Origin of the sequence: Streptococcus sp. HF-100, from assembly GCF_015594635.1 — a bacterium.
Taxonomy (GTDB): Bacteria; Bacillota; Bacilli; order Lactobacillales; family Streptococcaceae; genus Streptococcus; species Streptococcus vaginalis.
The window spans coordinates 57,672-115,342 of the sequence record NZ_JADNQV010000001.1 but is presented as its reverse complement, the minus strand read 5'-3'; the positions used below and the strand labels follow the sequence as shown (position 1 = coordinate 115,342).

49 protein-coding genes, 1 tRNA gene and 1 pseudogene (2 of these 51 cut by a window edge) are annotated in these 57,671 nt (G+C 36.3%); 32 read left to right on the top strand and 19 right to left on the bottom strand.

The window, feature by feature from the left end:
* The 3 genes from rpsA to IYQ23_RS00530 all read left to right on the top strand — a co-directional run.
* On the top strand, positions 1-650 hold the 3' portion of the coding sequence (gene rpsA / locus IYQ23_RS00540) for a 30S ribosomal protein S1 (protein WP_003024424.1). 550 nt of this gene lie to the left of the window's left edge; the window shows 650 of its 1,200 coding nt (coding positions 551-1,200); its start codon lies off the left edge, out of view; the stop codon is at positions 648-650.
* Between the two features lie 82 nt (positions 651-732).
* Positions 733-804, top strand: a tRNA-Arg gene (locus tag IYQ23_RS00535).
* Between the two features lie 67 nt (positions 805-871).
* A complete protein-coding gene (locus tag IYQ23_RS00530; protein ID WP_003024427.1) occupies positions 872-1,276 on the top strand; it encodes an NUDIX hydrolase in 405 nt (134 codons plus the stop codon).
* 142 nt (positions 1,277-1,418) lie between these two features.
* Here the strand turns inward: IYQ23_RS00530 and IYQ23_RS00525 are convergent, their stop codons facing one another.
* The gene (locus tag IYQ23_RS00525; RefSeq protein WP_003024429.1) at positions 1,419-2,402 is read right to left on the bottom strand and encodes an L-lactate dehydrogenase; all 984 of its coding nucleotides are present in this window, start codon (positions 2,400-2,402) and stop codon (positions 1,419-1,421) included.
* 199 nt (positions 2,403-2,601) lie between these two features.
* Between IYQ23_RS00525 and gyrA the strand changes: the two genes are divergently transcribed.
* Both gyrA and IYQ23_RS00515 read left to right on the top strand, forming a co-directional pair.
* Positions 2,602-5,049, top strand: coding sequence for a DNA gyrase subunit A (gyrA, locus tag IYQ23_RS00520; RefSeq protein ID WP_229311883.1), 2,448 nt, complete (start codon positions 2,602-2,604; stop codon positions 5,047-5,049).
* Positions 5,050-5,069: 20 nt separating this feature from the next.
* A complete protein-coding gene (locus tag IYQ23_RS00515) occupies positions 5,070-5,813 on the top strand; it encodes a class A sortase (protein ID WP_049508490.1) in 744 nt (247 codons plus the stop codon).
* A gap of 202 nt (positions 5,814-6,015) precedes the next feature.
* Here the strand turns inward: IYQ23_RS00515 and IYQ23_RS00510 are convergent, their stop codons facing one another.
* A complete protein-coding gene (locus IYQ23_RS00510) occupies positions 6,016-7,332 on the bottom strand; it encodes an FAD-containing oxidoreductase (RefSeq protein ID WP_195673775.1) in 1,317 nt (438 codons plus the stop codon).
* 360 nt (positions 7,333-7,692) lie between these two features.
* Here IYQ23_RS00510 and IYQ23_RS00505 point away from each other — a divergent pair, with 360 nt between their 5' ends.
* The 26 genes from IYQ23_RS00505 to ucpA all read left to right on the top strand — a co-directional run bounded on the left by IYQ23_RS00505 (position 7,693) and on the right by ucpA (position 35,044).
* The gene (locus IYQ23_RS00505; protein ID WP_003024436.1) at positions 7,693-8,901 is read left to right on the top strand and encodes an acyl-CoA dehydrogenase family protein; all 1,209 of its coding nucleotides are present in this window, start codon (positions 7,693-7,695) and stop codon (positions 8,899-8,901) included.
* Positions 8,902-8,997: 96 nt separating this feature from the next.
* Positions 8,998-9,846, top strand: a complete 849-nt coding sequence (locus IYQ23_RS00500) for a 3-hydroxybutyryl-CoA dehydrogenase (protein ID WP_195673774.1) — start codon at positions 8,998-9,000, stop codon at positions 9,844-9,846.
* A gap of 15 nt (positions 9,847-9,861) precedes the next feature.
* Positions 9,862-11,040, top strand: coding sequence for an acetyl-CoA C-acetyltransferase (locus tag IYQ23_RS00495; protein ID WP_003030254.1), 1,179 nt, complete (start codon positions 9,862-9,864; stop codon positions 11,038-11,040).
* Between the two features lie 299 nt (positions 11,041-11,339).
* Positions 11,340-12,119 (top strand): enoyl-CoA hydratase/isomerase family protein, encoded by a 780-nt coding sequence (locus IYQ23_RS00490; protein ID WP_003029670.1) that lies wholly within the window; start codon positions 11,340-11,342, stop codon positions 12,117-12,119.
* Between the two features lie 18 nt (positions 12,120-12,137).
* Positions 12,138-12,860, top strand: coding sequence for a CoA transferase subunit A (locus IYQ23_RS00485; RefSeq protein ID WP_003024444.1), 723 nt, complete (start codon positions 12,138-12,140; stop codon positions 12,858-12,860).
* Between the two features lies 1 nt (position 12,861).
* Positions 12,862-13,515: a 3-oxoacid CoA-transferase subunit B gene (locus IYQ23_RS00480; protein ID WP_021001701.1), complete on the top strand. Its 654-nt coding sequence runs from the start codon at positions 12,862-12,864 to the stop codon at positions 13,513-13,515.
* Between the two features lie 188 nt (positions 13,516-13,703).
* Positions 13,704-14,618 carry a LysR family transcriptional regulator gene (locus IYQ23_RS00475; RefSeq protein ID WP_195673773.1) on the top strand — a complete coding sequence of 305 codons (915 nt, stop codon included), beginning with the start codon at positions 13,704-13,706 and terminating at the stop codon, positions 14,616-14,618.
* A gap of 15 nt (positions 14,619-14,633) precedes the next feature.
* Positions 14,634-15,746: an acyl-CoA dehydrogenase family protein gene (locus IYQ23_RS00470; RefSeq protein WP_195673772.1), complete on the top strand. Its 1,113-nt coding sequence runs from the start codon at positions 14,634-14,636 to the stop codon at positions 15,744-15,746.
* Positions 15,747-15,749: 3 nt separating this feature from the next.
* The gene (locus IYQ23_RS00465) at positions 15,750-16,667 is read left to right on the top strand and encodes an MBL fold metallo-hydrolase (RefSeq protein ID WP_195673771.1); all 918 of its coding nucleotides are present in this window, start codon (positions 15,750-15,752) and stop codon (positions 16,665-16,667) included.
* A gap of 127 nt (positions 16,668-16,794) precedes the next feature.
* Positions 16,795-17,646 (top strand): ribosome biogenesis GTPase YlqF, encoded by an 852-nt coding sequence (ylqF, locus tag IYQ23_RS00460; RefSeq protein WP_195673770.1) that lies wholly within the window; start codon positions 16,795-16,797, stop codon positions 17,644-17,646.
* Positions 17,633-18,415 (top strand): ribonuclease HII, encoded by a 783-nt coding sequence (locus tag IYQ23_RS00455; protein ID WP_195673769.1) that lies wholly within the window; start codon positions 17,633-17,635, stop codon positions 18,413-18,415. Before ylqF ends, IYQ23_RS00455 begins: the two co-directional genes overlap by 14 nt.
* Complete coding sequence (locus tag IYQ23_RS00450) at positions 18,412-19,239, top strand: PRD domain-containing protein (RefSeq protein WP_195673768.1); 828 nt, start codon at positions 18,412-18,414, stop codon at positions 19,237-19,239. The genes IYQ23_RS00455 and IYQ23_RS00450 overlap by 4 nt, the downstream gene beginning before the upstream one ends.
* Complete coding sequence (locus tag IYQ23_RS00445; protein ID WP_195673767.1) at positions 19,229-19,786, top strand: sugar O-acetyltransferase; 558 nt, start codon at positions 19,229-19,231, stop codon at positions 19,784-19,786. Before IYQ23_RS00450 ends, IYQ23_RS00445 begins: the two co-directional genes overlap by 11 nt.
* Positions 19,787-19,869: 83 nt before the next feature.
* A complete protein-coding gene (gene dprA / locus IYQ23_RS00440; RefSeq protein WP_195673766.1) occupies positions 19,870-20,712 on the top strand; it encodes a DNA-processing protein DprA in 843 nt (280 codons plus the stop codon).
* An 85-nt stretch (positions 20,713-20,797) separates the two neighbouring features.
* Entirely contained in the window at positions 20,798-22,891 is a 2,094-nt protein-coding gene (topA, locus tag IYQ23_RS00435) for a type I DNA topoisomerase (RefSeq protein ID WP_195673765.1), read from the top strand.
* 63 nt (positions 22,892-22,954) lie between these two features.
* Entirely contained in the window at positions 22,955-23,452 is a 498-nt protein-coding gene (locus IYQ23_RS00430; protein ID WP_195673764.1) for a phosphoribosylanthranilate isomerase, read from the top strand.
* Positions 23,453-23,625: 173 nt separating this feature from the next.
* Positions 23,626-24,960 carry a methylenetetrahydrofolate--tRNA-(uracil(54)-C(5))-methyltransferase (FADH(2)-oxidizing) TrmFO gene (trmFO, locus tag IYQ23_RS00425; RefSeq protein ID WP_003024478.1) on the top strand — a complete coding sequence of 445 codons (1,335 nt, stop codon included), beginning with the start codon at positions 23,626-23,628 and terminating at the stop codon, positions 24,958-24,960.
* 132 nt (positions 24,961-25,092) lie between these two features.
* Positions 25,093-25,917, top strand: a complete 825-nt coding sequence (locus tag IYQ23_RS00420) for an alpha/beta hydrolase (protein ID WP_195673763.1) — start codon at positions 25,093-25,095, stop codon at positions 25,915-25,917.
* A 34-nt stretch (positions 25,918-25,951) separates the two neighbouring features.
* Positions 25,952-26,692 carry an esterase family protein gene (locus tag IYQ23_RS00415; protein WP_195673762.1) on the top strand — a complete coding sequence of 247 codons (741 nt, stop codon included), beginning with the start codon at positions 25,952-25,954 and terminating at the stop codon, positions 26,690-26,692.
* A 19-nt stretch (positions 26,693-26,711) separates the two neighbouring features.
* Positions 26,712-27,872, top strand: coding sequence for an ATP-grasp domain-containing protein (locus IYQ23_RS00410; protein ID WP_195673761.1), 1,161 nt, complete (start codon positions 26,712-26,714; stop codon positions 27,870-27,872).
* A gap of 161 nt (positions 27,873-28,033) precedes the next feature.
* The gene (locus IYQ23_RS00405; protein ID WP_003034425.1) at positions 28,034-29,002 is read left to right on the top strand and encodes a thiamine pyrophosphate-dependent dehydrogenase E1 component subunit alpha; all 969 of its coding nucleotides are present in this window, start codon (positions 28,034-28,036) and stop codon (positions 29,000-29,002) included.
* A 13-nt stretch (positions 29,003-29,015) separates the two neighbouring features.
* A complete protein-coding gene (locus tag IYQ23_RS00400) occupies positions 29,016-30,008 on the top strand; it encodes an alpha-ketoacid dehydrogenase subunit beta (protein WP_195673760.1) in 993 nt (330 codons plus the stop codon).
* Positions 30,009-30,116: 108 nt separating this feature from the next.
* Entirely contained in the window at positions 30,117-31,160 is a 1,044-nt protein-coding gene (locus tag IYQ23_RS00395; protein WP_195673759.1) for a dihydrolipoamide acetyltransferase, read from the top strand.
* 30 nt (positions 31,161-31,190) lie between these two features.
* Positions 31,191-32,897, top strand: coding sequence for a dihydrolipoyl dehydrogenase (lpdA, locus tag IYQ23_RS00390; protein ID WP_195673758.1), 1,707 nt, complete (start codon positions 31,191-31,193; stop codon positions 32,895-32,897).
* Between the two features lie 8 nt (positions 32,898-32,905).
* Entirely contained in the window at positions 32,906-33,895 is a 990-nt protein-coding gene (locus IYQ23_RS00385) for a lipoate--protein ligase (RefSeq protein ID WP_022525847.1), read from the top strand.
* A 351-nt stretch (positions 33,896-34,246) separates the two neighbouring features.
* A complete protein-coding gene (ucpA, locus tag IYQ23_RS00380; RefSeq protein WP_022525846.1) occupies positions 34,247-35,044 on the top strand; it encodes an SDR family oxidoreductase UcpA in 798 nt (265 codons plus the stop codon).
* A gap of 61 nt (positions 35,045-35,105) precedes the next feature.
* Here ucpA and xerS read toward each other — a convergent pair whose 3' ends face one another.
* From xerS to IYQ23_RS00350, 6 genes are all read right to left on the bottom strand, one after another.
* Positions 35,106-36,176: a tyrosine recombinase XerS gene (gene xerS / locus IYQ23_RS00375; RefSeq protein WP_022525845.1), complete on the bottom strand. Its 1,071-nt coding sequence runs from the start codon at positions 36,174-36,176 to the stop codon at positions 35,106-35,108.
* A gap of 313 nt (positions 36,177-36,489) precedes the next feature.
* Positions 36,490-38,766, bottom strand: coding sequence for a zinc-ribbon domain-containing protein (locus tag IYQ23_RS00370; RefSeq protein WP_195673757.1), 2,277 nt, complete (start codon positions 38,764-38,766; stop codon positions 36,490-36,492).
* Between the two features lie 9 nt (positions 38,767-38,775).
* Entirely contained in the window at positions 38,776-39,501 is a 726-nt protein-coding gene (locus IYQ23_RS00365; RefSeq protein WP_195673756.1) for a hypothetical protein, read from the bottom strand.
* Positions 39,494-41,155, bottom strand: a complete 1,662-nt coding sequence (locus IYQ23_RS00360) for a hypothetical protein (protein ID WP_195673755.1) — start codon at positions 41,153-41,155, stop codon at positions 39,494-39,496. The genes IYQ23_RS00365 and IYQ23_RS00360 overlap by 8 nt, the downstream gene beginning before the upstream one ends.
* On the bottom strand, positions 41,152-43,005 hold the full coding sequence (locus IYQ23_RS00355; protein WP_195673754.1) for a hypothetical protein: 1,854 nt from the start codon (positions 43,003-43,005) through the stop codon (positions 41,152-41,154). The genes IYQ23_RS00360 and IYQ23_RS00355 overlap by 4 nt, the downstream gene beginning before the upstream one ends.
* A gap of 15 nt (positions 43,006-43,020) precedes the next feature.
* The gene (locus tag IYQ23_RS00350; RefSeq protein WP_195673753.1) at positions 43,021-44,280 is read right to left on the bottom strand and encodes a site-specific integrase; all 1,260 of its coding nucleotides are present in this window, start codon (positions 44,278-44,280) and stop codon (positions 43,021-43,023) included.
* A gap of 673 nt (positions 44,281-44,953) precedes the next feature.
* On the opposite strand from IYQ23_RS00350, the pseudogene IYQ23_RS09705 reads away from it, so the two are divergent.
* A pseudogene (locus tag IYQ23_RS09705) lies at positions 44,954-45,195 on the top strand (S24 family peptidase).
* 289 nt (positions 45,196-45,484) lie between these two features.
* On the opposite strand, the gene IYQ23_RS00340 reads toward IYQ23_RS09705, so the two are convergent.
* The 11 genes from IYQ23_RS00340 to IYQ23_RS00290 form a co-directional block, all read right to left on the bottom strand.
* The gene (locus tag IYQ23_RS00340; protein WP_195673752.1) at positions 45,485-47,032 is read right to left on the bottom strand and encodes an LlaJI family restriction endonuclease; all 1,548 of its coding nucleotides are present in this window, start codon (positions 47,030-47,032) and stop codon (positions 45,485-45,487) included.
* A gap of 17 nt (positions 47,033-47,049) precedes the next feature.
* Entirely contained in the window at positions 47,050-48,765 is a 1,716-nt protein-coding gene (locus IYQ23_RS00335; protein WP_195673751.1) for an AAA family ATPase, read from the bottom strand.
* 7 nt (positions 48,766-48,772) lie between these two features.
* A complete protein-coding gene (locus IYQ23_RS00330) occupies positions 48,773-49,825 on the bottom strand; it encodes a DNA adenine methylase (protein WP_195673750.1) in 1,053 nt (350 codons plus the stop codon).
* The gene (locus IYQ23_RS00325) at positions 49,818-51,464 is read right to left on the bottom strand and encodes an N-6 DNA methylase (RefSeq protein ID WP_195673749.1); all 1,647 of its coding nucleotides are present in this window, start codon (positions 51,462-51,464) and stop codon (positions 49,818-49,820) included. The genes IYQ23_RS00330 and IYQ23_RS00325 overlap by 8 nt, the downstream gene beginning before the upstream one ends.
* Positions 51,461-51,889, bottom strand: a complete 429-nt coding sequence (locus tag IYQ23_RS00320; protein ID WP_125341513.1) for a helix-turn-helix domain-containing protein — start codon at positions 51,887-51,889, stop codon at positions 51,461-51,463. Before IYQ23_RS00320 ends, IYQ23_RS00325 begins: the two co-directional genes overlap by 4 nt.
* 272 nt (positions 51,890-52,161) lie before the next feature.
* On the bottom strand, positions 52,162-52,599 hold the full coding sequence (locus tag IYQ23_RS00315) for a hypothetical protein (RefSeq protein WP_195673748.1): 438 nt from the start codon (positions 52,597-52,599) through the stop codon (positions 52,162-52,164).
* A 243-nt stretch (positions 52,600-52,842) separates the two neighbouring features.
* The gene (locus tag IYQ23_RS00310) at positions 52,843-53,355 is read right to left on the bottom strand and encodes a Panacea domain-containing protein (RefSeq protein WP_195673747.1); all 513 of its coding nucleotides are present in this window, start codon (positions 53,353-53,355) and stop codon (positions 52,843-52,845) included.
* Between the two features lie 421 nt (positions 53,356-53,776).
* A complete protein-coding gene (locus tag IYQ23_RS00305; RefSeq protein ID WP_195673746.1) occupies positions 53,777-54,688 on the bottom strand; it encodes a hypothetical protein in 912 nt (303 codons plus the stop codon).
* Between the two features lie 790 nt (positions 54,689-55,478).
* Positions 55,479-55,802: a hypothetical protein gene (locus IYQ23_RS00300; RefSeq protein WP_106384770.1), complete on the bottom strand. Its 324-nt coding sequence runs from the start codon at positions 55,800-55,802 to the stop codon at positions 55,479-55,481.
* 16 nt (positions 55,803-55,818) lie between these two features.
* Positions 55,819-57,369, bottom strand: a complete 1,551-nt coding sequence (ffh, locus tag IYQ23_RS00295) for a signal recognition particle protein (RefSeq protein ID WP_195673745.1) — start codon at positions 57,367-57,369, stop codon at positions 55,819-55,821.
* 63 nt (positions 57,370-57,432) lie between these two features.
* On the bottom strand, positions 57,433-57,671 hold the 3' portion of the coding sequence (locus IYQ23_RS00290) for a putative DNA-binding protein (RefSeq protein ID WP_195672756.1). It continues 94 nt past the right edge of the window; only the last 239 of its 333 coding nucleotides appear in the window; its start codon lies off the right edge, out of view; its stop codon occupies positions 57,433-57,435.

The following is a 57,671-nucleotide window of genomic DNA, read 5'->3' as shown; positions in this document are numbered from 1 at the left end:
GTGCTGAAGTATTTAGCAAATTAGCTGTTGGTGACATCGTGACTGGTAAAGTTGCACGTATCACAAGCTTTGGTGCTTTTATTGACCTTGGTGGTGTTGACGGACTTGTTCACTTAACTGAATTGTCACACGAACGCAACGTTTCACCAAAATCTGTTGTATCAGTTGGCGATGAAATTGAAGTAAAAGTTCTTGATTTGAACGAAGAAGAAGGACGCGTATCACTTTCTCTTAAAGCTACAACACCTGGACCATGGGACGGTGTTGAACAAAAATTAGCTGCTGGTGATGTGATTGAAGGTACAGTTAAACGTTTGACAGATTTCGGTGCTTTTGTTGAAGTATTGCCAGGTATTGACGGACTTGTCCATATTTCACAAATTTCACACAAGCGTGTTGAAAATCCAAAAGATGTGCTTAAAGTTGGTCAAGAAGTAACCGTAAAAGTTCTTGATGTAAATGCTGATGCAGAACGCGTATCACTTTCTATCAAAGCTCTTGAAGAACGTCCGGCTCAAGAAGACAGCCAAAAAGAAAAACGTCAATCACGTCCTCGTCGTCAAAAACGCCAAGAAAAACGTGACTTTGAACTTCCAGAAACTCAAACTGGATTCTCAATGGCTGACTTGTTTGGTGACATTGAATTATAAGCAAAATAAAGGGATTGGAATTATGTTTTCAGTCCTTTTTTACTTGTTATTTTTTCATTTTTTGTGTATACTATAATAGTTGCCACCCTTAGTGTAATGGATATCACGTAAGATTCCGGTTCTTGAGATGGGGGTTCGATTCCCTCAGGGTGGATGATTGTTATCTGCTTATAAATCTTGTTATATGCAAGATTTTTTTATTTTTACAAGGGAGATTACCAATGCCTGTGAAATTGATTGTTCATGCTCTAATTGAAAAAGATGGAAAATATCTGCTCATCAAACGAAGTAAAATAAAACGTGGTTTGCCAAATATGTACCCAGAATATTGGGACATTCCAGGAGGTAGCGTGGAAGAAGACGAATTACCACGAGAAGGAGCTGTGCGTGAAACAATGGAAGAAGTTAATCAAAAGATACAATTAAGTTCGATTCTTCATGAGGATAGCTGTTATGATGATACAAAGGGCATCGTTTTTACGCGTCTAGTGTACAAGGCAAAATTGCTGGAATATAGAGAGGTTAAACTTGATTTGGAAGAGCACACAGCGTTTCGCTGGATTCGGGCGCTGCCAGATATGAAGGATGAAAAGATTGTTCCTTATTTAAAAGATATATTGAAATAAATTGATAAATATGTTTGATAAAGTAAGATTATATAAAATAAATGGATACGATAAAGTTGATTTGACGGCATCATGACTTTATCGTATCCATTTTAGATATAAAAAACTCCTTGATAAAACAAGGAGTAAGAAAGGAAATTCTTTAGTTTTTAGCTGCTGAAGCAAATTCTTCTTTAGAAAAAGCATCGTTGATGATATCTTTTAATTGTTTAGCAGAAGCTTGCATTTTTTGTTTTTCAGCATCATTCAACGGGATGTTTACTGGACGTACGATACCATGTGCGCCAACAATAGCTGGTTGTCCAATGTAGCAGTCTGTAACGCCAGGATATTGGCCTTCTTGGAATACTGAAAGTGGAAGAACTGAATTTTCGTCATCAAGGATAGCTTTTGTGATACGAGCTAAAGCAACTGCGATACCATAGAAAGTTGCACCTTTTTTATTGATGATTGAGTATGCAGCATCACGGACACCTTCAAACAGGTCAACTAATTCAGCAGCATTGAAGTTTTCTACGTCTTGAAGATAATTTTCAAGGTTGACACCTGCAACGTTGGCATGTGACCAAACAGCGAATTCTGAATCACCATGTTCTCCCATGATGTAAGCATGGACAGAGCGAGCATCTACATCTAATTTTTCAGCAAGTGCTTGACGGAAACGTGCTGAGTCAAGAGAAGTACCTGAACCAATGACACGTTCTTTAGGGAATCCAGAGAATTTCCAAGTTGAGTAAGTCAAAATGTCAACAGGGTTAGCAGCTACGAGGAAGATACCGTTGAATCCTGAAGCAACAATTTTAGTAACAACATCTTTGTTGATACGAAGGTTTTTTTCAACCAATTGAAGACGAGTTTCACCTGGTTTTTGTGGTGCACCAGCAGTCAAAACGACAAGATCTGCATCGTGTGCATCAGCATATTCTGCTGAATAAATTTTCTTAGGTGAAGTGAAAGCCAAGGCATGGCTAAGGTCTTCAGCATCCCCTTCTGTTTTTTCTTTGAAAATATCAACAATACCAAGTTCTTGGGCGATTCCTTGGTTGACAAGAGCAAATGCGTAAGAAGAACCTACAGCACCGTCACCAACAAGGATGACTTTTTTATGTTGTTTAGTAAGAGTCATTTTGCTAAACATCTCCTTTATTTTATTGGGGAACGTTTTCCCTTTACACATCTATTCTATCACTTTTGTAACATTTTGTCACGAATATAATACATATCATCTTATGTAAACGTTTTTACAATAGAAGGTGTTTACTGAAAAAAATCCCAATTTATGTTATAATGATATGGTCATATAAATTGAAGAGAGGCATTTTTTAATGCAGGATAATAATTTAGTAAATGTGAATTTAACGAGCGAAATGAAGACGAGTTTCATCGATTATGCCATGAGTGTCATTGTTGCTCGTGCTCTTCCGGATGTTCGAGACGGTTTAAAGCCTGTTCATCGTAGAATATTGTATGGGATGAATGAGCTGGGGGTGACTCCTGACAAACCACATAAGAAATCTGCTCGTATCACGGGTGATGTTATGGGTAAATATCACCCGCACGGAGATTCCTCTATCTATGAAGCTATGGTGCGGATGGCGCAATGGTGGTCTTACCGCCACATGTTAGTAGATGGTCACGGAAACTTTGGTTCTATGGACGGAGACGGTCCTGCGGCACAACGGTATACAGAAGCTCGGATGAGCAAAATATCGCTTGAAATGTTACGCGATATCAACAAAAATACAGTTGATTTTGCAGATAACTATGATAGCAGTGAGCGTGAGCCATTAGTTTTACCGTCACGTTTTCCTAATTTGCTGGTCAATGGGGCGACAGGTATTGCTGTGGGAATGGCAACAAACATTCCTCCTCACAATCTTGGTGAGACCATTGATGCTGTAAAATTAGTCATGGACAATCCAGATGTGACCACACATGACCTTATGGAAGTGTTGCCTGGTCCAGACTTCCCGACAGGCGCTTTGGTTATGGGGAAATCAGGCATTCATCGCGCTTATGAAACTGGGAAAGGTTCCATTGTTCTACGTGCTCGGACGGAAATCGAAGAAACAAAATCTGGTCGTGAACGAATTGTGGTTACTGAATTTCCGTATATGGTCAATAAAACCAAAGTTCACGAACATATTGTGCGGTTAGTCCAAGAAAAACGTATTGACGGAATTACAGCGGTTCGTGACGAATCTAACCGTGAAGGGGTTCGTTTTATCATTGAAGTGAAGCGGGATGCAAGTGCGCATGTTATCTTGAACAATTTATTCAAATTAACGCAAATGCAGACGAATTTTAGCTTCAATATGCTGGCGATTCAAAATGGAGTGCCAAAGATTCTGTCTTTACGCGAGATTTTGCTTGCTTATATTGAACACCAAAAAGAAGTGGTGACACGCCGGACAGTTTTTGATAAGGAAAAGGCGGAAGCTCGTGCACATATTTTAGCTGGTTTGCTGATTGCACTAGATCACATTGATGAAGTGATTCGCATCATCCGAAACAGCGAGACAGATGCAGAAGCGCAAGCAGAATTGATGGCACGCTATAAATTGTCCGAACGTCAAAGTCAGGCGATTCTGGATATGCGTTTGCGTCGTTTAACGGGATTGGAACGGGATAAGATTCAATCTGAATATGACGACTTGATGAAATTGATAGCTGATTTAGCAGATATTTTGGCAAAACCAGAACGAGTTGTTGCGATTATCAAGGAAGAATTAGAAGAGATTAAACGTAAGTTTTCTGATGAACGTCGTACTGAACTAATGATTGGTGAAGTACTGTCTCTGGAAGATGAGGATCTCATTGAGGAAGCAGATGTTTTGATTACACTTTCCAATAAAGGTTACATCAAACGGTTGAACCAAGATGAATTCACTGCGCAAAGACGTGGTGGTCGTGGTATTCAAGGAACAGGTGTAAAAGATGACGATTTTGTCCGTGAACTAGTTTCTACCAGCACACATGATCATTTGCTCTTCTTTACCAATAAAGGTCGCGTTTATCGTTTGAAAGGCTATGAAATTCCTGAATACGGTCGTACAGCGAAAGGTTTGCCGATTGTTAATTTATTGAAATTGGACGAAGGCGAAACAATCCAAACGATTATCAATGTTCAAGCCGAGCATGATGATAATTCCTACCTTTTCTTTACAACGCGCTATGGTGTTGTGAAACGGACAAGCGTAACAGAGTTCGCTAATATTCGTCAAAACGGTCTGAAAGCTCTGAATTTAAAAGATGAGGATGAACTCATCAATGTCTTTTTGACAAATGGTCAAGCAGATATCATCATTGGAACAAAAATGGGTTATGCTGTACGTTTTAACGAAAACCAAGTCCGAAACATGGGACGGGCTGCGACCGGCGTGCGCGGAGTGAATTTGCGTGCGGGTGACCATGTTGTAGGAGCAAGTGTCATTTCAGACGATCAAGAAGTGTTAGTCATTACTGAAAAAGGCTATGGTAAGCGTACTTTAGCTAGTGAATACGCTACGAAAAGTCGTGGTGGAAAAGGAATGAAAACAGCTAATATTACTGAAAAAAATGGTTCATTAGCAGGTTTGATGGCTGTGAATGGTGATGAAGATTTGATGATTATCACAAATACAGGGGTCATTATTCGGACAAATGTTGCCAATATTTCTCAAACAGGGCGCGCAACTTTGGGTGTTAAAGTGATGCGGCTAGATAAGGGAGCACAGATTGTTACTTTTACAAGCGTTGTAGCAGAGAATGAAAAAGAAGTGGATGAAGAATAAACTAAATAAAAGGAAATGTTATGTCATCAACAAGAAAAAAACATAATAAAAGAAAAAATATTCTGATTAACATTATTGCGACATTGTTAATCATTGTTGCACTTGCACTTATTTTCAACTCTTCTATTCGGAATATGATCATGGTTTGGCATACCAATCGATATCAAGTGAGCAATGTTTCAAAAGATAAAATCACTCAAAATAAAAAAGCCAAAACTAGCTTTAATTTCGATAAAGTTAAATCGCTGTCTACCGAAGATGTGATTAACGCGCAATGGAAAGCACAGCAATTACCAGTTATTGGTGGAATTGCTATTCCTGAACTTTCGATGAATTTGCCGATTTTCAAGGGTTTAGACAATGTCGGTCTTTATTATGGTGCAGGTACGATGAAAGAGACACAGCAAATGGGGAAAGGGAATTATGCATTGGCTAGCCACCATGTATTTGGGATTACAGGTGCAAGCAATATGCTCTTTTCTCCTTTAGATCGTGCTAAAACCGGAATGAAAATTTATCTGACAGATAAGGAAAAAATTTATACTTACTCCATTACTTCAGTTGAGAATGTAGCACCTGATAGAGTAGATGTGATTAATGACCGCGAAGGTGTCAATGAAGTGACTTTGGTGACTTGTGAAGATGCTGCAGCTACGTCACGAACGATTGTTAAAGGAACGCTAGAAGGAGAGACTTCTTATAAAGACGCACCAAAAGAAATTTTGAATGCATTTAGTAAAACGTATAATCAAATGCAGCTATAATAAAAACGAGGTGGGGACGATAATATCCCAGCCTCGTTTTTATGATGGAAATAAATAGTCACGCGATACTTGAGCAAGCTTTGCAAGAGTGAGAGAACGGGCTAAAAATTTTTAGTTTTCAGCCCTATCCCACTTTTATTTTTTGCTGAATGAAATTAAAATGGTTTATGACAATATTTTTGTCAAAGTGCAGAAGTCGTGATTAAATCGCAAATAAATCATTAAGATTTTCAGCCAAAGTTGGATGAGTAAAGATTTGTTTTGTGAAATAAGTATAAGGAATCTTATTGTCCATAGCTACAGTTAGAATGTTAATGATTTCTTGAGCACCTTGTGAAAAGATAGTAGCACCTAAAATTTCCTTGGTTTCGGTATTAACAACTGCTTTAAAGGCCCCTCTAAGATCCGCATTGACATGTCCGCGTGGCATGGCTGCAACTGGAATTTCTTTGGTTGCATAAGGCAGGCCTTGTTCTTTAGCTTGAGCTTCTGTCAAACCAATCTGTGCAAGTGGAGGAGTGATGAACATAGTAGTTGGTACATATTTACGATTTTCAAGTGTGTAGGAGCCATCACCGGCTAAGTAATTGAAAACGACACGAAAATCATCTAGCGAAACATAAGTAAATTGTAGTCCACCATTGACATCGCCAACAGCAAAAACGCCAGGAACAGTTGTTTGGCAATGCTTATCCACTTGGATAGCACCGCGGTCTGTAACTTGGATATCTGTATTTTCAAGTTTTAATGGTTCGATATTTGGTTTACGACCGGTAGCATAAAGCAAAGCGTCAAAGCGAAATGTTTCGTTTTTAGCAATGACAAGCACCTCTTCACCATCATTTTTCACTTCTTGAGTGTAAATATTTTGAAGAATTTCAATACCGTCTTCCGTCATATATTGTTTAGCCAAAGTGGCAATTGAGGGCTCTACACGTGGCAAAAAAGTATCAGCAGCGTCAAGGACAGTAACCTTACTTCCTAGCTTATTGAAAAGTCCTGCAAATTCAAGACCGATATTTCCACCACCAAGGATACCAAGACGTTTAGGTAATGTAGCAAGATTTTGAATGCCTGTTGAGTCATAAACATTTTTTGTTGTAGTAAGTCCTGGAATTGGTAAAACATTTGAGATAGCGCCCGTATTGATGACAATATTTTCAGCTGTTAGCTCTTGCTTTTCGTCGCCTGCTACAATTTCAATTACCTTATTGGATAGAAAATGAGCTTCTGCATCAATAATATCCACTCCAGCACTACTAATGGTTGCGTAATTTTTCCCATTAAGTCTGCTAGTAACCGCATTTTTCTCAGCCATTACTTCTTCAAATGATAGTTCTTTTTCTGCGGCGACTAATAAAGTTTTGGTTGGAATACAAGCAATATTGATACAAGTTCCACCGTACATAGCTTTGCTACGTTCAATTAAGGCAACCTTTTTGCCTTGGGTTGCTATTTTTGCTGCCAATGTTTTACCAGCTTTACCAAAACCAATAACAATTAAATCGTATGTTAACATGATTTTTCCTCCGTTTTTATAAGCATTGTAACATATTCATTTTGCAAATGCTTGCATTTTGCTCTGGAGGATTGGTAAAGGATTGGGGAAAAGAATTTCTTTGAAATTAGAGAAAATATTTTTAGAAATTCAATCATTTTACAAATAAATTTTTAGATTTTGCAAAAATTTTATTTGTAAAATCTTGTCTTTATCCTTTGAAAAGTCAGTAAAATCAATATGTATAATAGAAACTTATGGGACGATTAATTTTTCTTAAGTAGACACAAGATCATATCTGATATAAAATGTAAGCGTCAACAAATACTGAGCCTTGAAATGAAAGCGCTCTTATAACATTATTATAAAGGAGTCCATACTATGGCAACTAAAGAAGAAATTTTACGTGAATTATATCCTGAAGATCTTTTTCACTATGCAGACGGTTTGACACTAGGAGAAGCAGAAGTCTTACAAGAAACTCGTCGTTTGATTGAAAAACATCTTCGTCCTGTGATCAATGAACATTGGGAAAAACCTGATTTTCCATTTGAACAATTTTACACAGTTGCCAAGGGTGCACAAATTATGAACAATCCTAAATTGTTTGAGGGACGTGAAGGCAGCTACAAACCATCAGAACTTTATATCGCATTCCTTTACTTGGAATTGGCTCGCTTTGATACATCAATGGCTACCTTCTATACTGTGCATGGTGGACTTTGCTATAACACAATTTTACTCGGTGGTGATGAACGCCAACAAAAAGAATTTCTTCCTAAATTAGCAGCGTTTGATTGGCAAGGATGTTTTGCTTTGACAGAACCACTTTCTGGTTCAGACATTGCAGGTGGGCTTGCAACAACTGCTGAACGTGTAGGAGACAAGTGGATTATTAACGGTGAAAAACGTTGGATTGGTGGTTCAGATACAGCTGATGTTATTCCAGTATTTGCTCGTGACGTTGCAGATGGCAAAATTAAATGCTTTATCGTTCGCAAAGGAGCTCCTGGTTACGATGTAGAAGTTATTCAACATAAAATTGCACTTCGTTGTGTTCGAAATGGTCATATCACAATGACAAATGTTGAAGTTCCAGACTCAGACCGTTTGGTAAACATCAATGGTTTTGAAGATGTAGCTCGTATTCTTACATTTACTCGCGCAGATGTTGCTCATATTGCCATGGGTATAACTTGCGGTTCGTTTGTTGCAGCATTGAAATATACTACAAACCGTCAACAATTTAAACGTCCAGTTGCTAAATTCCAAATCATTCAAGAAAAATTGGCTAGAATGCAAGCGAACGCTGTGGCAGCTATTGCTTACTCAGTTCGTCTTGCTGAAATGCAAGAAGCTGGCAATGAATTAATGTTAAATTCTGCCCTTGCTAAAATGCATAATTCACTCGTTATGCGCGAAACTGTTGCCCTTGCTCGTGAAGTAGGCGGAGGGGATGGAATTACTCTTGAAACCGATGTTGCACGTTTCTTTGCAGACGCTGAGGCTGTTTACACTTATGAAGGTTCTCATGAAGTCAACGCTTTGATTGTTGGTCGTGAAATTACTGGCTTAGGTGCATTTGTATAATGACAAAGCAGGAACGGTTGAAGAGTATTCATCATTCAATCGTTCCTATTCTTTCATTTTAAACTTTATAATGTTAATATTAGATAGGAGAGAAAATTGAATATTTCAAAAGTGATGATCATTGGATCAGGTCAGATGGGAAGCGGTATTGCACAAGTCTTTGCCCAATCAGGCTTTACAGTGTATTTGAATGATATTAAAGACGAATTCGTTGAAAGAGGGATTGGAAATATCACCAAGCAATTAACACGTTCTGTAGAGAAAGGACGTCTGTCAGAAGCTGATAAAAATAGTATTTTGAGTAAGTTGATTCCCTCAACCTCATACGAAGATGCAAAAAATGTTCAGTTAGTTATTGAAGCAGCTACTGAAAACCGAGACATTAAGTTGAGCATTTTTAAACAATTAGATGAATTAACAACACCAGAAACAATTTTAGCGTCAAATACATCATCTTTGTCCATTACAGATATTGCAGCTGCAACTGTACATCAAGAACGAGTTATTGGTATGCATTTCTTTAATCCTGCTCCCGTTATGAAATTGGTCGAAGTGATCAAAGCACTTCAAACATCAGAAGAAGTAGTCAAAACTGTTCGTGAATTGACTGAAAAAATCGGTAAAACAGCAGTTGATGTGAAAGATTCTTATGGTTTTGTTGTAAATCGAGTGTTGATTCCGATGATTAATGAAGCGATTTTCATTCTTGGAGAAGGAGTAGCATCAGCTGAAGAAATTGATGAAGCTATGAAACTCGGAGCCAACCATCCGATTGGACCATTAGCATTAGCTGATTTGATTGGTTTGGATGTTTGCTTGGCTATTATGGGAGTGTTGAATAATGGATTTGGTGATTCGAAATATCGTCCTGCTCCATTGTTGAAAAAAATGGTTGAAGCTAATAAACTTGGTCGTAAGACCAAGGAAGGTTTCTTTAAATACTAAGGTAAGGAGCAAGAAATGAAAGAAGCAGTTATTGTATCAGCAGTTCGTACACCATTAGGTTCTTTTGGTGGAAGTTTGAAAAATATTTCAGCTGTTGATTTGGGAAGTTTGGTTATCAAAAGCGCGCTGGAACGAGCAAATTTGAAGGCTGAACAAGTTGATGAAGTGATTATGGGAAATGTTTTAGGGGCAGGACTTGGTCAGAATGTGGCACGTCAAATGAGTGTCAATGCAGGTATCCCTGTATCTTCTCCAGCATTCACAGTCAATAAAGTATGTGGTTCAGGGCTTAAAACTGTTCAGTTGGCTGCACAAGCTATCCTTTGTGGAGATGCTGATATCATCGTAGCGGGTGGTGCAGAAAATATGAGCCAAGCACCATATGTGCTGCAAAATCAACGTTGGGGCTCTCGTATGGGAGACTCTAAAGTTGTTGATACTATGTTGCGCGACGGTCTGACTGACGCCTTTAATGATTTCCACATGGGAATCACAGCTGAAAATGTTGCTGCACAGTATGATATTTCTCGTGAAGTTCAAGATGCTTTTGCTGTGCAATCTCAACAACGTGCTGTGGCAGCTATTGAAGCTGGACGTTTCAAAGAAGAAATTGTTCCAGTGGTTATTCCACAAAGAAAAGGTGAGCCAATTATTTTTGATACGGATGAATTTCCAAGAAAAGATGCCTCGTTAGAAGGTTTGGCTAAATTGCGTTCTGTCTTTAAAGAAGGCGGAACGGTCACAGCTGGTAATGCTTCTGGTATCAATGACGGAGCAGCAGCAGTTGTTGTCATGAGTTCAGAAAAAGCAAAAGAATTAGGCATCCCCGTTTTAGCAACTATTAAATCATATGCTAGTGCGGGCTTAGATCCCAAAATCATGGGTTGTGGGCCAATTTATGCCTCTCGTAAAGCACTTGAAAAAGGTGGCTTTACAGTTGAAGACCTTGATTTGATTGAATCCAATGAAGCCTTTGCAGCTCAAGCGTGTGCTGTCGGAAAAGAGTTGAATTTTGACCCAGAAAAAGTAAATGTCAATGGCGGAGCCATTGCACTTGGTCATCCAATTGGAGCATCAGGCTGCCGTATTCTGGTTACTTTGTTGCATGAAATGGAAAAACGCGATGTTAAACGTGGTCTTGCAACTCTTTGTATCGGAGGCGGAATGGGCACAGCAGTCATTGTAGAACGTTAAAAATAATTACCTACTAAATTTAATTTACCATTTGATTTTTTTACTCTGTCAAACAAATTCTATCTAAGACGTTTATCTTAAATGATTCTTAGTAGAATTTGTTTTTTTATTTTGAAAATCAAAAAGTCTTAGTATTTTTTATAATTCTATAAGTTTAACTTATAGAATTATAAATTAAGATTAAGTAGACGAGAGTAGAAAAATGAGATATCATAGCATTGTAAGCTCTTACATTTTGGGTTCAAGTATTTGTTGACATTATACTTAATAATTCAAATTTTATAAGTAGGAGCATTAAAATGAGTAAAACTGTTTTACTAGAAGTAAAAAACAGCATCGGCTACATTACGATCAATCGTCCTGAAGCATTAAATGCTTTGAGTTCTCAAGTATTAACTGATCTGAATGATGTTCTTGATCAAGTTGAACAAAGTGAAGAAATCCGTGTTGTGATTGTAACAGGGGCAGGAGAAAAGGCATTTGTAGCTGGAGCTGATATTAAAGAAATGGACGTGATGTCGCCAATTCAAGCTTTTGAATATATGACATTTGCAAACAATACTTTTACTCGACTTTCTGACTTACGTCAACCAACAATTGCAGTGCTCAATGGGTATGCACTTGGCGGAGGAATGGAATTAGCACTTTCGACAGATATCCGTATTGGATTTGAAAAGACAGTTGTTGGCTTTCCAGAAGTTGGCTTGGGCATTATTCCGGGATTCGCTGGTACTCAACGTATGTCTCGTTTGATTGGAACAAGCCGTACGAAAGAATTGATTTTCACTGCTCGTACAGTGAAAGGTCAAGAAGCCTACGAACTGGGAATTCTTAACAAGTTGGTTTCAGCTGAAGAACTGTTAACTTCAGCTGAAGAAATGGCTGCTGCAATTATGAAAAATGCACCGTTAGCAGTAGAGAAAGCTAAACATGTTATTCAGGTTGGTTCTGAACTTCCACTTAAAAATGCTATTAGACTCGAAACCGAAGCGGAAGCATTATTATTCTCTACAGAGGACAAAGTAGAAGGGATGCGTGCTTTTGTAGAAAAGCGCAAGCCTGTTTTCAATCGTAAGTAAATAAGTGGAGATATTGGTATGCAAATTGTAACATTATCAGAAGCAATTTCTAACATTAAATCTGAAGATATTGTAGGTATCTCAGGTTTTCTTGGAGTGGGTGAGCCGTTTGAACTCATTGAAGAATTGGTTCGACAAAATCAACAGAACTTAACAATAGTATCTGTTGTTACCTCACAACCGGGTAAAGAGATTGGCGTTGGTCGCTTGTGTGAAAATCACCAAGTTAAAAAATATATCGCAGCTCATGTGGGAACTTCCGCTGCCGTACAACATGAATATTTTAGTGGCGATATGGAAGTTGAATTCACACCAATGGGAACCGTGGTTGAACGACTTCATGCTGCGGGTGCTGGTTTGGGAGCTGTTTTGACTCCGACTGGCGTTGGGACTATTTTGGAAAAAGATTATGAAAAAGTAGCTCGCAACGGCAGAGAATATCTTGTTTATGACCCTTTGAAAATTGATGTTGCTTTGATTAAGGCTACCAAGTCAGATAAATATGGCAATTTATACATTGATGGGACAACTAAAAATATTTCATTGCAGCTGGCTCTTGCAGCTGATACAGTCATTGTTGAAGCCAATGAAATTGTTGAAGTTGGGGAAATTGATCCTAACGATGTATATATTCCCGGAATTCTTGTAGACTATGTTGTTAAAAGCTTGACTTCTAAAGAACATCATAAAATGATGGGCGACCTCTGGATAGAGACTAAAAAATTGGCAGGGGTAAATTAATATGAAATCAAAAGAAATTATTGCAAGACGTGTAGCTCTTGAATTTAAAGATGGAGATGTCATCAACCTTGGATTTGGTATTCCAAATGCCTCTGCTGATTATATTCCTGAAGGTGTGAATGTTATCCTTCAAGCAGAAAATGGTGCTCTTCGTTTTGGTGAGACACCAACAAAAGAAAATTACAATGCGAATCTGGCCAACTCTGGTGGAGCCCCCATTACTCTTTTACCGGGAGCATCTTTATTTGACCTTCAAACGTCGTTTGCCATTATTCGTGGAGGCCATGTTGATGCGACAGTTTTAGGAGCGTTAGAAGTTAGCCAAGATGGTAGTATTGCAAACTGGATTATCCCCGATAAGTTTGCTCCAGGAATGGGGGGAGCTATGGATCTTCTAGTTGGTGCCAAAAGGGTTATCGCGGCCATTCAACATACTACCGTTGACGGCAAATCAAAACTGCTGAAAGAATGCACACTGCCCTTATCAGCTAAAGGAGTTTTGGATTTGGTCATCACAGAGCTAGCAGTATTTGGTTTTCAAGATGGGAAATTCCTTTTGAAAGAATTAGCTCCCGGTGTCTCTTTGGAAGAAGTTCTTGAAAAGACAGAGGGAGAAGTAATCGTGTCAGATGACTTAAAAACAATGTCTATCTAGTTAAATTATCAAGCAAATATAGCTACTGTTTGCCATAAAGTGTGTTACTATATGCTTATAACGAACTTTATCGATGATAAGTTTTTAATCAACCTATTAGCAACTGATCATCTATATTAAAAAGATCAGTTGCTATTTTATTCCTGACAAATTATATTACAAATATTGAAAGATAGGAGACGATGAACATGGATATTATTCAAATGACTTACTTTATCAATATCGTCGAATGTGGATGTAATCTTTCGATTGCTGCTAAAAAAATTCATATTAGTCAATCTGCTTTGAGTCAATTTGTCACAAATTTTGAAGCGACTGAAGGACTGCAGCTTTTTAATCGTAGAAATGGAAGATTAGAAAGTCTGACAGAAGCTGGTGGGAAAATTTATCGTTTTGCTACGGAAATTGTCAATCGTCATGAAGAAATGCAATCCATGATTCATATGGAAGCGCAAAAACAAAAAGGAACTATTAATTTAGGCATTCCTTCTCTGATTTTGCGTGTTTATTTTGCTAGTGCTCTTCCTAAATTTTTCAAGGATAATCCGCACATTAATATTCAAGTCGTAGAGGGAGGCAGTAAGTATTTACGCCAAAAATTTCTTGAAGGTGATTTAAATTTTGTTTTATTGATTGAGCCGACTAATTTAGATGCTAAAAAGTACGAGCAATATATTATACAAGCCGATGAATATGCAGCTTATATGGATAAAAATCATCCTTTAGCAGATAAAGAATTTCTTGAATGGAAAGACATCGCTGCTTATGATTTAGCAACATTTAATAAATCATTTACTACTTATGAATTAGTAGCTGAAAAATTAAAAAATAAAAAGATAGAGACAAATTTTACATATTTATCATCAGCATGGGATTTTTTAACAGAGTCTACGTATAAGAATGATATGATTGCTATTTTACCTCGTCCAGTAGAATATTTTGTGGATAAAAATAAGTTTAAAGCTGTTCGTTTTAAAGATCCGATTCCATTTAATATCTGGTTCTGTAGGCCGTATAAAGCAAATTATAATGAAGTTGAAGCATACGTTTATGAAGAACTTTTGAAAGGTTACTATCAGCCTATTTCGAGCCTTGATACCTAACAAAGGAGCAAATCGATGTCAAAAATTAGCACTACAGCAGTTATGATTGATTCATATACGAATACAGCAATCAAAAACTATGTAAAATCACATGATGAATCAACTTATTTTCCAAAGGAAATGTGGGATGAGTTGACGAACGAAATGGATATATTTTTGCCCATTTTATCTGAAGAGAATCACACTTTAAGTTCTGATTTCATCACATTTATCCGAAAAATTGCTAATGAATTTGCTGCTCTTTCAGCTATTTTATTAACACAAGGTTGCTATGGAATTTATTCTATTTTGAATTTTGGGACAGCAGAGCAAAAGGAATTATATCTTGAAAAGTTACTAAAAGGTCAGTACATAGCTGGATTAGGATTTTGCGAGTATAAACATCTAAAGGGGCTAGAAGATCTTGAAACGTATGCAACAAAGACTGAGCAGGGATGGTGTCTCTCAGGGAAAAAGGCGATGATTTCAAATAGCAGCGTTGCAGATATACTACTGGTTTTGGCAAAAGTAAAAGAACAAGGTAAGGTGGAGAAGTACGGACTCTTTATTATTGATCCAAAAGATTCGGATGTGCTAATTGGTGAACAGATTGAAAAACCGGGCTTGATAGGTCTTCCTTTGAGTTCAGTCACGCTGAAAAATGTCTTGCTCCCGGAAAACGCCTTATTGGGAGACGAATTAGCCGGGGATGTCCAATTTGCTAACATCATTAAAAATATGCAACTTGGCTTAAGTGCTATTGCATTAGGTGTTGCTGAGGGGGCTTTCAATAAAGGTATTGAATTTGCAAAGGTGAAGAGAGGATTTGGAAAGCGTTTGATTGATGTGGAAATTCATCAAAATAAATTTGCTGATTTATACAATAAATTATGCTCTGCAGAAGCTTATTTTGATTCTTATCCTAGTCAAATTGAAGAAGATGCAAAATTTGTTTCTCGAATAAAACTGTACACGACGAAAGTTGCCATTGAGATATCCGATGAAATCCTTCGACTAATTGGTCCTTTACAAAAATTCGACAAGGTTAATATCAAACGTTATTTAAAGGATGCAGAAACTATTGAAAACTATGGAAGATCTGGAAATTCTATCAGAAGAGAAATTGCTGAAAGGTGGCTAAAGGAGTAAGAAATGACAGAACTCGCTCTACAAGAGTATCAATTTGGAGACATGAAATTAATTTGGTTACGTGGAGTTGACAAAATGACAGATGCAGGCACTTTATTTGGTCCTGTACCAAAAGTTGTTTGGTCACGCTATTATCCAACAACTGAAGAAAATATGATGGTTGAATTAACCGATCCAATATTGATTCAATACAAAAATAAAAATTATTTAATTGATGCAAGTTTTAACACTGCGAAACTATCTGATAAACAAAGACGAAATTTAGGGATTTTATCTGAAAGCAGAATTGAAGAGAGCTTGGAACTTTTAGGTTTGACTCCTGAAGATATTTCTTATGTGTTGATGACTCACATGCATCACGATCACTCTGGTGGATTGACAAAATTAAATGAAAATCATCAGTTGGTTTCAACTTTTCCCAATGCTAAGATTTTTGTAAATGATATTGAATGGTACGAGATGATGAACCCAAATAATCGGACTAAAGGGACTTATCTCAGAGAAAATTGGGAACCTATTCAACATCAAGTGGAGACATTTACGGAATACTTAAATGTCATACCGGAAATTCAAATGGTTCATACTGGTGGTCATAGCAATGGTCATAGTATCATTTTGTTGAAACAAGGAAATGAAACCATGATTCATATGGCAGACTTGCTCTTAACTCACGCGCATCGCAAGCCTGTATGGGTCGCTGCTGTAGATGATTACCCCATGCGTTCCATTATTGCAAAAGAAAAATGGCTCAAGGAAGCATTTGAAAACCATTATAAATTTTTCTTTTATCATGATCAATTTTTTGCTGTTGTAGAATTTGACAACGAAGGGAAAGAAATGGTTGACTATGTAAAACGGATTCGTGAACCAAGACTTCCGTTTACCGATAAACAGGATAGAAAGCCTGTTTTGTATCATTAAAATTCAAAAATTCGAAAATTGCCTTTTGTTTTTGAAAGGTGATTTTTTGTTGCATGATTTATCAATGCGGATTATTTAAAATTCTGATATAATGAAAATGTTAGAATACTGTAAGAAAGAGGTTTTCATGGCAATAATTCAATGGTTTCCAGGACACATGTCAAAAGCTAGGAGACAAGTACAAGAAAATATCAAATTTGTGGATTTTGTGACAATTTTAGTAGATGCGCGTTTGCCATTGTCCAGTCAAAATCCCATGCTGACTAAAATCGTGGGCGATAAACCTAAGCTTCTCATTTTGAATAAGGCAGATTTGGCTGACCCGGCTTTGACGAAGGAATGGAGAAATTATTTTGAAAAGAAAGGCGTCAAGACTTTGCCAATCAATTCTAAAGAACAATCAACTGTTAAAAAAGTCACGGAAGCAGCTCAGTCTTTGATGAAAGAGAAAATCGCTCGGCAAAAAGAGCGCGGAATCCAAATTGAAACATTGCGAACGATGATTATAGGTATCCCTAATGCCGGAAAATCCACACTGATGAACCGTTTAGCTGGGAAAAAAATCGCTGTGACTGGAAATAAACCGGGTGTTACCAAGGGGCAGCAGTGGCTCAAATCTAATAGGAACTTGGAAATTTTAGATACTCCAGGAATTCTCTGGCCTAAGTTTGAAGATGAAAAAGTTGCTTTGAAACTCGCTTTAACAGGAGCGATTAAAGACGATTTGCTTCCAATGGATGAGGTTACTATTTTTGGAATCAATTATTTCAAAGAACATTATCCAAAGGAACTTCAAGAACGGTTCAAGCAAATGGACTTGGAAGAAGAAGCACCGGAAATCATTATGGATATGACACAAAAATTGGGTTTTCGAGATGATTATGATCGTTTTTATCGTCTTTTTATCAAAGACATTCGTGACGGTAAATTGGGACGTTATACTTTAGATACTTTAGGTGAGATACATGGCAACGATTAAAGAGATTCAAGAAATCTTATCTGAAATAACAGACATAGAGAGTCCAGTTTTTGAGCAATTTCGAGATGATAGTCGGGCTGGTGTCCACAAGCTCATTATGAAGCGTAAAAAACAAATCCAAGCTGAATTGGACGAAGACCGTCGTTTGGAGCAAATGCTACGATATGAAAAGGAGCTTTATGCTACTGGTTGCCAATACATCGCTGGGATTGATGAGGTTGGGCGTGGTCCTTTAGCGGGTCCTGTTGTGGCAGCGGCAGTTATTTTACCTAAAAACTGTAAAATCAAAGGTCTCAACGATAGCAAGAAAATTCCCAAGAAAAAGCACGAAGAAATCTATCAAGAAGTGCTCAAACAAGCAATTGCAGTTGGTATTGGTATCAAGGATAATCAAGTTATTGATGAAGTGAATATCTATGAAGCGACGAAATTAGCTATGCTAGAGGCGGTGGGAAATCTTGAAGTTGCTCCGCAACATCTCTTGATTGATGCTATGCAGTTAGATGTTCAAGTTCCGCAAACGTCTATTATCAAAGGAGACGCCAATTCGCTGTCTATTGCGGCCGCTTCAATCGTAGCCAAGGTGACTAGAGATCGCATGATGACAAATTATGAGCTAACTTATCCAGGTTATGACTTTGCACACAATGTTGGTTATGGAACCCAGCATCATTTAGAAGGATTGAAACGAAAGGGAATCACTCCTATTCATCGGACAACCTTTGAACCAATTAAATCCATGCTTGAAGAAGTCGAGGACAAGAGATGATTATTACTAAAGTTTTAAATAATAATGTGGTCATTTCTGAAGAAAATCACCAAGAAGTAGTGTTGATGGGACGCGGACTGGCTTTTGGATGTAAAGCAGGAGATGATATTCGGGATAATCTGATTGAGAAAAAGTATGTCTTGTCAGAAAACAAGCGTGAATTATTGTTGGAATTACCTGCTGACATCATAGAAATGGCTGATAAAATTATCACTTACGCACATGCAAAAATAAATAAAAAATTGCAGGATGATGCCTTTTTAGCAATGGCTGACCATATGTATGGTGTTGTTCTGCGGACAAAAGATCAATTCTTCATGAAAAATTTTCTGATGTGGGACATTAAGCGATTTTTTCCTGACGAATTTGAAGTTGGCAAGTATGCCAATCAATTGTTGGGTGACTATTTAGGACAAGATTTACCTTTGGACGAAGCAGGTTTTATGGCTTTGACCATTGTCAATGCTGAATTAGATAATGGCAATGTAGCCGCTCAAGATTTGACGCAACTAATGGAAGAAATCATGACAATCGTCAAATACAGCTTAGAGATCTCATTAGATGACGAGGATATTTATGTTCAACGCTTTATTACGCATCTGAAATTTTTTTGCGAACGTGTTTTAACGGACACCGGACATCAGGAGTTAGATGACAACGATATGTTTGATTTACTGAAAATTAAGTATCCATCAGCTTATGAAACGGCAACAAAGATTACCCAATATCTCAAGCAGACGCGAAATTATCAGACGTCTGATGATGAACAAATATATCTAACCATTCACTTATCAAGAATGAAAAGGAACGTCAATGAAAACTGAATATGAAAAAATGATTGCAGGAGAATTATACAATCCGCAGGATTCCGAATTACGAAAATTGGTAACACGTTCTCGTCAATTTCAATACGCATTTAATGCAGAACAGGACGGTAAAAAAAGAAGTAAACTCGTAAAAGAATGGTTCGGCTCAACTGGTGAGAACATTTCGATGAAACCAAACTTTGTCTGCGATTATGGTATCAACATTCATTTAGGAGAAAATTTCTATTCTAATTGGAATTTGACCATGCTTGATGTTTGTCCAATTACTATTGGAAAAAATGCATTGTTTGGACCAAATTGTCAACTTCTGACCCCTCTCCACCCTTTAGATGCACAAGAACGCATATCAGGTATAGAATACGGTGCACCAATTACCATTGGCGATAATTTCTGGGCGGGTGGCGGTGTAACGATTTTACCTGGAGTAACATTAGGAGACAATGTCGTCGTTGGAGCAGGCTCGGTTGTTACCAAATCTTATGGTGATAATGTTGTTTTGGCTGGCAACCCGGCTCGAATTATTAAAGAATTAGATAAAATGTGAAAAGCGAGAAATTCTCGTTTTTTTAATCCCTTTTACGAATAATATAAGTGAAGTGTAATTAAAAAAGTAAAAGGAATGATAAAATGGATAATTTTGATATTTATAAATTAAAAGAAGCCGGCTTGACCAACCAACAGGTCATCAATGTTCTTTCGTATGCTGAAATACAAGACAAAGAATTATCAGTAAAAGATATGGCAGTTGTTTCAGAATGCCGCAATCCTGCTCTTTTCATTGAAAAATATCTGCAGCTAGATGATGATTTATTACGTCAAGAATTTGAAAAGTTCTCATCCTTTTCTATCTTGGATGATGTGTATCCTTGGGATTTGAGCGAAATTTACAATCCGCCCGTTCTTCTTTTTTATAAAGGTAATTTGGATTTGCTAAAATTACCTAAAGTAGCTGTTGTAGGAAGTCGGAATAGTAGCCGAGTAGGCAGTCAATCCGTTCAAAAGATTATTAAAGAGCTAAGCAATGAATTGGTTATCGTGAGTGGTTTAGCACGCGGAATTGATACCTCGGCTCACATGGCAGCATTGCAAAATGGTGGTCGAACAATTGCAGTTATCGGAACGGGTCTAGACGTTTTTTATCCAAGGGCGAATAAAAAACTCCAATCGTATTTGGGAGAACATCATCTAGTACTTAGTGAATATGGTTCTGAAGCAGAGCCATTAAAATTTCATTTTCCAGAGCGTAATCGGATTATAGCAGGATTGTGCAGAGGGGTTATTGTTGCTGAAGCCAAAATGCGCTCAGGAAGTTTAATTACTTGTGAGCGCGCAATGGAAGAAGGACGAGATGTGTTTGCTATTCCAGGGTCAATTTTAGACGGCAGAAGTGATGGCTGTCATCATTTGATTCAAGAGGGTGCAAAGTGTGTCACATCAGGCGCTGACGTACTTTCTGAATTCCAATTTTAAAACAAGTTCTCCTATAAGAGAATGTTACTAGTTGACATCTTAAAAAAAATAGTTTAAACTCTATGAGGTTTATTACTTTTAGAAGGTGTTTACATTGGTAACAAAAACAAAGAAAAAAACAGCAATGAAAAAAAATCTGGTGATTGTAGAGTCGCCAGCTAAAGCAAAAACAATTGAAAAATATTTAGGGCGGAACTACAAAGTTTTAGCCAGCGTTGGACATATTCGCGATTTGAAAAAGTCTACCATGTCCATCGATTTTGAAAACAACTATGAGCCAGAATATATCAATATTCGCGGGAAAGGTCCTCTTATCAATGATTTGAAAAAAGAAGCTAAAAAAGCGAAACAAGTCTATCTTGCAAGTGACCCGGACCGTGAAGGAGAAGCTATTTCTTGGCATTTGGCTCATATCTTAAATCTGGACGAGACAGATAAAAATCGTGTTGTTTTCAACGAAATCACGAAAGATGCAGTAAAAAATGCTTTTAAAGAACCGCGCCAGATTGACATGGATTTGGTAGATGCTCAACAAGCGCGTCGTGTCCTTGACCGTATTGTGGGGTACTCTATCTCTCCAATTCTCTGGAAAAAAGTCAAAAAGGGATTGTCAGCTGGACGTGTGCAATCTGTTGCCTTGAAACTCATCATTGACCGTGAAAATGAAATCAATGCTTTTAAGCCGGAAGAGTATTGGACGATTGACGGAACTTTCAAAAAAGGAACTCGTCAATTTCAAGCCAGCTTTTATGGCATGAATGGCAAGAAGATGAAGCTTGCTACCAACGATGATGTAAAAAACGTTCTTTCTCATATTGAAGGCGATGAATTTACTGTCGAAAGCGTTGAGAAAAAGGAACGCAAGCGCAATGCTCCACTGCCTTATACCACATCATCTATGCAGCAGGACGCTGCCAATAAAATTAATTTCCGAACTCGTAAGACGATGATGGTTGCTCAGCAGCTTTATGAAGGAATTAATATCGGATCTGGTGTGCAAGGTTTGATTACCTATATGCGTACAGATTCCACTCGTATTAGTCCGGTAGCTCAAAACGAAGCTGCAACCTTTATTACAGATCGTTTTGGTGAGAAATATTCTAAACACGGTAGTAGAGTCCGAAATGCTTCTGGCGCACAAGACGCCCATGAAGCGATTCGTCCGTCAAGTGTGTTCAACACACCTGAAAATATCGCGAAATATCTAGATAAAGATCAATTGAAGCTATACACGCTGATTTGGAATCGTTTTGTAGCTAGTCAAATGACAGCAGCAGTATTTGACACTATGAGTGTGAAGTTGGAGCAAAACGGTGTTCAATTTGCTGCAAATGGTAGTCAAGTTAAATTTGATGGTTATCTAGCTATTTACAATGATTCTGATAAGAATAAAATGTTGCCTGATATGGAAAAGGGTGACATAGTGAAACGGGTCAATACCAATCCTGAACAGCATTTCACACAACCACCTGCTCGTTACTCTGAAGCGACCTTGATTAAGACATTGGAAGAAAATGGTGTCGGACGTCCATCAACTTATGCACCAACAATCGAAACTATTCAAAAACGCTACTATGTCAAATTAGTTTCTAAGCGCTTTGAGCCAACTGAATTGGGAGAAATCGTGAACTCTCTGATTGTTGAATTTTTCCCCGATATTGTCAACGTGAAATTTACCGCTGATATGGAAGCTAAGCTAGATGATGTAGAAGTAGGAAAAGAGCAATGGCAAAAGGTCATTGATGAATTTTATAAGCCATTTGAAAAAGAAGTTGCAAAAGCAGAAACTGAAATGGAAAAAATTCAAATCAAAGATGAACCGGCTGGATTCGACTGTGAAGTATGTGGAAGTCCTATGGTTATCAAATTGGGTCGCTATGGTAAATTCTATGCATGTAGCAATTTTCCTGACTGTCGTCATACTCAAGCGATTGTCAAAGAAATCGGTGTAGAGTGTCCTAAGTGTCACAAAGGGCAAATTATTGAGCGCAAAACCAAACGCAATCGCCTTTTCTATGGCTGCAATTGCTACCCAGATTGTGACTTTACTTCTTGGGATAAACCGGTTGGTCGCTCTTGTCCGAAATGCGGTCAGTATCTTGTAGAAAAGAAAGTTCGTGGTGGAGGCAAGCAAGTTGTCTGCAGCAATGGGGATTACGAAGAAGAAAAAGTAAAATAAGTTAAAGATGTTTACGTAATTTATTTTATGTAAACTTTCTTTATATATAGCAAAGGAAACTGTATGAAAAAGAAATTTGATGAATTTTTAAAGATTGCAAAGGAATTGAACGGAATTGGAATCACTCCTTTGCTTATGGGTTCACTAGGGCTTGAACAGGTAACTGACTACGACTGGCAAGCACGAGATATTGATATCCATGTTCCAGGAGATCCTAGGGGATGGGACGCACCTGATGAGGTACGAATTTATGATTTTAAAAAGATTGAAACGATTATGAACCGGCTTGGCTACCAATTAGTAGATTTGCACGAGCACGAATTTCAAAAAGGAAATCTATCGGTTGAGTTTGGTAGCATGAATACTTTGGAAAACTTTGCTGGGATTCCTTTAGATGAATTGGTAAAACATGAAACAGCAGGGGTAATTTATTTTCTTCCTGATGTTGAACAATATCTTAAGATTTACACAGCATCTTCGCAAGATTCCTATCGAAATGACCAAAATAATGATAAGGATTTTGTTAAAATTGCTTATCTGGAAAAAATGTTAAAGAAATAGATACATGACCAATCATTATATTCTTTACACCAATGTTTGAGGATGGATACTAATAAGTTAGTGTATTTGCATTCTAGAAAGTCTCACTCGTCAGTAGGGGCTTTTTCTGTTATAATGGTTAAGAATAATTAGAAAGATTTGTGGGAGTCTCCTCCCAAAGAGGTATTTGTTTCATGTCTCAATCTTACATCAATGTCATAGGAGCTGGTCTTGCAGGTAGTGAAGCAGCCTATCAAATTGCTAAACGCGGTATTCCTGTTAAGCTGTATGAAATGCGAGGAGTGAAATCTACTCCACAACATAAGACTAGTGATTTTGCAGAGCTAGTCTGTTCTAACTCTCTACGGGGGGATTCGCTAACGAATGCGGTTGGTCTCTTAAAAGAAGAAATGCGCCGTTTGGATTCCATCATTATGAGAGCAGCAGAAGCTACGCGTGTTCCTGCTGGAGGAGCATTAGCAGTTGACCGTGACGGTTTTTCACAAATGGTGACTGATGAGGTGACAAACCACCCTTTAATCGAAGTTATTCGTGAGGAAATTACCAAAATTCCTGATGATACGATTACTGTTATTGCGACGGGACCTTTGACAAGTGATACACTCGCCGAAAAGATTCACGCGCTAAATGGTGGAGCTGGATTCTATTTTTATGATGCAGCAGCACCGATTGTAGATGTCAATACAATTGACATGGAGAAAGTTTACCTCAAATCTCGCTATGACAAGGGAGAGGCTGCTTATCTCAATGCTCCTATGACTAAGAATGAGTTTATGGCTTTTCATGACGCTTTGGTAAATGCCGAGGAAGCACCGTTAAATAGCTTTGAAAAAGAAAAATACTTTGAAGGCTGTATGCCGATTGAGGTGATGGCAAAAAGAGGAATAAAAACCATGCTCTATGGACCTATGAAGCCAGTTGGTTTGGAATACCCGGATGACTATAAAGGACCCCGTGACGGTGAATTTAAGACACCCTATGCAGTTGTGCAGCTTCGTCAGGACAATGCAGCTGGAAGCCTTTATAATATCGTTGGTTTTCAAACTCATCTCAAATGGGGAGAACAGAAGCGCGTTTTTCGGATGATTCCGGGATTAGAAAATGCAGAATTTGTTCGCTATGGAGTTATGCACCGCAATTCTTACATGGATTCACCAAATCTCTTGACACAGACGTTCCAGTCTAAAAAACAAGAGAATATCTTTTTTGCAGGTCAGATGACCGGTGTAGAAGGGTATGTGGAATCCGCTGCATCTGGGCTGGTAGCCGGTATCAATGCAACTAGACTTTTCAATGGAGAAGAAGCTCTGGTCTTTCCAGAAACAACTGCTATTGGAAGCTTACCTCATTATATCACGCATGCTGATAGCAAACATTTCCAGCCGATGAATGTCAACTTTGGAATTATCAAAGAATTGGACGGTCCACGCATTCGAGACAAAAAAGAACGCTATGAAAAAATAGCAGAACGAGCACTACAAGCTATTGAAAATTATCAAAATCTTTAGTTTTCCTTTGGAAAAGATAGAAATAATGATGATTTATTATAAAAGTATTAAAAAAGTTAGGAATCTCCTAACTTTTTTGCATATTTTATGATATAATAGATAAAAATTTTGAAAATAGAAAGTTTTCTGATAATGATTCAATCCTATTTTTACCTTGAAGTAAGGGAACATGTATTAGAAGTGCCTTATAGCAAACAAAAGCGCCGTGTTCGAGTGCTACTTCCTAGAAATTATGAGCGAGATACTCAGAAATCCTATCCTGTAGTTTATTTTCACGACGGTCAAAATGTCCTTTATAGTAAAGAGTCTTTTAGTGGTCATTCTTGGAAAATCATTCCAACGATTAAGAGAAATCCCGACATTGAAAAAATGATTGTGGTGGCGATTGACAATGACGGTTTTAATCGAATGAATGAGTATTCTGCATGGAAATATCAAGAATCAACTATTCCAGGTATGCAATTTGGCGGCAAGGGGACAGAGTATGCGGAGTTTGTCATGGAAGTTGTTAAACCCTTTGTTGACGAGTATTATCGTACCAAGTCAGACCGAGCGCACACGGCTATGGTTGGTTCTTCTTTAGGCGGAAACATTACACAGTTTATGGGAATTGAATACCAAGAGCAAATTGGCTGCTTGGGTGTTTTCTCATCTGCAAACTGGCTGCATCAGGAAGCGTTCAATCGTTATATAGAACGCCATAACTTATTAGCAGATCAGCGGATTTATATTTATGTTGGAACAGAAGAAGCAGATGACACCGATAAAACCTTAATGGCTGGCAATATCAAGCAAGCTTATATTGATTCGTCATTAACCTACTTTCGTCAGTTAATTGCGGGCGGTTTAGATTTGGAAAATCTATTGTTTTATATCCAAGCCGGTGCAGAACACAATGAAATGGCTTGGGCTGAGCATTTACCTGATTGTCTTCGCTTCTTTAGCGAAAAATGGTAAATAAATTAATTAAGAATATGAGGAGAGAATTTATATGCACGTTGAATTTTTAAGTCATTGGAGTGGTCATTTAAATCGTGAAATGTATGTGAATCGTTACGGGCACGCTGGAATACCTGTAGTCGTTTTTGCTTCGTCTGGTGGCAGTCACAATGAATATGCAGATTTTGGTATGATTGAGGCTTGTTCATGGTTTATCGAAACAGGAAAAATTCAATTCTTCACTTTGAGTAGTGTAGATAGTGAAAGCTGGCTGGCTGATTGGAAAGCTCCTCACGACCGCGCGGAAATGCACCGAGCTTATGAGCGCTATGTCATTGAGGAAGCCATTCCTTTTATCAAGCATAAAACAGGTTGGTTTGATCCAATGATGACGACAGGTTGTTCTATGGGAGCCTATCACGCTGTTAATTTCTTTCTCCAGCACCCCGATGTCTTTAACAAGGTCATCGCCCTCAGCGGAGTTTACGATGCCCGCTTCTTTGTCGGTGATTGTTTAGATGATGAAGCAATTTATCAAAATTCACCAGCAGATTACATTTGGAATCAAAACGATGGTTGGTTTATTGACCGCTATCGCAATGCTGATATCATTGTCTGTACAGGACTTGGTGCATGGGAACAGGACGGACTACCTTCTTTCTACACCTTAAAAGAAGCCTTTGAACATAAGAACATTCCAGCATGGTTTGCTGAATGGGGATATGATGTTTCGCATGACTGGATTTGGTGGCGCAAGCAAATGCCTTATTTTCTCAATCAATTAAACCTATGATTAGAAAGGAAACACTATTATGAACTATATCGTTATTTCACCTTATTATCCGCAAAATTTTCAACAATTTACTGTTGAACTTGCAAATAAAGGAATTACTGTTTTGGGCATCGGGCAAGAACCTTATGATCAACTAGATCAACCGTTGAAAAATGCTTTAACAGAATATTTTCGTGTGGAAAATCTAGAAAATCTTGATGAAGTGAAACGTGCTGTAGCCTTCCTTTTTTACAAGCACGGACCAATTGACCGCATTGAGTCACACAATGAATATTGGTTGGACCAAGACGCAAAATTGCGTGAACAATTTAATGTTGTAGGACCAAAACCAAAAGATTTGAAAAAGACAAAATTCAAATCTGAAATGAAGAAACTCTTTAAAAAGGCTGGAGTTCCTGTCGTTCCTGGTCAAATTGTAAAAACCTTGCAGGCAGTTGACATGGCTGTCAGTAAAATTGGACTTCCGATGATTGCGAAGCCAGACAATGGAGTTGGCGCAGCAGGAACTTATAAACTTGAAACTACTGAAGATGTTGAACAATTTAAACAAGAGTGGGATAAGCAAACCGTTTATTTCTTTGAAAAATTCGTTGACTCTGGACAAATTTGTACGTTTGACGGATTACTGGATTCAAAGGGAAATATTGTGTTTTCAACAACTTTCGACTATGCTTATACTCCTTTAGACTTAGTTTTGAATCATTATGAAAACTCATATTATATTATAAAAGACATGGATCCCAAGTTACGTCAATATGGGGAAGCTATCATTAAAGCGTTTGGCATGAAAGAACGCTTCTTTCATATTGAATTTTTCCGTGACGGAGATGATTATATTGCCATAGAATACAATAATCGTCCAGCAGGTGCTTTTACGATTGATTTGTATAACTTTGCTCACTCCATTGACCTTTATCGTGGATATGCAGATATTGTGAATGGCGAACCTTTCCCACAACCTCAAGTCGAAGCACAATACGGCTTGGTTACTTCACGCCGTTTAACCTCAAATTATGTGTATTCAGAAGAAGAATTGCATGCAAAGTACGGCGATAAATTAAAAGCAGTCAAAATCATGCCAAAAGCATTTGCAGACTTACAAGGAGATGTTCATTATATTTTGACAACACCAAGTCGTTCGGAAATCGATCAAATGATAGAGGATTTTGGGAAAAAGTAGAAAAATATATTTGTGAAATTTTTATTTAGTCAATTCAAATCAGCTTGCCAGCAAGGTTCGCTGATTTTTCTTTGTGAAATTGTTCAAGCATAAATTTTGACAGTATTTTTTAGTTTGGATAGAATGAAATTATAGAATTACACTCATAGAAAGGCTCGACTATGTCAACTTTAGATAAAAATCTTTTGCTAGAGATGTTTCGTAAGATGGAAGAGATCCGTCGGATGGACTTAAAAATTGCCCAACTCGTAAAAAAGGGGAAAGTTCCAGGAATGACTCACTTTTCTGTTGGAGAAGAAGCAGCTAGCGTTGGAGCTATGCTGGCCCTCAATCCTGATGATTTGATTACTTCTAACCACCGTGGTCATGGTCAGGCGATTGCCAAAGGAATTGATCTGAACGGCATGATGGCAGAAATCATGGGCAAATATAACGGAACCTGCAAAGGAAAAGGTGGCTCCATGCACATTGCTGATTTGGATGCTGGAAATTTAGGAGCAAATGGTATTGTAGGCGGAGGTATGGGAATTGCAGTCGGTGCCGCCCTCACTCAGCAAATGCACCAAACAGATAAAATCGTGGTTTGCTTCTTTGGTGACGGAGCAACGAACGAAGGTATTTTTCATGAAGCGGTTAATATGGCTTCTATTTGGAATTTGCCAGTGATTTTCTATTGTATCAATAATGGCTATGGTATTTCTGCGGATATTAAGAAAATGACCAATATAGAGCACATTCATGAGCGGAGTGCTGCCTATGGTATTCCTGGCATCTTTATCCCAGACGGGAACAACGTTATTGAGGTCTATGAAGGTTTTCAAAAAGCTGTTAAATATGTTCGAAGTGGTAAAGGGCCTGTCTTGATTGAAAGTGTTACTTATCGCTGGTTAGGACATTCTTCTTCTGACCCTGGTAAGTATCGAACGCGCAAAGAAGTAGAGGAGTGGAAGAAAAAAGACCCAATCGAAAATCTTCGTAAATACTTGCTAGCAAATCAGATTGCAAGCGACGAAGAGTTAGAAGCTATCCAAGCAGAGGTTAAAGAAGCAGTGGAAGCATCTGTAAAATTTGCAGAGGAAAGTCCATTCCCACCGCTTGAGTCAGCTTTTGAAGATATTTACGCGGACTAAGAGAGGAGATAAAATGGAAACAAAAACAATGTCCTTCCGTGATACCATTATCCTTGCTATGTCTGAGGAAATGCGTCACGATGAAAATGTGTTGTTAATGGGAGAAGATGTCGGTATTTTCGGAGGAGATTTCGGAACATCTGTCGGAATGTTAGAAGAATTCGGTCCAGAACGAGTACGTGATTGTCCAATTTCTGAAGCAGCTATTTCAGGAGCTGCAGCAGGATCGGCCATGACTGGACTACGCCCAATTGTAGATATGACTTTTATGGATTTTTCTGTCATTGCCATGGATGCAATTGTCAACCAAGCTGCTAAAACGCGTTATATGTTCGGTGGTAAAGGTCAGGTTCCGATGACAATTCGCTGCGCAGCTGGAAATGGTGTCGGATCAGCTGCTCAACACTCACAATCTTTGGAATCTTGGTTTACCCACATTCCAGGTTTAAAGGTCGTGGCACCTAGCACTCCTGCGGATATGAAAGGGTTGCTAAAATCTTCTATCCGCGACAACAATCCTGTTATTATTCTTGAGTACAAGTCAGAATTCAACCAAAAAGGCGAAGTTCCGCTTGATCCTGATTATACAATCCCTCTCGGTGTTGGTGACATCAAAAAAGAGGGAACGGACGTGACAGTTGTGACCTATGGAAAAATGCTCCGTAGGGTTATGCAAGCAGCTGAAGAATTGGTAGAAGAAGGCATTTCAGTAGAAGTGGTTGATCCTCGTACCTTGGTGCCTCTGGACAAGGATATCATTATCAACTCAGTCAAAAAAACAGGAAAAGTCGTTCTAGTCAATGATGCCCACAAAACTAGTGGTTATATCGGTGAAATTTCTGCTATCATTTCCGAATCAGAAGCATTTGACTATTTGGATGCACCAATTCGCCGTTGTGCTGGCGAAGATGTTCCTATGCCCTATGCTCAGAATCTTGAAAATGCTATGATTCCGACAGTTGAAAGTATCAAAGAGGTTATCCGTAAGACTTACAATAAAGAATAAAACTGAAATTGATATTGGCTACAACGTTTTTACATAACTAAAATTATGTAAAAACAAAAACAGTTCAAGATTAAAGAATAATCAATAAAAAAAGAAATAGGAGAAGCTATGACTGATGATAAGTTAAGAGCGACCCCTGCTGCTAGAAAATTAGCAGATGATTTGGGTATCAATCTCTATGACGTATCTGGTACTGGCGCAAAGGGACGCATTCACAAAGAAGATATTGAAAGTTATCGAGAATTCAATATTGTGAAAATTACGCCCCTTGCAAAACGTATTGCAGAAGAAAATAACATCGCTTGGCAGGAAATCCAAGGGACAGGCGTGCACGGCAAGATTATGAAAAAGGATATTCTGGCTTTGCTGCCTGAAAATGTTGACTCAGACAGTATCAAGTCTCCGGCTCAAATTGAGAAAGCGGAAGAAATACCTGACAACACCACTCCTTATGGAGAAATTAAGCGCCTTCCAATGACGCCAATGCGGAAGGTCATTGCTAAACGAATGGTGGATTCTTATCTGACAGCACCAACTTTCACTCTCAATTATGACGTAGATATGACAGAGTTGCTGGCGCTGCGCAAGAGGGTTTTAGAGACAATTATGGAAGCGACAGGAAAGAAAATGACGGTTACGGATTTACTTTCTATGGCAGTTGTTAAAATCTTAATGAAGCACCCTTATCTCAATTCGTCTCTGACAGAAGACGGGCAGACTGTTATTATGCACAATTATGTCAATCTGGCTATGGCTGTTGGGATGGACAATGGGCTTATGACACCAGTGGTTTACAATGCCGAAAAAATGAGTCTGTCTGAGTTAGTCGTTGCCTTTAAGGATGTGATTGAACGGACTTTAAATGGAAAATTAGCACCAAGCGAATTGCAAAACTCAACTTTTACGATTAGTAATCTAGGAATGTTTGGTGTTCAATCGTTCGGCCCAATTATCAATCAACCCAATTCAGCGATTTTGGGCGTTAGTTCAACCGTTGAAAAACCAGTCGTAGTGAACGGAGAGATTGTTATTCGACCAATCATGAGTCTTGGATTAACTATTGACCACCGAGTCGTGGACGGTATGGCAGGTGCTAAATTCATGAAAGACCTAAAAGCACTGATTGAAGATCCGATTTCAATGTTGGTGTAAAAAAAGTTAAAATGAGAGGAAAATAAAAACATGGCCTTAGAAGTAATTATGCCAAAAGCCGGCGTTGATATGACAGAAGGACAGATTGTTCAATGGAATAAAAAAGTTGGCGAATTTGTAAAAGAAGGAGAGATCCTTCTGGAAATCATGACAGATAAAGTCAGCATGGAGTTAGAAGCAGAGGAAGATGGCTATCTGATTGCTATCTTGAAAGGAGACGGTGAGACTGTTCCTGTAACGGAAGTTATCGGTTATCTGGGCGAAGAAGGAGAAAATATTCCGACTACTGTGGCTGCTTCAGATGATAGTCCAACACCACCAACTGCAACCACAACTTCTAACGATGATAATAAGAGTGATGACGCTTATGATATTGTGGTTATTGGTGGCGGACCAGCTGGTTATGTGGCGGCGATTAAAGCAGCTCAATTAGGAGGTAAAATTGCCCTTGTTGAAAAATCTGAACTAGGTGGAACCTGCCTCAACCGTGGCTGTATCCCGACTAAGACCTATCTTCACAATGCAGAAATTATTGAAAGCCTAGCCCATGCAGCAAACCGCGGTATTATCATTGAAAATCCAAACTTTACTGTCAATATGGATAAGGTTCTGGAAACTAAAAATAAGGTTGTCAACACACTTGTCGGAGGTGTTGCAGGTCTGCTTCGCAGCTATGATGTTGATGTTTACAAAGGAATTGGTACCATTACCAAAGATAAGAATGTCTTAGTGAACGGTTCTGAACTTCTTGAAACCAAGAAAATTATCTTAGCTGGTGGCTCAAAAGTCAGCAAGATTAACGTTCCAGGCATAGAATCACCACTTGTTATGACTAGCGATGATATTCTAGATATGAAGGAAGTTCCAGAAAGTTTAGTAATCATTGGTGGTGGCGTTGTTGGTATTGAGCTAGGACAGGCTTTCATGACCTTTGGCAGTAAGGTGACGGTTGTCGAAATGATGAATCGGATTGTTCCAGCTATGGATGCAGAAGTCTCTAAGAACCTACGGCTCATTCTTGAACGCAAGGGCATGACCATTTTGACAGAGACCAAGTTGGAAGAAATTATCGAAGAAAATGGCAAGCTCTGCATCAAAGTTGCAGGAAAGGGAGATATCATAGCTGATAAAGCTTTGCTTTCTATCGGACGCGTGCCTGATTTGGAGGGAATTGGCGAGGTTGACTTTGAACTAGACCGCGGTCGTATCAAGGTCAATGAATATATGGAAACTTCTGTTTCAGGAATTTACGCACCCGGAGACATTAACGGTACCAAGATGTTGGCGCATGCAGCTTTTCGTATGGGAGAAGTAGCTGCAGAGAATGCTCTCAAAGGCAATCATGTAGTTGCTAAATTAAATCTAACTCCAGCAGCCATCTACACTTTACCAGAAGTTGCGGCAGTCGGTCTGACAGAAGAACAAGCTCGCGAAAAATACGATGTAGCTATCGGCAAATTCAACTTCGCAGCAAACGGACGAGCAATTGCATCTGATGCTGCTCAAGGATTTGTCAAAGTGATTGCTGATAAGAAATACGGAGAAGTTCTCGGTGTTCACATCATCGGTCCCGCTGCAGCCGAGTTAATCAATGAAGCCTCTACTATCATCGAAATGGAAATCACGGTGGAAGAAATGCTCAAGACCATTCACGGTCATCCGACATTCTCAGAAGTTATGTACGAAGCATTTGCAGACGTACTCGGCATGGCTATCCATGCCCCTAAGAAAAGATAAGAGGCACTATGAAATACATTATCAATAATAGTAACGATACAGCTTTTAATATCGCTCTTGAGGAATATGCTTTCAAGCATCTCCTTGATGAAGATATGATTTTCTTGCTTTGGATCAATAAACCCTCTATCATTGTCGGACGTCATCAGAATACCGTGGAGGAAATCAATCGAGATTTTGTACGTGAAAATGGCATTGAGGTTGTTCGTCGTATCAGTGGAGGCGGAGCTGTCTATCATGACTATAACAATCTTAACTACACCATTATTTCCAAAGAATCTGAGAACAAAGCCTTTGATTTTAAGAGCTTCTCTATTCCGGTCATCAAGACTTTGGAAGCATTAGGTGTAAAAGCAGAATTTACGGGGCGAAACGATCTGGAAATTGACGGGAAAAAATTCTGTGGCAATGCTCAGGCCTACATCAATGGTCGAATCATGCACCACGGCTGCCTGCTTTTTGACGTAGAATTATCCGTCTTAGCGAATGCCTTAAAAGTTTCCAAGGACAAGTTCGAGTCCAAAGGTGTTAAGTCTGTTCGAGCTCGTGTAACCAATATCATTGATGAATTGCCTGAAAAGATTACTGTCGAGCAATTTCGCGACCTCCTGCTAGACTATATGAAGAAAGAATATCCAGAAATGACAGAATATGTCTTCTCCGATGATGAACTAGCTGAAATCAACCATATCAAGGAAACTAAATTTGCTACTTGGGATTGGAACTATGGCAAATCGCCAGAGTACAATGTTCATCGTAGTACCAAATTTACTAGCGGTAAAGTGGAAATCTTTGCCAATGTTGTTCAGTCAAAAATCGAAAACATCAAAATTTACGGAGATTTCTTTGGAATCGAAGATGTAGCAGCAGTAGAAGAAGTCCTCAAGGGTGTTAAATATGAAAGAGAAGATGTTTTAAATGCTCTTGAAAACCTGGATATTTCTCGCTATTTCGCTGGAATTAGCCAAGAAGAAATTGCAGAAGCAGTGGTTGGCTAAATCACAAGACTATAACAAAATAAAAACATTCTTACATTTATTTAACTAAGGATGTTTTTTCTATAGTTTGAAGAAGTTGGTTATCAGAATGTTCAGATGCTTCTGGGATACACCACAGCCAATAATCGCTTGGAGAATATCCGCTTTGGAGCAAGTTCCTTATTATCGAACCCTACAGAAATTATTGGATAGATTTTTTATAAAGAGGACGAAACATCATAGCAAATGCGAGGTTTTCCTTCATTATTATATTGACAAGCAACTAGAAAAGTACTAGACTAAAGTTAGAAATACATCATAAAATGTCACAAAAATCTGTCAAACTTCTTCGTTTTAGAAAGGATGGTTACTATGGCTAAATTAGATGGAAAAGTTGCTTTGATTACTGGAGCGGCTGTCGGTCTGGGTCAGGGCATTGCCTCAGTCTATGCTAAATATGGCGCCAAGCTCTGCCTTTTCGATCGAGACCCTCAAGTAGAAGCAACTGCTCAAGAACTTCGTGACAGCTACCAAATAGATATTATCAGCTATATCGGTGATGTCAGTCGTCTAGAAGATTTGGAAGCGGCTGTCTCTCAGACTATCCAAGCCTTTGGGCATCTTGATATTGCCTGCTGTAATGCTGGTATCTGCAAGCTGGCGCCCTTTGAAGAAATGACAGACCAGATACGGGATCAACATATTAATGTCAATATCAAGGGAGTTTGGAACACTTGTCAGGCAACCATCAAGCCCATGTTGAAACAGAGAGCAGGCGCTATCGTCATCGCATCATCTGTAACAGGCGATTTGGTTGCTGATGCTGGAGAAGCAGCTTACGCGATGACCAAGGCAGCTCTGGTCGGCTTAACCAAGGCCTTGGCAGTAGAATATGCCGATCGCAATATCCGAGTTAACTGCAGCCAGCTAGGCTATGCTCGGACACCGATGGTCGAAAAAATGGCCTTGGAATCCAACCCAGAACATCCAGAAGTTCCTATTCAAGATATTGCGACCGCTGTCCCAATGAAAAGATTAGCTAAACCGCAAGAAGTAGGGGAACTCTTTGCCTTTTTAGGTAGTGACGAATCCTCCTATCTTACAGGATCTCAAATTGTCATTGACGGCGGTAGTACCCTACCAGAAACTATGAGCATGGGCACAAACTAGCAGCATTTAGCTCAATTCAAATAAAAAATTTGCATACCTTAAATTATGCAAATTTTTTATTTTATAAGTTATCCAATGCATTTTTTTGTTCGTCATTAACAATATGGGTGTAGAGGTCTGTAACTTGAGTGCTGGCATGTCCTAGCTGATGACTGACCAAAACTTGAGATTTAGTAGCATCATAAAGTCGAGTAGCCAGCGTATGGCGGAGTTTGTGAGGTGTCACTCGAACTTTGAAATCTTCAGAATACTTAGCAACCATCTTTTCTACACTAGAAGCATCAATCCGGTTAGGAACACCTCTATATTCTGTCAAAAAGAGGGCAGTGTCTGATTTTTCAGCTTTGTAACGTTTAGAGCGAACCTCCAGATACCTTTCCAAATAAGCTTTGGCAAAAGCTGCAACATTGACAGAATCTCTTTTCCCGCCCTTACGAGTAACTTCAATGACCATCATTTTGAGATTTAGGTCTTTCAAATCAAGATTTACTGCCTCGGATAGACGAACACCAGATGCAAGAAGCAGTGCTATGATTGCCAAATCTCGCTCTTTATTTTTGTCAAAAGAGGAGAGAGCCCGATTTGATAAATTTTTAGGGTATTCTTCATCAATATAATTCAAAAATTGTTCAGTTTCTTCGCCCAAAAAGAGTTTTTGTTTGATGTTTTCAGCGCGCGCAGCTAAAGTCTCTCTCTTTTTCTTAGTAGACACTTTTTTCATGACATTACGATAGAAATAAGGTTCCCCATTCTCATTTTCCACCTCTTCAGTTAAATATTTATAAAGGCTAGAGAGAGCAGAAAGAGTGCGATTAATGGTGGTTTGCGATACTCCGTTCTGTGTAGTATTAGCATTAAGCAATGGACGCTCCCGTAAGTAAAGAATAAACGCTTCCATATCTTTTTTAGTCATATTTTCCAATACTGACAGAGGAATTTCTGCAATCTGCGACCCATCAGCAATTCCAGAGTCTAAAATCCAATGAAAAAAGCGATCATATTCTTTGAGATATTCATATAAGGTTGTAAAACTGTATGGAACAGTCAATTTAGACTGATAGTATTCCAAAACGTACCAAGGCATGATGGCCTTTAGTTTTTCAATTCTTTCTAACAATATTTCGCGTTTCATTAAGATATTCTCCATCATTTTCTATAAATAGAAGTATAGCACACTCCTGTATTTTTTTCAAGAAAATTATAGTTTTTCGGAAAGATATGTGTAAGGGTCTATTGAAAGATTCGTTTCTTTTAGAGATAACCAAAAATTTTTTTAGAGCTAATTATTCTTAATTATGTATTTTATTTAAGTGAATACTGGAAATTTTAAAAGTTATTCATCTGCTATAATGTGTACTTTATTTAAGTGAAAACTAAAAACTTTTCAAATGTACATTTTATCAAAATAAGAACACTTTATATTATTTAAAGTGTTCTTATTTTTGTTATATCTTTTTAAACTGTACAAAATGTTCTTGCTTTCTTCTGTAACCTTTGCAAATCGAACATGCCTTTTTATTTCGCTTTCTGTATGCCATTCTTTCTTTAACTTGAATTTTATAACGATGATCTGTGTTTTCCTGACATATCCACCATACAGACATATTACTCAACTCTGTGATTTCAGTTGGACTTGCTATTAGGAGGTTATTCAAATAATCCCACTCAGGCATTAGACTTTGTTGTGTCGTTGCTAAGTCATTAAATCCTTTTAAAACTTTTTGATTCCTACAATATGGACAAGAATTTTCTCTGTAAAATTTTTCTTTTATGACTTGCTGATATTCTCCAGTGCATACAGGACATTTCCACCATGCGGTATATGTTGAATTAACTCTCACTGAAGACATTTCTTGTTTATTTAATGTAGACCATTCTTTAATTAACCAAGGATGTGTTGTTTCAAGATCGTTATAACCTTTTGCAGTCTTTTTAAATGAACAATATGGACAACATTGGTCGTTTTCGTGGCGTTCAGAAATTTTTGCTTTAAAACTTCTGTGACATTTTCGACAAATCCAATTGGTTAAAGTATTTGAATTATAAAAGAAGATATCAATATCACCATTAAGTTCTTTTACCCATTCATTGTTTAAGTACGGTTTAACATAGCTCAGTGTTTCATTTGGTTTAGGAATTTTTTTATTACAGTAAAGACATATAGAGTTAAGTTTATTAGAATTATTGTTGGTAAATACATCTAGAACAGTCCCTAATCTCTCCTGAAATTCTAAATCACAACAATCACAAATCCAATTAAATATTTTATTCTCGGATTCTACCGATTTTGTCACCTCATCAGGTTTTTCTAAATTCTTGCTACTCCAAAGGTCACACAACTCAGGATAAGTATCTGCAATTGTATTATAACATTTTAATGCTTGCTCGTTATTACAATATGGACAGCTATCTATTACTTCTTTTCTTATTGGAATTGAACAAAGGTATTCACCTTGACAAACAGAACACTTCCACCAATATTTTTTTGTTTCAATGTGGCTCAATGCTAAATGAACAGGCAATCCATTTTTATCGCTCCATTCTTCCTGTAATTTTGGGAAATTATAGAGTATATCATTGTTAAAAACAAGTATATCCCAATCACAATGATTAGGACAAGTTTGAAAATTACTATTCTCTAAGTCGGTTCTTGAAATCATTTCAATAGGACTACAATAAAAACTGACTTTGCAACAAGGGCATTTCCAATTTATACATTTAGAAGACTTATACCAGTATTCAGAAATAGGTTTATCATTACTTTTATCCCAAAATTTCTCTAAATAAGGATGAGTTTCTTGTAAAGTATTATATCCTTTTAACATCAATTTATTATCACAATAAGGGCAGCCTTCAAGATGCCTTTTGACAACACTACATTCATATTGACCATGACATTTAAAACACTGCCATCTTACTAAGATGTCGGATAAACTATCAATCATATTACTTTTTACATGAGTTGGAATAAATTGCTTAAAAAGATTTCTATCTGTATGTAATAAGGGGTTGGCTTTCGCTTTAATTGGGGTATCGAATGTAGCTTTACAGTTAGTACAATAGAAACTATCTCTTTTGATTCTTGAAATTAGCTGATCAATAGACAACTTAAAGATATGGTCACATTTGTCGCATTTCCAATTTCTAGGGATTGTAACATTGTCATTTAACTTCAAATCATTAAACTCTACATCGTTTTGCTCCCCTGGAAGATAAATTTTCCGAAGATTAGGGTATGCTTTAGTGTAAGCTACAAAATGTGTATTCTCATTACATCCGACATGAATAAGCTCTTGATTATGTTTATTGGTTAATTTAGAAGTGTTTGCTACATCTTTCCAACTAACATGACAGGTAGGACATTTGAAGTGAAATAACCTCTTTGAAGAAAAAGATAAATTATCAATCTCTTCCTGAATGGTTTCTATATTTTCATAATGAAAGTTTATGTACCTTAGAAAGTTAGGAATCCTTGCAGATATAGAGTTTTCCCCTTTTATAAACACTTCTCCAAGCTCACATACAGGACAGATTTTTGAATGATTTTGGATATTCTTATAAGATTTTGATGCACTTGCTTTCCATTCATAAGAACAGGTAGGACATTTCCAGTTAATGTGTCTTTTACTGGAAATTGGTATTTTTTCTACATCTATTTTGATATTCTTGTCAAAGTCCCAATAGTTCAATAAAGCTGGAAAATCAGTGATTAAGTCTGACATTTTCTCCTCCTAATACTTAGTCTTGTTATCCAGTAAGTCTTTAATTTCCAAAATCTTACTTTTGCTTATTTGCTTTTCAGTATGAGTATGCTTTTCAAAAGATATTTTTGAATCTGAGGTGATAATATTTTCACTTAGATACTTCTTAGTTACAAGTTGCTGATCAGACTTTAACAACCCTTCTTCTTTTAACAATTCATTAACAATCTCAGGATACAAACTAGTTTTAAGAAGCTTCCTTAACTTTTTGTTTTCTTCTAATAATTCTTTGCTTAACGCTGTCTGCTCCTTAATTTCAGCATTCTTTTCATTAAGTTGTGCTACCTCATTTTTCAACTCTGAAACTCTTGTTTTGAGCTTACTGGCTTCTTCCTTATATTCTATTGCTGCATCAACAACTCTTTTATAATAATTGTTAAGCTCCATCAATGCTGATTTGATTGCTTTTGGGGTTCTATTGGTCATTAAGAAACGTTCCACATCTAGAGTTTTATACGTTATAACTGTTTGATAGGTGTCGTCCTCAAATAGTTCCAATTTATCATTAAGGGCTTGTCTAAATTCTTTGTTTCTTCTAATAGTTGTGTCTGCAACTTGCGGAAATCCGTTGTTTCTAAGATAATTTCCAAACTGTGGAATTTTGAATAGTCTAGGATTATTCGAACAATGTTCCAGTAAATAATGTTCAAATAATAATAGCAATTCTTGATTATCAATATACTTCTTTCTAGCCATTTGAGAACTCCTGTAAGGATAAATGTTTTTCAGTTAGATACTCTTGATAAGAACGACTAACTGTTTTAAGTTTTAATAACGCCTCACCAATATCTTCTATATTCCCCTTTCCTTGTCGAACTCTTTTTATAGCCTCATCTACAATTAAAGCTTCCTCGTCGATTGATTTCTTAAAGGATTTATCCATAGAGAAATAATCTTTTCCAGCTTTTCTGTAAAATGGACAACTAGTACAAGCACCAAGCTCTGCATGTGAGCTAATGACTTTAAGACAGTCTGAATAATCACCTTCCGCAAATCGAGGTGAATAACATCTGCCCTTATTATCAAGAGGAACATAGTTTTTATTAATGGTGTATTTATGTTGAGTTTTACTTATAGCGTAAGACGTTTGAGAGTTTGTTAATTTACGATAAAGCTGATAGCTCCTACATTCAATAAACTGACTCAGATTTGAAAAATAATGTGAAGATGTTGTGACACTATCATGTCCAGCTAAGAGCATTGCTGTTACTGGACTAGCTCCTTCTGCTATCAGGTTGATCATTGCAATGTGTCTCGTATCTCCAATATGAATGAAATTAATCTCATGATCTTCTAATTGATTTGGGGAATTGATATGATGGACAAAATACCCATACTGTTGAGATACAATCTCATTAAAGAAATATTTTAAAATTGTATTTAAGTTACTGTACGTCAAGAAACGGTTTTTAGTACCAGCAATACGTTTCCATTTCCGATAATGAGAGTCTGTCACAAATAGGGTATCTAACTGTGTAGATGATAAGTCTTTGGTTAGCTCTAAATAATTTAGAATCTCACTCGCAAGCTTAAATGGTACTTCGTAAGTTGTTAAATAATAATCCTCTGAAATTTTATGGGATACTCCCTTGTCTTTTCCTTTTAAGTTATTTCGTCTGAGAGTTAAGTAATAATTTCCGTTTTTTTCTGTGAGACAATTTCTCTGAGTGAGCAAAAACTCCCTTGGTCTAAGCGGTACTACTGCTGTTATTTGCCACCATAAGTAAAGAGGGTAGTAAAATAATCTTTCATCATCTGATAATGGTTTAACCCAATAGTCGTTTAAAATATCATTAAATAAAAAATAGGATTGAAATTGGGCTAACTTTCGCTGTTTTTTAGTGTTCAGTTGATAACTAACATTTAAAAGTTCATCTAGTTGCTCAATCAGTTGTGTTAATTCGTTACTCTCTAAACATGGTAGTGTAGAAAGAAAATCTATACATACTGAGGGGTTGGAAATCTTCATATTTGCTAACGAGAAGACTTCGTTCACTTTTAGTTCTTTGACTAATTTCTTTATATCTCTTAAAAAGGCTTGGAGTGTGATTAAAACATGATGTTCCATAGATAGCACAATAAAACTCTTTAAGTAGGTAACAAAATCATCAAAAGATACTTGAAATACTTGTTCATAAAACCTTTTATATTGGAATTTATTCAAGTTAAAAATGAAGCTAACGTTAGAATATTCATTAGTTGTTGCCCATTTATTTTCTTCAAAATTGGTTGTTAGGATAATCCCTTTTTCAACATAGGCTTGAAAACATTCTTTTGCGCTCTCAATCATATTGTCATCAAATAGGACAATTTCATTTACTTTACGAAATAATTTTAATTGATTATTCAACTGACTAACTCCTTGATAATATCCTCATAATCAGATAATACAGCTTCGCCATACTGTTCTGATAATGCTTCTAACATTTCTGTAAGACATGGTTTAATCTGCTGCTCAAGAATGGCTCGAACCTTTCCTCGTTCAAGTTCATTCTTTAATTTTTGATATTGTTTATTGAGACGATTAAACTCACCAATTAACAAAAGCAAGGTAGATTTTGTTTGTAATTCATACTGGCAGCCAACACAATGTTGACGGTCATCATAGGGGCATAGTTTCCCTAACGCAGACAAGAGACACATACTTTCTCCCTGCTTAGAGAAAGCCTCTCCGTTGCCAATTCGATGACAGATTGTCAGTAATTGTTCAGGTTCAACGTTGTTTTCAACTAGAGTTTTTAAAGCTTGTTGAGAGCGCAAATCAGCCTTAACGCTCAATTCTAAAGTTTTCTCAATTTCTACTGGTGTTAAATCTAAACTTTTAATCATTTGAGTTTGTTGGCTTGGACTTAATTCTTTATACTTTCCTCTAGTTACAATGGTCAAGAGCATAGACGGAATCATGGATAATACGCCTCGCTCAAATAATTCTTTTGCAACCATTTCAGGTTTTAGTTGTCCAAGTTGGGCATCTTTTAGATACGTTGTTGTAGTTTGCGCAAATTCATTAAAATTACCTTTATGGCTACGAGCTAATGCTGCTAAAAAATAACCTTTAATATTCAGTTCTGACTTTTCTTCAAGAACATCATCTGCTAACATTGCGACAGATTGTAAGTAAGACTTGTTTGCAGAACGACTACTAAAGTTACGCTCTAAAAATAAATTTCCGATTTCATCCCCCATATAACTAGTAATCTTTTCATAAGTTTTAATTTGTCTGATCAATGGATTTTCTGCATTGTATGGTATTTGAAGTTGGAAATGTGCCTCACAGATAGCCAATAACGTTCCAATAAGAACCTGACAACTTTCTGGGACATGAAACTTTAGCTGAGTAACATTAGAAGCGTTTTTGGTTTTATTAGGTGTTAAGTTTAAATAAGTCAATCTTGTTGTAATACTTAGTAAAGTCCTTCTAGCTTCACTACCACTCCAAGTTCCATCTACTACTGCTTCTAAAACTTCTAATGGCTCTCTTGTTAATTTAGGATGTCCTAATCTTTCTAAGTCTGTTGATCTTAGTGCGCAAATAAAATGTAACCCTAGATACAACCATGTATCTGCATAATTTTTTGAACTAGCTGCTTTACAAAACATATCATTTTTTATGATGTAGTCCTCGTTGAATAGGTAATACATTAATTCAAGGTATTCATCTAATTCATACGCTCCATTTGCACTCTCAATCGTGTAACGCTTCGTCATTTCAAAACTTACTCGATAACGAGTAACGCCTTTATTGAGTAGCCATTTAATAAATTGAATGAGGATATTGCCTTGTAACTTCGTAAGAACTTCTGTTGCTACTTCTACTAAGGTCTCCACTTCAGCATCACTATATAGAAACAAATCTTTTGTTAAGTAATATGCTAAAAAATCAAGTAGATAGAAACGATTGGTTTCACTCAGCTTTTGTTCTTCAGCAAATTGTACGAATAATTCACTTGTAGAAGGAAATTTTTTTGAAAAGACTCCTTCCATACTCTTAACTCCTGGAGGTGTTGTTAGATAGTTTTTGATGTGATTTTTAAGAATTTCAGCATCTTTTTCAACGATAGTATAATCATCAAGGTTTATAGACACACCAAACCAATCATTGTCTAGTAAAAATCCACTGACTTTGTCACGGTGTTTTATTGTATCCACACTTAGCTCGATTAGAATTTTTTCAAGATAACTTTTTAAATCGACTACCAACAGCTACTCCTCCTTTCAATGTTCTCCAAACAATTTTCCTGCTTGCCAATTCATATAATCAAAAACACCATTGTTCACCTGACCGTACTGTTTTGCAATTTCTCCTTTATTTTGTAAATATACCCAAGCGCTCTCTGGTGAATTGTCTCCTCTAGCAGACATTAGTTCACTAACTTCATTAACACCTGATAACACTAATTGAGTGGTATACCAGTGCCTAAATATATGAGGCGAGATATTATTTTCTTGTAAAAGTTGACCAAAAAAGACAACCTCTGCGTCATCAGATTTAAGAAATATTGGGATAATTTCTTCGCGAATAATCTTACGAAATCGTTGATAGTACACATCGTATGACAATGCTTTCCCTTGCTTGTTAAGGTTTAATGGACCATAATCTTTCTCATACCTTTTACCCTCTAGATAGCTCATATAGTCATTATAAGTGTCTAAAAAGACTTCCAAGAAGATATAAGGTACAGCTTGAAGTCTTTCCTTTTTAATTCGTCCAGTTGGCTTTAAATCACTTCTAAGGGGCATTTCTTTTCGCAGATCAATCTCAATTTTAAATACTTGATTATCACTCTGGTGGAATATGATACCTGCTCCCAAAGGACTATCTTCACGTCTTACATTACATGCTTCTGATGGTCTCAAACCAACAAATGCTCCCAAAGCAACAACCATAAGTAAATCCTTGTGATATTGAGCAATGTGAGCAAAGAGCATTTCAAAGGCGCTGTTTGGCATATCTCTAAAAATTGACTTCTGTGTGTTGCTTTCATCAACAAATATCTCAAAATTCAGTTCTTTCCGTTTAATGACTTTACCTTGTCTATTAGTGAATGTATTGATAGAATAAAGGTCCTCAGGCTTCAATTTAGCCTTCCCTTTTCGTTTACTCAAGTATAGAGTTAAAAAATCAAGAACTGCATTTACGCATTTTTCGACTGTACTTTTCTTTCTATTTTTTCTATCCTCTGGTAGTTGCGCTAAACCATAAAGTGTAAAAAACTCCTTGACCATTTCAAAAGTTAGTTGATCAAGATTGTTTAAACCAACTGTTCCAAATAGAAAGTTTAAGAACTTAACAACGTAGGAAAAACGTTTGTTTCCATCGTCTGAAATAGCCTTAATCTTTGTGGCGGATTTTACATATCTATGAAAATCAGTGAATTGTAATGTGCCATCATCATGTTTGAGTGCAATCAATTGCTTTGTAACGATATTATTATCGCCTAGAATCAGCGAATGTTTATAACAAACGAACTTCATAGCACCTCCTTTTTATTATGACTGAAGGTTCTGACTGGGTTTTTCGATGGCAATACAAAAAAACGACCAAATCAGTACCGTTCTCCTTTGTGCCCCAAATGGCATAAAGAGAATATCGATGAGTACTTTCATTGATCGTTATTATTATTTAAATTAATTCAATAACAAAAGTAACTTCATCTAAGTAATAAGAGCAATTAATTAGCTCAGCAACAACGATAACCACAGCGACTCCTTCTAAACGATGAAAGGAATATCCGCCGTGGCTATCTATTTACTTTTTTTCTTTTACTTTTGTAAGTTACTTTTGTTATTTTTACTTTTTCTGTATTATATCATATTTTGATTAAATTGTCATCTGAGATAGTGATTTTAAAAAAACTGGAAATTTTTTCAATTGTATATTTTGACAATAAAAAACACTTTAATATCAATTTAATGATTTTAGAGCGTTTTTAGCTTATTTGATTTTAAAGTTGTCGTCTATTCCTCAGAATTGCTTGAAGAACAGGAAAAATTCGACAACAAAGTAGTCGATCTATTCAGTTATAAAACCTATGAAGGTCTTTCTGCTGCAACTAGCTACTCCTACTTTGGAGATGTAGATTATACTCTTACTTATTCAACTGAGAATATCCCTCATGATTTCGCCTCATGGGTTGTATGTGACTCAATGGAGTATGAATTGCCTGATGGAGATGTAGTATTGATTAAGCAATCAACAAATATTGAAGATGGACAAATTTATGCAGTGGAATTTAACAATCAAACCTATGTAAAAAAGTGTATCTTCATAAAAGCTATCTACGACTTGTTTCAATAAACAAGAAGTATGATGATATTTATGCGCCTTACAAAGAAAATCCTCGTATAATTGGGAAAATAATAGGTAACTTCACGCCTATTGAGGAGTAAGAGGATAGATATTAGGAAATATACTAAACATTATCTAAGTGATTTACAGATTCAATATTTTGTAGATAAGACTTCAAGCTTCTAAGTAAATTTTTAGCTCTTTATTTTTGTATTGGTTAAAACAGAACTACAAAGAATTTTCTCAATTGGAGTGCTATGTTTATTTTTTCACTTTAGTATAATATGTGTAAAAAAATAAGGCAGTAACCCAAGAATAGTTACTGTCTTATTTTTTTGTTAAATATTTGATAAACGCAGAAAATAGTTGCCGTTCTTATATCTGCGTTTATCATTGTAATTCTGAGAGATTTATATGTTTATCTTTCAAATAATTGTCATAGAGAACATCCGGTGAAAGCATTCTTACTTCAATAACTCCGAGACCAAGCTGTTTTAACATATCCAACTTTACAAAACCAGGAATTTCAGAATCACTTGCTCTTTTAGGCATTAAAAAATAATTTTTAACTTCCTTGATATTATATTTAGCCAAAATTTCTTGATAGGATAAATAATAAAGATATTGTTTTGCGATATCTTCAATTCCTGGTTGTCCTTGAATATTTGTATCATTCCATACAGGACAATAGTATTTAGCATCAAGAATATAAAAAGCATAACTTGAAGACTTCTTTAGTTTTTCAAATCGAATATAATCAGGATTAAAAGTTCTTTTTGGTATTCCTTTACTGCCTTTTCTATATCTCTTCCAGATTGGTTGTTGTATTAATTCTACAAGAATTGGAGGCTCATGTTCAAACCTTTTATTGATTTTCTTATAATTAATAAAAGGTTCAATCTCATAAATATTTGGATGCCTTGTCTTTGTGTCACCTTTCTGACTTCGAAATACTTTAGCACATACTTCTTCCCAAATAAGGTTAAAAGAGCGTGTCCCCATTATTTGTATTTCAGTATCACCTGTAAGGATTCTCTGACTCAAGAAATACAAGCGAATTGCCCTTAACACTTGTATTTTTCGCTCATCAAATATTTTACTAAGTTCTGAATCAATACGACTAATTATATAATCATTGTCTCCGAATGCATCTTGTTCTTCTTCAGAAATTTCTACTATTGGAAGGTTATAAAACAAGCTAAGTCCTGCTTTTGACATCTCGTATGAACATTGACTGACAACGTATGCATGGAGTCTCTTTATGTATGATGCATCATTTGAAACCTTTTTCCGAGTATAGATTTCCACATAATAAGGTCTATTGTTTGAAATCAAAGGATAGGTTTCATCAATAGTTTTTTGCCAATAGATTTCACCATTCCCATTAATTTCAAGAATCTCTAATGGTTCATCATAATCTCCATTTGTAGCATAGTCTTCTAATAAATATAACATCACAGATAAGGTGTTAATCCTTCCTTTGTGATCTATATCTGCAAATAGATCAATGTTGTAAATCTCTTGCTGAGCTTTTTCTCTACTATACTTTTCAATTACTCTCATAACCTGTTGCATCTCAGTTACAGGTTCATCGTCTAGTGGAGCATTACTTTCACCAAGATATTTAGGATAAACATAGGTAACAATATTTTGGATTATCAAAATACCTACAAAATTAAATTTGTAACTTATTGAGTTAGAAAGGAGTGTATCATCAGTATAATTGCTGAATTCTATATCAGCTGTAGAATCGGAGATATCATTATTTCTTTTTTCTTTAAGAATATTACGACTAAGCAATTCTTTTATATATTGTTTAAGATATCTGTCAGCATTCTCTCTAGTTCGATATCTTTCAGTATTAAAAGAAAATGTATCTTGCAAATCCTTGACTGAATAGTACCAATCCTCTCTAACATACGCAGAAGTAATTGACATAGCACCTTCTCCTGAATTTATAATTCGGCTTCTTCTTTTGCATGGTCTCTTTCTGAAAGTTGTTCACTATATTCCTTCGTCAAAAAATCAGTTCCAAATATGGCGACACCCCTATCTCTGAATTCTTTGCAAATATAAGAATAGCGATTAAGTTTATCTGTATCTTGACATCCTGAAAAAAGTTGAGCACGTTTTGTTTTTGCAGCATCTTCAAAGAGATACATCAACACCTTATTACAGAAAAGATTTATAAATTCATCGTCATTTATTATAACATTTCCGTCACTGTTCATTGTTTTTAGGAAAAACGGCCCCATTAGTTTATCTTCGTGGACTCTCAATATTGCATTAGACAGCTTAGCATTTATTGCTCTTCTCAATACATTCCATTCAATAGTACCGCCAGCAATTGTAAATTCACCACCTTGGTTTTCTCTTGCTGTTTTTTGGCCACTGTTAGGATTTTCTTCTACATAAAATTCTTCTTCATCAACCCCTATATATTTGAAATCCCAACGTCTTTTAAATGCTGTATCCATAGGGAATACACCTTGATCAGCACTGTTCATAGTTGACCAAATGAACATATTATTTGGAAGTTTTATGGAAGTATATTCATTAGGAGTTCCACCAAGATTTTCGCAAAGATATTCTTTTATTTCTTCGCTCGGCTGTATTTCATACTCACTAATACCATCATCATTTCTATCAAGTAGCTGAAATACTTCACCAAAGACTGCTGCTGTATGCGCTCTATTAATTTCTTCGATTAGAAGTAAATAAGGTTTAATTTTTGTTGTGTCGATTTGACCAGATGTTATATCATAAGCGTCAATAATATTCGCATATGCTTTTTTTAGAATTCGCATAAATGGACCTGGAACAAATTTATATGAGATATCACCTGTAGATACTGTTACTGGCTTATATGTTCCAACAAACTGAGCATAAGAATAATCAGCATGAAATGTTACTCGTTCAAAATCAGAGTCTAAAATTGACATTGATTTCCTATCCTCATTGAGGGAATAGCTTTTACCAGTACCTGGAGCACCAAAAACAATGTGATTATAATTAGCTTTGTTCTGAGGGATTAATCCTGTATTGTATTCCAATGGAATTTTTACAACTGTACCAAATGGATTTGAAAAATTGTTTATAAACTCAACTCTATACCTATCAAAATTTATAATTCCTCTTCGGTTCCCAGTAAATAAAGACTCTAAACCAATACCTGTTGGCCATCCCGCTGGCATAGTTGAAGTATTGATAAATGAAGCATAATAGCGACAATAGGTTGTTCTTATTATTAAAATAACCAAATCATCAATTATCCCAACAAAATTACCAACAGAAGTATATGCACCTGTTATGGGATCAGTATTTGGAACAGGGAAGCCGTTGTTTCCAGGAGACCACGCAGGATGCTTGTGTCTCAAAGTTTGACGGCTAATTTTATAATTTGCCCGATTTGTTCTTGGTGCAAATTCCAAATCTCTAAATAGTCCTATATTGCCTAAAGTATACGTTTTGGCCGTATATGTATACCTTTGGTCGTTAGGACTATCATTTTTTTCTGCTATTGATAAAAAATCAACCAAACTTTCATTTGAAATGCCAGCTGCTTCAAGATATGTTTGACCTCCCCCAGTTGCAGGTCTATCAATGTCATATAACTTTTTGAAATCAGACGGATTGATTTTCCTATAAAAAATTCTATCTATTTTTTCCATGTGATTGCTACCTTTCCACGTATATTAAGTATTCTGTAATTTTTTGAGGTAGTGTACTACTGTTGCTTTTAAAACGATTATAATCAATTTCATGGACTGATACTGTACCAAACTGAGAAAAACATTCTTTTAGCTGCTCTATACTAAACAAGCCATCTTCACTATAACTAATTAAGAACTTGTTACAATTCATTTCTCTAAAAATCGTTTCAAATGACTCTAAACCTCTCGTTTTAGTGCAAAGTTTAGAATGTTGATCCCACCAATCTCTTAACCCACTTTTTCCTATTGCATCTGGGAAATCACCCCTGGCAATTGTTTCTAAGATATGATAATTTGCAGCATATTGTCTTTTCATATATGGTGGGTCAATATAGCACAAATCTGCTGTTATACTACTAGCAAGTTCTTCTGCAAAACCTTGTAAAACGGAATGTCCGAAGCAATTTTCTTCAATAAATGAAATAGGTTTTAATTGTAATTCAGTTAGCGCATTCTTCCTAAATGAAGATAGAAAATAACCATACGTTCCAGAAATATTGGCAACATCATTGGTTGCGAGAATTAATGTATGTTTTAGTAATGATTCTTCTAAAATAGTTAGTAGTCCTTCATCAATCCATTCATTAATTTCTTCTCTGATAGCATCTATTTTCCCTGCATTCTGAGAAGTAAAATATTTTCTAGGTTCGCCACCGTTTGATGGAATTCCATCTGGTGAAAACTCATTGTAAAAAAAACTTTCAATTGCAGGTAATTTATTTAAGTAATCCAATACATCTAAATAAGCATCAGTAGTTGTTTCTTTTATATTCAATTTGGCTTTAAGACCATCAAAAGACGGAGCTGAAGATAATTTTAAGTGTGTATTTAAATGATGCATAGAATACGTCATTACATCTGCTGCAATTACAGCATAACCTTGTTTTCGAAACTCTAAAGCTACGGAACCTGTACCAGCCATCAAATCGACAACTGTACCATTTTCCCCAATAAGTTCTTTGGTATGTTTAATAATATGTGGCAACAATTTGGTTTTATTTCCTATATACCTATACATAGTTCACATCCTTAATCTTCATGTTATTCACAGCTCCTAAATCTGGCAAAGAATTAATCTCTGTTAGAATTGTTTGAATTTCATCTGAGTTTAATCCATATTTAATAAATATTAGCTTTTCGAGAGCAAGATCTGTTTCATGGCAATATTTTTTTGAAACAAGCAACTTACTCGCTAACTCAACGATTTCTTTATCAAGTTCATCCCCTTTGTACTCAGCTATTGGTAATGAAAAAATAATTTGCTTTGTTAAATACGGATGTGATTTCCACTCATTTTCACCATAAGTTTTAAGATAATAGTAGTAAACCACCCTAGAATTAAGCAAAGCTAAATAATACTCCAACGGTTCATGACAATTTTTATCTAAAAACTTCAGGATGTATACTGTTTGACTAGTTTTACTATCTGTATAATCAATGGAAGCATAAATACCGAGGCCCGTTTTTCTTATAAGAAGTTTTGGCGAACTAAATAGAGAAATATCTTTATAGTTGATTCCTTTAATATTGTTTACAATAAAACTATTTGTTTGGCATAAATATCTGTGGACATCTTCTCCAACAATAATAGGAGATGTATCATTATTATCACTCTTTAGAATAATTTTTTCAATAGTATTAGAATTTATTGCTATTTCCTCTTTACAGAACGAACATTTCTTCATTGACTCGGCTAATTGTTTTTTACTATAGCCTTGAGCATTACTACATAGCGGACATATTGTAATGGCTCCTGTCTTGGAGATTTCAACACCTCTGCCAAATCGAAATTTATTGCTTATATCAATCCCGATTTCTTTAATTTTCTTCAGAAGGGACTCATCTTCTTCGCGCGTATCAATATCAAAATTACATGCTTCGTTTGTAATAAAACGTCTCTGAAGAACAGTATGTTTTCCCTCTTGATAGGAAGCTATTAGTTTCTTGTTATCTGATAAGATTTTTTTTCGTTCATCAGTGGATAGTCTAAAACATGTTGTTTTACTATCTGGGGTAGGAGGTGTTTTTTTACAAATAATAACAGTTGTTGCACGATTCACATTTTCAAAGAGTTTTTCTCCTAATCGAGCTATCACCTTGATTTGCATTTTTGAAGCCAAAAAGCGACGTAAACATTCATTTTGAGCCTCAAACAAAGAATCGGGAAGAATAAATGCAAAATATCCGTTTTCTTGAAGAATAGAATATGCCAATTCTAAAAAAAGAACATAGCTGTCAAATTGACCTTTGATTAAGTTAAAACCACCAGCCTCCAAGTCTGCTTTACTGTAAATCTTCTCAGAGCTCCATGGAGGATTAGCTATAACTAGTTGAATTTTTTCTAAAGTTTTCAGCCAGTAATCAATTGTTGTCCCACATGCCCCTTTTGGAAGGATTGCATCGTTATGAATAAAATGGATATCTTCAGGAAAAGTTGGTATGACATCCTTGTCTACATCTATACCGATATAATTTGTCTTGTCTTTAAAATAAACTTTTAAAGCCTGAAGCAATCTTCCTTCTCCACAGGCTGGGTCAATCGCACATTTTATCGAATTAATAGAGTTATCGTTTGATGTTAATTCAAAAAGTAGATTAGCGACAAAATCAGAGAGTGCATGGGGTGTATACACTACTCCATATTTTTCTGGAATCATAGATCAACTCCTTTCAAAGCTTTTGTTCCAATTATTATTCCAGATGCACTTTCTTCAGTATTTTGATCTTGGCAGCGTGTAGTTTCTCTATTTATAAGAGCATTTACATTCATTTTCCCGTATGCATCTAATCTTATATACTGTCTAAATATATCAATAAGTTCACTTTGGGTTTCCCATTCACCAGATTGTTCTACTTCTTCTAACAACTTTGGTGATGTAGCATCGTCAGAATAACCGAGTATATAATCAATTCTTCGGTCAAATATATCAGCCAACTGATTTACAACTTCATAATCAGGTGTACGTTTACCAGTTTCCCACATAGCAACGGTACCTTTAGATAAGCCAAGTGCTGTTGCAAGTGTCACCTGTGTATATCCATTTTCTTTTCTTAACTGTTTTAGGCGGCTAGCAAAAGTCATTTTAGATACCTCCATTCTATATATAATAACATAAAGCGTTATCTTTTTAAAATATTCTATCACAAAATGTATTGATAAATAAAATTTGATTCTAACTAAATGTAAGATTTAGGATTAATAAACAACAAATTACCCTACTATACATAAAAATATGAAGTTTAATATACATGATTTTTTTCATTAAACAATAATCAGATAAAAAATGTAGAAGATGAATTAAAAGACATAATTTTAAAATAATACAAAAAAAGAATCAGTTGATTCTTTTTTTATTAAATATTCTCAAGTGAAAACTCTCTATTATAATCTTTAACTTGTTCATACGTTCGATGCATAGCCTGTACACTGTCTAATAATATATCTTTACCAGTAATTTCATCTTTAATCTTGAGTTTGCTGGGAATAAATAAATGATATGGGTCTAGTAGAACTACTTCTAAATAGTGTTTGGTTCTTTCTTTTTTATGCGATGAAGATTTGATTGTATAAACACAAATGACTCTAAATCTTCCCTCGTGGGGTGACAAAATGTTGAAATTGTCCAAAATGGATGATTTTCTAAAATAAAATTCATGAAAATCAACAAAAGCCTGTTCTAAAAAATTATACAGGATATCTTTTATTCGTTTTCCTTGGTCGTTATTTTTAATAGTAATTCGAGAAGAGTTCCTTTGGATAATAGATGGTTCATCAATGATTTTTTTAAACATAACATTGTTTTCGAATCAGCACCCAATTCATTTTTCTTATTTGAAAACTTTAAATTTGGTAGATTAATAAATTTTTTTGAACAATCTTTAAAAACAACTTCTAATTTAACATCTTTAAAATCAATCGAATTAGGTGGTGTGTATGATTCCGAATTAAAGACTTTATTTTGGAATTTTATTTTTGATTGTTTTTTCTTTAATAGCTTTGGATTGCTACCAAGCACATCAACTAAAAACTGATCATTACACATATTTTTGAGCATATTCATCAACAATTACTTGAGGATCCATTTTTATATGCATTTCACCATCATTTTCCTCAAATGGGACACGCCATGCATCATCCTCATGAGTTCTATCAACCAAAGTAAAATCATCGACTTCATCAGTTTGTTGAATGATGCTGTCAATAAATTGAATCACATTCCTTTTTTCTGAAGGAGTAAGCTTTTCATTTAATTTATCTTCAGTCAATTCTACGGCTTCGTAACGATCATCACGATAAGCTATATAGACTTCATCATCAACTGGTCCGTACTTCCATGCTTCGAAATTTGGTTTAAATAAGAAATTAGTGTAATTGACAGATTCTAATTCCCCAACACTTTCTTCACCTGATAATTTTCCGTATGTTGCTCCATAAAAAGCAAATAAGAAATATAAAGTTTTTTGGATTTTAATTGGAGAGGCGTCACTTAATTTATAAAATAAATGATTTACAAGATCGGTTTTATCCTGAAAGATATAATCAGTCATTTCCCATTCTCCTTTTTAGTACAAAAAAATACAAGCAACACACATCTGTCACCTGCGTTTAACTTTATAATTATATTATACACTCTTATAAAACTTTGTCAATTATTTAGCCAATAAATTAAAAAATAATATCTACCTCAATAATTTTCAATATCTAAATAAAATGTACAATTGAACCACCACTTCTTCTGCTGTTACTTGAGTAAAAAATGTACAAATCAATTCCTTAAATCAGATGATATGATGCACTATAAAATATACAAAACTCCACTCTAGAATAATGTACAAAACAAAAATAAAGTACACCTTTTAAATAATGTACTTTACACCATACACATGAAAAAGATTCGCCCTTCTAATTAGTTAGACAGACGATTTTTTAAATAAAATTCTTCTTTTGTTATGTACCCTGTTCTCTTCCTCACCTTCCCAAAAAAGCAAACTCAATAAGGTCTTTAAATTCTTCTCTTTCTTCTGTTCCAGTGAGGTATAATTCACAGTTGAAGTCATTGAAATACACTACAGCTCTTTCAAAGTCATCGTATAACTGCCCTGATTCGTTTACTAAAATTTTAAGGCCTAATAATTTATCAAGCAACAAATCAAAAGCATTGTTGTATTCCCGTAAGGCTAAAGAACATTCATCGTCATGCAACCCAATAAAGTCTTCAATTTCTTCAAATGTTGGATATGATACATCAATCATCTCTTCTCGATTTTTCAATAACCAGATGAATGCTTCACCCAAGCTTTGGTATTTCACTTTAGCCAACATAAACTTATCTAAAATTCGAACATTTAATTCAGAAATTGCTTTCTCACCCATTAACTTTTCTAGTGTTTTATAGCGAATAACTGGTGGTAGGTGAGAAAAAGCAGTTAGAACATTGGGGTCTGACAACACGGTAAGCTCGAATTTTGTAAAGTATTTTACAAATAAGAGTGAAAACAACTCAGACACTAGCTCTTCAGCTCTTAAATATTCTTCGTCAGAAGCTGGTTTGTTGACTTGTGTGTGGGCGTACTGGTTACTTAGCTCTGCAATCTCTTGCACAATTTTTGAAAAATCATCTCTAAAGGAAGCATCTAGTTTTTCCCATAACTTATACGTCCGTGGAAATTTTTTAGGATTAGGATGTGCTATTTCACCTAATGTCATCTTAGCTCCTTCACCTAAATTTAAAATTTTTCTCGAAATCAATTCCGTGAATTTGCGGATTAATACCAACTTACTACTAGTACTTACTCCACTATAATAGATATCTTTCACGAGTTCTATAATAACAATACCATAATCTTGATTTTCAAATTCTGTAAACTGTTTTTGACTCATAACACTTATTCTCCTTAAAAATAAGAAAAGCATATAATCGTACAAGATCATATGCTTTTATATCGTTAATCTCCAGAGTTTGTCTCAATTTGAGCAATCATAACCTCTTTAATGGAAGTAACGACAGTTGTTGCAAAGTCTAGTAGACTTAGAATAATTTTAGTTTTGTCAATTTGCATAACAAAATTCTCCTTCTAGGTACCCTTGTACCAAAAACCAGAAGGTTGCAACAACTTAATTTTAGTAGCCTTGGAATGATTTGTCAAGGCCAATCTTAGATAAACTCAATAATCCAATAACAACTTCCCTCCTTTATATTGCTGCTACCTTGATTATACCACTACTATAAAGGTGGTGCATTTACAGTATGGTTAAACTACAAAAAGGTAAAAATTCTATTGTCAATTTAATGCCCCATAAAATGTACTTTATTCCAACTCACCTCACCCACTCCATACCCACCAAAATGTACAATTGAACATACTACCTAACCACCATAAATCACAACTCAAAATGTACATTATTCACCCCTAAAATAATGTACAAAACAAAAATAAAGTACACTTTTTAAAGAATGTACTTTATGCTTCTAATTCAGTTGTATCAATAGTCTAGTTCATGTTAAGTCAATTGTACATAAATTTTTAGTTTTTACTTTGTAATAGATAATACACAATACAAAATAAGATTGGTTGGAATCACTGAATTTTATACAACTGATCTTGTTATATTATCACTATCATCGTTATCGTTTTGAATATCTTGGTTTTGTTTTTTTATATTTTCTAGTTCAGTAAGTATTTTGCATAAAGACAATTCGGTTGGCGTAAGCTGCTCTATCGTGAGTGACTAAAACAATAGTCACACCTTTTTTGTTGATTTCTTTAAAACTTTCCATCACTTTCTGGCTGATTTTTGAGTTTAAAGCACCTGTAGGTTCATCAGCAAATAAAAGTTCTGGTTGATTTATCATAGCACGACGCACGACAGATACCTGCGCGTTGTAATTGTCCTCCTGAAATTTCTCGAATACACGTTTATCATCAAATGTCAATAGTTTTTCAAAAAAAATAAAACAGCCCACCAAATTGAACTGCTTTATTCCAATCATCATTTACTACAAAATATGTTTATTTTCGTTTTTTCTTAGCCTTTTTCATTTTATTTGCCATACGTTTCATGGCTTGTTTGGTTGCAAATTCGCCGATTTTTCCTTTAAGTCCGCCACCAAACATCTGGCTCATATCAGGATTACCAGCTCCCCCTAAAGCGGACATGTCCATATTTTGAAGGGCTGACATATCCATACCGTTCATATTTGGTATATTTTTCGGTAAATTGTTAGGATTGAGCCCCATTTGCTTCATCACCTTATTCATATCGCCAGACATGACACCTTGCATGACGGATTTTGCTTGGTTAAAGTCCTTAATAAACTTATTCACTTCGACAAAGCTATTACCAGAACCTGCAGCAATCCGACGGCGACGACTTGGATTAAGAAGGTCGGGATTTTCCCGTTCGACAGGTGTCATAGATGATACAATGGCACGTTTACGAGCAATTTCGTTTTCATCTACCTTAAAATTCTTCATCGCAGGGTTGTTAGCCATGCCAGGAATCATCTTTAGCAAGTCTTCCATTGGCCCCATATTTTGTACTTGATCTAGCTGATCAATGAAATCGTTGAAATCAAAGGTATTTTCTCTCATTTTTTCAGCCATCTCAAGTGTTTTTTGCTCATCATACTCCTGAGAAGCTTTTTCAATCAAGGTCAACATATCTCCCATGCCCAAAATGCGGCTAGACATTCGGTCTGGGTGGAAGGTTTCAATATCGGTAATTTTTTCACCAGTACCAGTGAACTTGATTGGTTTACCAGTGATTTGCCGGACAGATAAGGCTGCACCACCACGTGTATCGCCGTCAATCTTGGTCAGAATAACCCCAGTCACTTCCAACTGAGCGTTGAATTCGCGAGCTACATTGGCGGCTTCTTGACCAATCATAGCATCTACGACCAAGAGGATTTCATTTGGTTGAGCCAGTGCTTTGACATCGCGCAGCTCATTCATGAGTTTTTCGTCAATTTGTAAACGACCTGCCGTATCAATCAAGACATAGTCGTTGTGATTAGCCTTGGCTTGCTCCAGACCTTGACGAACAATATCTACTGCTGGTACTGCTGTGCCTAGCGAAAAGACTGGTACATCGATTTGCTGACCAAGAGTTTTAAGCTGGTCAATGGCCGCCGGACGATAAATATCAGCAGCTATCATCAAAGGACGAGCGCCTTCTTCCTTCTTGAGTTTATTGGCCAACTTTCCGGCAAACGTAGTCTTACCAGCACCTTGAAGACCGACCATCATGATAATAGTCGGGATTTTTGGAGATTTGATAATTTCTGCCGTATCAGAGCCTAATACAGCGGTCAATTCTTCATCAACGATCTTGATGATTTGTTGAGCAGGATTTAGTGTATCAATGACTTCGTGTCCGACAGCGCGCTCACGAACTTTCTTGATAAAGTCTTTAACAACTGGCAAAGCCACATCGGCTTCCAAGAGTGCCAAGCGAATTTCTTTGGTTGCCTCTTGAACATCGCTCTCTGAAATTTTTCCTTTTCTGCGTAGATTTTTAAAAACATTCTGTAAACGTTCAGTTAAACTTTCAAATGCCATAAATTTTATTTCTCCTAGTTATTGTTATTGATGATGTTTTGGTATTTTTGAGTCGACAATTCACTATTCTCGATTGTCAATACTGGATAAAATTGCAATTTGCTCTTGTAAATAGGTGTCATCTGCATACTTTTCCATTATTTGATCGAAAATCTGACTTCTGACGATATAGTCTGAATACATGTGGAGCTTCTTTTCGTAGTCTTCCAGAATCTTTTCTGTTCGTTTGATATTATCATAAACAGCCTGACGACTAACTTGAAATTCCTCAGCAATCTCAGCCAAACTGTAATCATCCGCAT

Excerpts from the sequence above, each read along its gene's own strand:
- IYQ23_RS00525 (WP_003024429.1), bottom strand. The coding sequence starts at position 2,402 with ATGACTCTTACTAAACAACATAAAAAAGTCATCCTTGTTGGTGACGGT.
- ylqF (WP_195673770.1), top strand. The coding sequence starts at position 16,795 with ATGGCAATAATTCAATGGTTTCCAGGACACATGTCAAAAGCTAGGAGA.
- IYQ23_RS00385 (WP_022525847.1), top strand. The coding sequence starts at position 32,906 with ATGAAATACATTATCAATAATAGTAACGATACAGCTTTTAATATCGCT.
- trmFO (WP_003024478.1), top strand. The coding sequence starts at position 23,626 with ATGTCTCAATCTTACATCAATGTCATAGGAGCTGGTCTTGCAGGTAGT.
- IYQ23_RS00305 (WP_195673746.1), bottom strand. The coding sequence starts at position 54,688 with ATGAGTCAAAAACAGTTTACAGAATTTGAAAATCAAGATTATGGTATT.
- IYQ23_RS00510 (WP_195673775.1), bottom strand. The coding sequence starts at position 7,332 with ATGTTAACATACGATTTAATTGTTATTGGTTTTGGTAAAGCTGGTAAA.
- IYQ23_RS00485 (WP_003024444.1), top strand. The coding sequence starts at position 12,138 with ATGCAAATTGTAACATTATCAGAAGCAATTTCTAACATTAAATCTGAA.
- IYQ23_RS00530 (WP_003024427.1), top strand. The coding sequence starts at position 872 with ATGCCTGTGAAATTGATTGTTCATGCTCTAATTGAAAAAGATGGAAAA.
- IYQ23_RS00505 (WP_003024436.1), top strand. The coding sequence starts at position 7,693 with ATGGCAACTAAAGAAGAAATTTTACGTGAATTATATCCTGAAGATCTT.
- IYQ23_RS00450 (WP_195673768.1), top strand. The coding sequence starts at position 18,412 with ATGATTATTACTAAAGTTTTAAATAATAATGTGGTCATTTCTGAAGAA.
- IYQ23_RS00405 (WP_003034425.1), top strand. The coding sequence starts at position 28,034 with ATGTCAACTTTAGATAAAAATCTTTTGCTAGAGATGTTTCGTAAGATG.
- IYQ23_RS00495 (WP_003030254.1), top strand. The coding sequence starts at position 9,862 with ATGAAAGAAGCAGTTATTGTATCAGCAGTTCGTACACCATTAGGTTCT.
- IYQ23_RS00420 (WP_195673763.1), top strand. The coding sequence starts at position 25,093 with ATGATTCAATCCTATTTTTACCTTGAAGTAAGGGAACATGTATTAGAA.
- IYQ23_RS00480 (WP_021001701.1), top strand. The coding sequence starts at position 12,862 with ATGAAATCAAAAGAAATTATTGCAAGACGTGTAGCTCTTGAATTTAAA.
- IYQ23_RS00445 (WP_195673767.1), top strand. The coding sequence starts at position 19,229 with ATGAAAACTGAATATGAAAAAATGATTGCAGGAGAATTATACAATCCG.
- ucpA (WP_022525846.1), top strand. The coding sequence starts at position 34,247 with ATGGCTAAATTAGATGGAAAAGTTGCTTTGATTACTGGAGCGGCTGTC.
- IYQ23_RS00350 (WP_195673753.1), bottom strand. The coding sequence starts at position 44,280 with ATGAAGTTCGTTTGTTATAAACATTCGCTGATTCTAGGCGATAATAAT.
- IYQ23_RS00315 (WP_195673748.1), bottom strand. The coding sequence starts at position 52,599 with ATGTTTAAAAAAATCATTGATGAACCATCTATTATCCAAAGGAACTCT.
- IYQ23_RS00515 (WP_049508490.1), top strand. The coding sequence starts at position 5,070 with ATGTCATCAACAAGAAAAAAACATAATAAAAGAAAAAATATTCTGATT.
- IYQ23_RS00430 (WP_195673764.1), top strand. The coding sequence starts at position 22,955 with ATGAAAAAGAAATTTGATGAATTTTTAAAGATTGCAAAGGAATTGAAC.
- IYQ23_RS00475 (WP_195673773.1), top strand. The coding sequence starts at position 13,704 with ATGGATATTATTCAAATGACTTACTTTATCAATATCGTCGAATGTGGA.
- IYQ23_RS00465 (WP_195673771.1), top strand. The coding sequence starts at position 15,750 with ATGACAGAACTCGCTCTACAAGAGTATCAATTTGGAGACATGAAATTA.
- lpdA (WP_195673758.1), top strand. The coding sequence starts at position 31,191 with ATGGCCTTAGAAGTAATTATGCCAAAAGCCGGCGTTGATATGACAGAA.
- IYQ23_RS00300 (WP_106384770.1), bottom strand. The coding sequence starts at position 55,802 with ATGATGATTGGAATAAAGCAGTTCAATTTGGTGGGCTGTTTTATTTTT.
- IYQ23_RS00455 (WP_195673769.1), top strand. The coding sequence starts at position 17,633 with ATGGCAACGATTAAAGAGATTCAAGAAATCTTATCTGAAATAACAGAC.
- IYQ23_RS00325 (WP_195673749.1), bottom strand. The coding sequence starts at position 51,464 with ATGATTCCAGAAAAATATGGAGTAGTGTATACACCCCATGCACTCTCT.
- IYQ23_RS00330 (WP_195673750.1), bottom strand. The coding sequence starts at position 49,825 with ATGTATAGGTATATAGGAAATAAAACCAAATTGTTGCCACATATTATT.
- IYQ23_RS00395 (WP_195673759.1), top strand. The coding sequence starts at position 30,117 with ATGACTGATGATAAGTTAAGAGCGACCCCTGCTGCTAGAAAATTAGCA.
- IYQ23_RS00335 (WP_195673751.1), bottom strand. The coding sequence starts at position 48,765 with ATGGAAAAAATAGATAGAATTTTTTATAGGAAAATCAATCCGTCTGAT.
- IYQ23_RS00490 (WP_003029670.1), top strand. The coding sequence starts at position 11,340 with ATGAGTAAAACTGTTTTACTAGAAGTAAAAAACAGCATCGGCTACATT.
- xerS (WP_022525845.1), bottom strand. The coding sequence starts at position 36,176 with ATGAAACGCGAAATATTGTTAGAAAGAATTGAAAAACTAAAGGCCATC.
- IYQ23_RS00320 (WP_125341513.1), bottom strand. The coding sequence starts at position 51,889 with ATGACTTTTGCTAGCCGCCTAAAACAGTTAAGAAAAGAAAATGGATAT.
- IYQ23_RS00365 (WP_195673756.1), bottom strand. The coding sequence starts at position 39,501 with ATGGCTAGAAAGAAGTATATTGATAATCAAGAATTGCTATTATTATTT.
- dprA (WP_195673766.1), top strand. The coding sequence starts at position 19,870 with ATGGATAATTTTGATATTTATAAATTAAAAGAAGCCGGCTTGACCAAC.
- ffh (WP_195673745.1), bottom strand. The coding sequence starts at position 57,369 with ATGGCATTTGAAAGTTTAACTGAACGTTTACAGAATGTTTTTAAAAAT.
- IYQ23_RS00400 (WP_195673760.1), top strand. The coding sequence starts at position 29,016 with ATGGAAACAAAAACAATGTCCTTCCGTGATACCATTATCCTTGCTATG.
- IYQ23_RS00410 (WP_195673761.1), top strand. The coding sequence starts at position 26,712 with ATGAACTATATCGTTATTTCACCTTATTATCCGCAAAATTTTCAACAA.
- IYQ23_RS00370 (WP_195673757.1), bottom strand. The coding sequence starts at position 38,766 with ATGTCAGACTTAATCACTGATTTTCCAGCTTTATTGAACTATTGGGAC.
- IYQ23_RS00415 (WP_195673762.1), top strand. The coding sequence starts at position 25,952 with ATGCACGTTGAATTTTTAAGTCATTGGAGTGGTCATTTAAATCGTGAA.
- gyrA (WP_229311883.1), top strand. The coding sequence starts at position 2,602 with ATGCAGGATAATAATTTAGTAAATGTGAATTTAACGAGCGAAATGAAG.
- IYQ23_RS00470 (WP_195673772.1), top strand. The coding sequence starts at position 14,634 with ATGTCAAAAATTAGCACTACAGCAGTTATGATTGATTCATATACGAAT.
- IYQ23_RS00340 (WP_195673752.1), bottom strand. The coding sequence starts at position 47,032 with ATGTCAATTACTTCTGCGTATGTTAGAGAGGATTGGTACTATTCAGTC.
- IYQ23_RS00310 (WP_195673747.1), bottom strand. The coding sequence starts at position 53,355 with ATGACTGATTATATCTTTCAGGATAAAACCGATCTTGTAAATCATTTA.